We start from the raw sequence: 57671 nt of genomic DNA on the forward strand, positions 1-57671 counted from the left end.
GGACCGGGATCAACGTGCCATCCACGATCCAGAGCCGTTCCACGGCGTCGGCCGGGCGGGTCGCGGGCTCGATGGCCAGGAGCGGCCTCAATCTCCCCCCCCCCCACGGACCGGCCCGATTTTTTTCGGCCCCACGCCTCGGCCCCACGCCTCGGCCCATCCCCGGCGATCTCCCGGCCTGGCAGCCCTCCGGGCCCCACCCGGCCAGGTCCACCGCACCACCCGGCCTGCTCCACCGCACCACCCCCCCGGAGCCTCTGGCCCGGAGCCTCCGGCGCGGGCCCGGTACTCCCCGGAGTCGCCGCGCGACACGGTGGTACGAGAGGTGGGCGAGTGCTCACATTTCTCTGTTTTTCGCGGAGTTGTGACAGACCGGGTTGGGCCCGTGCCGCCTTCCCGCAGTAATGTGACGGCTTCGGGGATTGCCGGCGCGCGGCGCGGCACTCGTCCGCGCGGGGCCGTGCGGACCTGGCGGCGAACCCCACGGGGAGGTCCCCGTATCCCCGTGAAGGGGCAGGCGGGCCGATGACCCGTACGGAACCGAGAGGGTGAACTCAGTGAACTTGCGCGACCTGGTGTACGGGCTCTACGCACGCCGGGTGGAAGGCCGGCTGGACCACTCGCAGGTGCCGAAGCACATCGGGGTCATCCTCGACGGCAACCGCCGCTGGGCGAAGGCGTCCGGTGGTTCGGCGGTGCAGGGGCACCAGGCCGGCGCGGACAAGATCTCCGAGCTGCTCGGCTGGTGCAACGAGACCGATGTCGAGGTCGTCACGCTCTGGCTGCTGTCGACGGACAACTTCGACCGCCCCGAGGCCGAGCTGAAGCCCCTTCTCGGCATCATCGAGAACACCGTGAGCAACCTGGCGTCGGACGGCCGCTGGCGGGTCCACCACGTGGGCACCATGGACCTGCTCCCCGCGCAGACCCAGCTCGTCCTCAAGGAGGCGGAGCAGGCCACCGCGGACATCGACGGGATAATCGTGAACGTCGCCGTCGGCTACGGCGGCCGCCAGGAGATCGCCGACGCCGTGCGGTCGCTGCTCCTGGACCATGCCGACAAGGGCACCACCTTCGAGGAGCTGGCGGAGGTCGTCTCCACCGATCTCATCTCCGAGCACCTCTACACCCGCGGCCAGCCCGACCCCGACCTGGTGATCCGTACGAGCGGCGAGCAGCGCCTCTCCGGATTCATGCTGTGGCAGAGCGCTCACTCCGAGTACTACTTCTGCGAGGTCTTCTGGCCGGCCTTCCGCAAGGTCGACTTCCTCCGAGCGCTCCGCGACTACTCGGCCCGCCACCGCCGCTACGGCGCCTGAGAGCCCAGGCCCCCGGAGCCTCTCCCCGGTGCCTCTCCCCGGTGCCTCTCCCGGGAGGCGCCCCGCGGAACTCCGGAGCCTCCCAGGGGCCCCCGCGGGCCACGCGCACTCCTTATATACGTACGCATCACGCCATGAGGGCGTCCCCGCCGGCCGGGGGCGCCCTCGTGGCGTCGTGACGCCCGTCGCCCGGCGGTTGCCACGTGTCCACCTGGGCGACCCGGGACGGTGGCACAACCCGTGGCATGGCTTCGGGCGTTCGAGGGAATACCCCTGACAGGTCGACGTCCGGTCAGCAACCAGGCGGACGTCGCATCACGTGGGCGGCCCACCGGACCGTCCACCCGGGAGGCCCTTTGCACACGAAGGACCGTACGCACCGTACGTCCGACGCGGAGGGCCGGCGTTCGGCCCGCGCATTCGGGTCCGAACCCGGTCCGTCCTCTTCCTTTGGGAAGTTCCGCGACGTCCGTCGCACTCCCCGACCTCGTCCGAGGGGGTACGTCCTTCCGTGGTGACAAGCTCAAAGCGCCGCATGCCCGACAGGCGCACCTATGTTCTCGACACCAGCGTCCTGCTGGCCGACCCCAACGCCATGACGCGCTTCGACGAGCACGAAGTCGTGCTGCCGATCGTCGTCGTCACGGAGCTGGAGGCCAAAAGGCACCACCCGGAGCTCGGTTACTTCGCCCGGCAGGCCCTGCGCCTGCTCGACGATTTCCGCGTCCGGTACGGCAGGCTCGACGCCCCGATCCCCCTCGGGGACCTGGGCGGCACGCTCCGTGTCGAACTCAACCACTCCGACCCCGGCGTGCTGCCCGCCGGCTACCGGCTGGGGGACAACGACTCACGGATTCTCGCGGTGGCGCGCAACCTCCAGGCCGAGGGGTACGACGTCACCGTCGTCTCCAAGGACCTCCCGCTGCGCATCAAGGCGTCCTCGGTCGGGCTGCTCGCCGAGGAGTACCGCGCCGAGCTCGCCATCACCGACTCGGGCCACACCGGGATGGCCGAACTGCCGCTCTCCGGCGAGCAGGTGGACCTGCTGTTCGCCGAGGAGACGCTGTACGTCCCCGAGGCGGCCGAACTCCCGGTGCACACCGGGCTCGTCCTCCAGTCCGAGCGGGGCAAGGCGCTCGGCCGGGTCACGGCGCAGGGCAACGTCCGCCTGGTGCGCGGGGACCGGGAGGCGTTCGGCATCCACGGCCGCAGCGCCGAGCAGCGGATCGCGCTCGACCTGCTGCTCGACCCGGAGGTCGGCATCGTGTCGCTCGGCGGCCGGGCCGGTACGGGCAAGTCGGCGCTGGCGCTCTGTGCCGGCCTCGAAGCCGTACTGGAGCGCCGCCAGCACCAGAAGGTGATGGTCTTCCGGCCGCTGTACGCGGTCGGCGGGCAGGAGCTGGGCTATCTCCCGGGCAGCGAGGCCGAGAAGATGAGCCCCTGGGCGCAGGCCGTCTTCGACACGCTCTCGGCGGTGGCCGGGCGCGAGGTGATCGAGGAGGTGCTGGGGCGCGGGATGCTGGAGGTCCTGCCGCTCACCCACATCCGGGGCCGCTCGCTGCACGACGCGTTCGTGATCGTCGACGAGGCGCAGTCTCTCGAACGCAACGTCCTGCTGACCGTTCTGTCCCGTATCGGGGCGAATTCCCGGGTGGTGCTCACCCATGACGTGGCCCAGCGGGACAACCTCAGGGTCGGCCGGTACGACGGAGTGGTCGCCGTCGTGGAGAAGCTGAAGGGTCATCCGCTCTTCGCCCACGTGACACTCACCCGCTCCGAGCGTTCACAAATCGCCGCACTGGTGACCGAAATGCTCGAAGAGGGATAGAACAACGACAGATTCGACGATCTGTCCCGCATGTCCATGGGGGTCGCCCGGCGAGCGAAGGAGCTTAGCCGGGCGTCTTCATGTCGCGCCGTCATTTCCGTCAAACGGGTGGCGTAAACGGCGTGTGAGCTTTCCCACGCAACAGGGAATTGCTTCCCGGCGTCCTTGTCCGGCAGAGTCTTGCTTCCGTCAGGCCCCGCATACGGAAACCGGGCACCTTCCGAGGCGCTCAGCACCACACAACTCAACAACCGATCTCCGTATGCCGCCCGCGAGCACTACGCGGCACTTCCGCCAGGAAGTCGCCCACCGGGCCCGTGCCTCCCGTGACCCAAGCAGTAGGGAGGCCAGTGTCAGAGGGCACGATCGCGCCCGCGAGGTCACCTAAGCGGGCGATGCTGGAAGGACACCGTGTGAGCCGGATCTCGGTCCGGGGGTTCGCAGTGGCATCAGCCACCGCGGTCACCACCGTTGGCGCCGTCGTAGGCGTTGCTTCGGGCAGCACTCCCGCTGTCGACGACAACAACTTCGAGGCGACCGCAGCCGACACCACGCTGCTCGCAGACATCCCCGTGGGCCACCAGGCCCAGGTCCAGACCGCTTCGCTGACGCAGCAGGCCGATGCCCAGGCATCCGCCGCCGACGCCGCCGCGAAGAAGTCGGCCGAGGAGTCGGCCCGCCTGCAGGCCGCCAAGGACGCCAAGACCAAGAAGCAGGCGGCCGAGGACCAGGCGGAGCGCGAGAAGGAAGCCAAGGAGGCCCAGGACGCCAAGGACGCCGCGGAGCGCGCCAGCCGTTCGGCCGTCCGCGACGCCACGTCGTTCGCCGCCCAGGGCTCGTACACCGTCGCCGAGGTCCAGGCGATGGCCCGGCAGATGATCCCTGCCGACCAGTACCAGTGCTTCAGCAACATCGTGAACCACGAGTCGACGTGGAACTACCGTGCGGTCAACGCCTCTTCCGGCGCGTACGGTCTGGTCCAGGCCCTCCCGGGCTCCAAGATGTCCTCCGCGGGCGCCGACTGGCAGACCAACCCGGCCACCCAGATCAAGTGGGGCCTCAGCTACATGAACGGACAGTACGGCAGCCCCTGCGGCGCCTGGTCGTTCTGGCAGGCCAACAGCTGGTACTAGGCCGCACCGGCAGCCCACCGCTCAACCTCCCGATGCCCCGCACCGTCCTACGGTGCGGGGCATCGTGCGTGGTGCGACACGTTGCCCATGTACGGTCGCATTCCGGCTGTTCGGGGGTAGACGGTCGGTGCACACCCACGGGGGAGAGGGCCCACGTATGTCGAAACTGCCCGGTTGGCTCGGACGCGTCGGGGCCGAACTGACCGACCTGGCCGCCCGCCTGGACGAGCGGCGGCAACAAGCCGAGGCCGAGGAGGCGGAGTCCGGGCACGCCCACGCCCACGCGCATCACCGGCACCACCACGCCCCCGCCCCGGCCGCGCAGCGCGCCCCCGACGCGACCGCGCAGGTTCCCGCGCCGCCCGACTACGCCCCCGACGTCGCCCCCCGTCCCGATCCGGTGGCGGCCATCCCCTGGGGCATGCGGGTCGCCGCCGAGGCCGGCTGGCGGCTGCTCGTGCTCGCGGGCACCCTCTGGGTGCTGATGCGCGTCATCAGCGCCGTCCAGCTCGTCGTGCTGGCCTTCGTCGCCGCCCTGCTCGTCACGGCGCTGCTCCAGCCGACCGTGGTGCGCCTGCGGCGGTACGGGCTGCCGCGCGGCCTGGCCACCGCCGTCACCGCCGTACTGGGCTTCGTCATCATGGGGCTGGTCGGCTGGTTCGTCGTCTGGCAGGTGATGGACAACCTCGACACCCTCTCCGACAAGGTCCGCGACGGGATCGACGAGCTGAAGCGCTGGCTGCTCGACAGCCCCTTCCACGTCACCGAGTCGCAGATCAACGACATCGCCAAGAACCTCAGCGACACCATCGGCACCAACACCGAGGAGATCACCTCCGCCGGCCTCCAGGGCGTCACGGTGATGGTCGAGTTCCTCACCGGGATGCTGCTGGCGATGTTCTCGACGCTCTTCCTGCTCTACGACGGCAAGCGGATCTGGCAGTGGACCCTCAAGCTGGTCCCCGCCCAGGCCCGCCCGGGCGTCGCCGGAGCCGGACCGCGCGCCTGGCGCACCCTCACCGCCTACGTGCGGGGCACCGTGATCGTCGCGCTGATCGACGCCATCTTCATCGGGCTCGGGATCTACTTCCTCGACGTGCCGATGGCGGTGCCGCTCGCGGTGTTCATCTTCCTCTTCGCCTTCATCCCGCTGGTCGGCGCCGTGGTCTCCGGGGCGCTGGCGGTGGTCGTCGCGCTCGTCACCGAGGGGGTGTTCACCGCCCTCATGGTGCTGATCGTGGTGCTGGCGGTGCAGCAGATCGAGGGGCACATCCTCCAGCCGTTCATCCTCGGCCGGGCGGTGCGGGTCCACCCGCTCGCCGTGGTGCTCTCCGTCGCCGCCGGCGGGATGGTCGCGGGCATCGGCGGCGCGGTCGTCGCCGTACCGCTGGTCGCCGTCACCAACACGGTGGTCGGCTACCTGCGGTCGTACAGCCGCCAGGAGGCCCAGCGGCACGCCCCGCACCCGCACGGCGCCTCAGCACTCCACGTGGCCCCCACCCCCGCCCCCGGCACCCCGCCCGAGGACCGGTACGACGAGTCGTACCCGGGCGGTACGGGGACGGGCGCTACGGAGGCGGGCGGTACGGGGACGGGCACTACGGAGTCGGGGCCCGCGGGTCCCGCCGACGGCGGCACCGCCCCTCCGGCCGAGGCCGGGCCCGGGCCCACCGGGGCGGACGGCGCACCCGGAGACGGCGAGGACCGCCCCCGCGCGTGACGGGCAGACCGTGACGGGCGGACCGTGACGGGCAGGACGAGCCCCGGGACCCCTGGAAACCGCCCCACGGGACCCGGGGCTCCCGCGTGCGAGGGCGCTGGGCGGTGTCCGGCCGCCCCGGGCCGTCAGCGGGCGGCCTTCGCCACGGCTGCCGGGGTGACCGGGGTGAAGAAGTTGACGAGGGTGCCGTCGGGGTCGCGGAACAGCAGCGACCGGTTGCCCCAGGGCATCGTGGTGGGCTCGTTGACGAAGTCGGAGACGAAGCCGGTGAGGTTCCCGTACACGCGGTCCACGTCCTCGACGAGGAACTCGATGATCACACTGTGGTTCTCGGCGGGGCGGGCGGAGCCCGGCGCGAACAGCGGCACGGTGCGGGTACTGCCGATGGCGAGCGTGGCGCCGGAGGTCCTGATCTCGGCGAAGTCCTCGGTGGACCAGGTCGCCGGTACACCGGTGGCCTTCTCGTAGAACTCGACGAGACGCGAGATGTCGCCGGTGATGATCCGGATCGATGCGAGGTCCATGGCGGTCTCCTTGAGGCGGTGGAATCGCTGCACTTCGCACGTTAGAAGCAATACCGGACAGAAACGGTCCGGTAGGGGCGGCGGGATTCCACGGGCTCACGAAGGCTCGCGCCGCGCCGAAGCGTGTTGCGAAAGTCCCGCCTGTCCTGCGGGCGGACGGCGCCACTTTCACCACACGCTTTAGACTCCGGCCATGTCCCGCCCCGCCGGCCGTGTGCTCGCCCTCCTGGAGCTGCTGCAGTCGGGCGGCGTCCGGACGGCCGCGGAGCTGGCCGGCCGGCTCGGCGTCGACGTCCGTACCGTGCGGCGGTACGTCGGCCATCTGATCGACCTCGACGTGCCCGTCGAGACGGTGCGCGGCCGCTACGGCGGCTACCGGCTCGGCCCCGGCCACCGCATGCCCCCGCTCATGTTCAGCGACGACGAGGCGCTCGCCGTGCTGCTCGGCCTGATCGCCGGGCGCCGTGCCGGGCCGACGACGACGGCGGACACGGCGGGCGAAACGGCCGCCGCCAAGATCCGCCGCGTGCTGCCCGAGCGCGTCGCCCGCAGGCTCGCCGCGGTTCTGGAGACCCTGGCCTTCACCGCTCCGCCCGGCGAGCCGGCCGCTCCGGACGCCGGGGTCCTGCTCACCGTCGCCGACGCGGTACGTCGCCGCCGCCCGCTCTCGATCGGATACACCGGCCGCGACGGCCGGCACAGCGAGCGCGGGCTGCACCCGGACGGGATCGTCTCCCACGCGGGCCGCTGGTACCTCACCGGCACGGACCCCGGGATCGGCGAGGACCGGACCTTCCGGCTCGATCGCATCGCGGACGTGAGGACCCTGCCCGGTTCCTTCGAGGGGCCCGAGGGGCCTGAGGGGCCCGGGCCGGCCGAGCGACTCCTGTCCGGGTTCGCGACGGCCGCCTACCGGCACCGGGTGACCCTGCGGATCCACGGCACGGCCGAGCAGATCCGTGCCCGGCTCCCCGCGGCCGTCGCGAGCCTGGACGAACCTCCCACGGACACCGCCCCGGACGCCGCTACGGATACCACCACGGACACCGACACGGACACAGTCACGGACACCGTCACGGACGTCGCCCCCGGGGCCGGGCGCTGGCACCGTGTCGAGCTGCGGGCGGAGCGGCTCGACTGGCTGCCCCCGGTGCTCGCCTCGCTGGACCGGCCGTTCGTCGTCGAGCGCCCGGACGAACTGCGGGACCTCGTCGTCGCGTTCGCCGACCGCCTCGCCGCCCGCGCCCGCCGGACCTGACACCGGCAGGCGGCACGCGGGAAAAGGCAGGCGGGCACGGCGGAACAGGCGGGTGCGTCCAGGGGGACGGGAGAAGCGCGCGCACAGCGCAGAAGAAGGACCCGCGGACGGTCGGTCGTCCGCGGGTCCTTCCCGTACAAGGTACCGCTGTCCTATTCGGCGAGCACGGCCTCGGCTTCGAGGGTGACGCCGACGGCCTGGAGCACCGAAGCGATCTTCACGGCCTCCTGGATCGTCTCGCGGTCCACGCCGGCCTGGCGGAGCACCTGCTCGTGGGAGTCCAGGCACTGGCCGCAGCCGTTGATCGCGGAGACGGCGAGCGACCACAGCTCGAAGTCGACCTTCTCCACGCCCGGCTTGCCGATGACGTTCATCCGCAGACCCGCGCGGAGGTTGCCGTACTCCGGGTCCGACAGCAGGTGCCGGGTCCGGTAGAAGACGTTGTTCATCGCCATGATGGCGGCGGCCGACTTCGCGGCGGTGTACGCCTCCGCGGAGAGGTTGGCCTTGGCCTCAGGCTCCAGCTCGCGCAGGACCTTCGGCGAACGCGAGGCGATCGCGCAGGCGAGCACGGTGCCCCAGAGCTGCTGCTGCGGCAGCTCGCTGTTGCCGATGACCGAACCGAGGTTCAGCTTCAGGTCCTTCGCGAAGTCCGGTATGGCGGACTTGAGTTCGTCGAGTGCCATGGTGGTATCAGCTCACTCGCCGGAGAGGAGGGCGACCGGGTCCAGGGTGTTCTCGCCCTTGGTCCAGTTGCACGGGCACAGCTCGTCGGTCTGCAGGGCGTCGAGGACCCGCAGGACCTCCTTGGGGTTACGGCCCACGGAACCGGCGGTCACCATCGTGAACTGGATCTCGTTGTTCTGGTCGACGATGAAGACGGCGCGCTGCGCGAAGCCGTCCTCGCCCTCGATGCCGAGGTCACGCATGAGCTCGTGCTTCGAGTCGGCCATCATCGGGAAGGGCAGGTCGGTCAGGTCCGGGTGGTCCTTGCGCCAGGCGTGGTGCACGAACTCGGAGTCTCCGGAGAAGCCGAGGATCTGGGCGTCACGGTCGGCGAACTCGTCGTTCAGCTTGCCGAACGCGGCGATCTCGGTCGGGCACACGAAGGTGAAGTCCTTGGGCCACGCGAAGACGATCTTCCACTGACCCTCGTAGGTCTTGTGGTTGATCTGAGCGAACTCCTTGCCGCTCTCCAGCGACACGCAGGCGGTCAGGTCGAACTCGGGGAACTTGTCACCAACAGTGAGCACACGATCTCCTAGCAGGTCAGGAATTCCCCTTTTGGGGGCCTTCCTGGAGGGTTGGACTGACCCCACCTTGGCACAGAGTGCATTGATCACGGAAATAGCTACACTCGGTTCCGATGATCGGAGGTACCTATCAGTGGCTCAGGCAATCCAGGGCAATAGGACCAAACAACCCAGCCTCTCGCAGCTGCGCGCCTTCGTGGCCGTCGCGGAGCACCTGCACTTCCGGGACGCGGCGGCGGCGATCGGGATGAGCCAGCCCGCCCTCTCCGGGGCCGTCTCCTCGCTGGAGGAGGCACTCGGTGTCCAGCTCATCGAGCGGACGACGCGCAAGGTGCTGCTCTCGACGGCGGGCGAACGCCTCGCGCTCCGCGCGGGTGCCGTCATGGACGCGGTCGGCGCGCTCATTGAGGAGGCCGAAGCGGTACGGGCGCCGTTCACCGGAACCCTGCGGCTCGGCGTGATCCCGACCGTCGCCCCGTACCTGCTGCCGACCGTGCTGCGCCTCGTCCACGACCGGTACCCCGAACTCGACCTCCAGGTCCACGAGGAGCAGACCACCTCGCTGCTTGAGGGGCTCTCCTCCGGACGGCTCGACCTGCTGCTGCTCGCCGTACCGCTCGGCCACCCCGGGGTGACCGAGCTGCCGCTCTTCGACGAGGACTTCGTGCTGGTCACCGAGCGGAACCACCGGCTCGGCGGGCGCGCGGACCTCCCCCGCGAGGAGCTGCGCGGCCTGCCGCTGCTGCTGCTCGACGAGGGCCACTGCCTCCGCGACCAGGCGCTGGACATCTGCCGGGAGGCCGGGCGCACGGACGGGGCGCCGGTGACGACGACCGCCGCCGGGCTCTCCACCCTCGTGCAGCTCGTCGCCGGGGGCCTCGGGGTGACCCTGCTGCCGCGTACCGCCGTGACCGTGGAGACCGGCCGCAACCCGGCGCTGGCCACCGCCCGCTTCGCCGAACCCGCCCCCTCGCGACGGGTCGCGCTGGCCATGCGGACCGGGACCGCCCGGCACGAGGAGTTCGGCCAGTTCGCCGCCGCGCTGCGCGAGGCGATGGCGGCGCTGCCGGTACGGATGACGGCCGCCGGGGAGGACTGAACTCCGGCGGCCGCCGGTACGGATGACGGCCGCCGGGGAGCACTGACCCCCGGCGGCCGTCCGCCCGCCCCTCGCGGGGGAGCCGCCGCTACTCCGTACGCAGCCCGTCCGGCCGCATCAGGCGCCAGAGCACCGGCAGCGAGAGCAGCGTCACCAGCAGGACCACGCCCGCGCCCGCGCCGGCCATGGGCAGGAACAGCCACCAGTCCGAGACCGGCTTGGCGGTCATCCAGGACAGCCCCCAGCCCAGCGCCAGCCCGCCCGCGACCGCGACCACCAGGCCCACGCACACCGGGATCGCCGTCTGCCAGAGCACCGACCAGCCCAGCGTCGAGCGCCGGGTGCCGAAGGCCACCAGGACCGACAGCAGCCTGCGCCGCTCCCGGAGCTGCTCCAGCTGCTGCACCAGCATCGAGGCGGCCATCAGCAGCAGGACCGCGGTTCCGCCGACCTTCAGGGCGGTCTGGATGCTCGCGTACCGGCCGTCCCGCTCGGTCGAGTTCAGGGCGACGACCCGCATCGAGGGATCGATCACGGCCGCCGTGTTCCGTACGAACTCCGAGACGTCCGGCACGCTCTCGTCGATTTTCACCTGGAGGACCATCGTCGCGCTCGGCAGGGTGGTGGGGTCGATCGCGCCGAGGGTGGCGAGGATGCCCGTGGTCTCCTCGCCGTGCGGGTCGAAGCGCCCGGTGACGGTCCGCGCCGATGCCGGAAGAGTCCAGCGGACCGGTCCGTCGGCGGTCCCGTAGTCGTCGATCTCGACCTGCTCGCCCTTGCGGGCGGCCTCGTCGACCCAGTCGGACATCTCCTGGTCGTGGGCGGGGTGGGCGACGAAGGTGTCGCCGTCCGCGCAGTCGCCGATCCTGGCCAGTTCCTTCAGCGTCGCGCAGTCGCCGACGGTGATCGAGGTGGTGGGCTGGACCTCGTCCTCGGTGTATGTGCCCGGCTTGGTCGCGAACACGTCCACCGTGCCGATGACCTTCTCCACGCCCCGGGTGGACCGGAGCGACTCGATCGCGCCGGTGGCGCCCTCGCCGGAGACGTTCTGGGAGGCCATGTAGAACTGGGCCCGGGTGGGGTCCTGGCCGGTCATCCGGTTGAAGTCGGCGTTCATCGAGGCGAACAGCATCTGGAGCGCCACCGCGCCCGCCACCGCCACCGTGATCCCGCTGACCGTCCGCGCCGCCGCCCCCGAGCTCAGCTGGAGCCGGCGCCCGGCCAGCTGCCAGGGCACCGGGCCGCCGCGCAGCCTGCTCACGCACGCCTCCAGCGCCCAGGGCAGCAGCAGCGCCAGTCCGCCGAGGACGAGCACCGCGCCGATCACGACGGGGGCCGCCTCGGCCGTGCCGTCGTCGGGCGCCCTGCCCTGTGCGGCGAAGACACCGAGCCCGGCCAGCGGCAGCACCAGCCGCCACCAGAGCCGCCGCTTCCGGCCGCGCGCGTCCCGTACGACACCCAGCGGCTCCACCACCACGGACCGCATGGCGACCAGGGTCACCAGCACCGCGCAGACCGGGACGGCGCACAGGACCAGCGCGACCAGGGGAGCGGAAGGGGCGAGGTCGGCGGGGAAGACGCTCTGGTCCCAGACCGAGAGGGAGCCGGCGAACGGCCGCCCGGCCACGAAGAGGGCCGCCCCGCAGACCAGTCCGAGCAGCGCGCCGAACAGTGCCTCTCCCGCCGCGATCCAGCGGACCGAGCGGATGTCCGCGCCCACCAGACGCAGCGCGGCGAGGCGGCGGTCCCGGCGGTCCCCGCCGAACCGCACGGCGGTGGCGATGAAGATGGCCACCGGCATCAGCAGCACCACGCCGACCATCACGCCGAGCACGAGGAGCAGCGGGCTGAGCGGAGGGACGGGCAGTCCGCCGCCGTAACTGTTCAGCCGGTGACCTCCGTTCGCCCGGTCGAGGGTGGAACTGCCCAGGTAGAAAAGGCGTTCGCCGGGGGAGACCAGTCCGGCGTCGGAGATCGTGCCGTCGACGGGGTACGGCAGACGCTCGCGCAGCAGGCGTCCGTCCGGGGCGTCCAGCATCTCGGCGAGTGCGGGCGAGACGTACATCCGCCCGGCGGCGGGGACGCGCGGCAGGCCCGGCGGCAGCACCGGGTGCGAGCCCTCGGCGCGCATCAGCACGCCCTGGACCGCGCGGTTGCGGAACTCGGTGTCGATCCGGGTGATGAGGACCGTGCGGTCCGTCTTCTTGTTGGTCTCGGACGCGAGGGAGGACAGGCTCTCCGACCGGGCCTCGCTGCGATCGTCGCGCGTCTCCAGCAGGTGCGGGACGGCGGAGGCGACGAGCAGCAGCGTCACCCCGATGCCCACCCCGACCGTCGTGAGCAGGGTGCGCGCCCAGCCCTCGCGCCCGCCCGCCGCGGCGAACCGGACGCCGAGTCCGAGGTCGCGGAGCCATGCGGGTGTGCGCGTGCGGGGGTCCGGTCCGGTCACAGGGCGAACTCCAGGTCGGTGGCCCGGCCGTCCCGGACGGTGACGTCCCGGTCGGAGTAGGCGGCGACCCGCGCCTCGTGGGTCACCAGCACCACCGCGGTCCCGGAGGAGCGGGCGGCTTCGGTGAGCAGCTCCATGACCCGCTCGCCGTTGAGGGAGTCCAGCGCGCCGGTCGGCTCGTCCGCGAAGAGCACCTTCGGGGAGGAGGCGAGGGCGCGGGCGACCGCGACGCGCTGGCCCTGTCCGCCGGAGACCTCACCGGGGCGCTTTCCGGCCACGTTCTCGACCTCCAGCCGCTCCATCCAGCGCAGTGCGGTCCGCTCGGCCGGCTTGCGGCGTACACCGCTCAGCCGCAGCGGGAGCGCCACGTTCTCCACGCAGGTCAGCTCGGGGACGAGCTGGCCGAACTGGAAGACGAACCCGAACTCGGTGCGGCGCAGGGCGCTGCGTTCCGCGTCGGACATCGTGGAGAGCTCGCGGCCCGCGTACTCGACCGAGCCGGAGTCGGGCGTGATGATCCCGGCGAGGCAGTGCAGCAGCGTGGACTTGCCGGAGCCGGAGGGGCCCATCACCGCGACGACCTCGCCGGGGCGGACGGAGAAGGACGCGCCGTCGAGCGCGGGCGTCGCGCCGTACGTCTTGCGCAGGTCGCGCGCGCCGAGCAGGGGGGCGGGGAGCGGGGAGCCGGGGAGCGGGGCGCCGGAGAGCGGGGCGCCGGAGAGCGGGGCGCCGGAGAACGGCGGGCCGGAGAGCGGGGAGCCGGGGAGCGTCACGGGGCGACCACCTCGGCGAGCTTGTCGAGCCGGGCGGCGGTCAGTTCCAGCCACCGCAGATCGGCCTCCAGGTGGAAGAGCGCGTGGTCGCAGATCAGCTGGTCGGCGAGGTCCCCGCCGCGCTTGCGCTCGGTCAGCGTCCGCATCATCCGCAGGTGTTCGGCCCGCTGCGCGTCCAGCACCTCGGCGGCGCCGCGACCGGTCAGGATCGCCAGCACCACCTTGGTGTACAGCGTCGACTGGAGGTACGGCTCCGGCTTCTCCGGCTGGGCGAGCCAGGTGGAGACGTCCGTGATCCCGGCGTCCGTGATGGCGTACCGCTTGCGCTCGGGACCTCCGTCGCTCTCCACGCCGTCGACCTCGACGAGCCCGTTCTTCAGCAGCCGGGACATGGTCGAGTAGACCTGCCCGTAGTGCAGCGGGCGGTCGTGGCCGAACTTCTCGTCGAAGGTGCGCTTCAGGTCGTAACCGTGGCGGGGACCGGACTCCAGGAGTCCGAGCAGGGTGTGGCCGATAGACATGCGGAGCACTGTACACGGTGTGTATACCTACCGTGTATAGCTGGCCGGAAAGGGCGGGCGGGAGCGCCCGTGACGGGCGCGTCCCCCTCACTCCGGCGGGTGCGCCCCTGCCCCCGGCTCCGGGTCGGGCCCCTTCGGCGGGCGCCCCCGGCGGGCGATGGGCGACGTCGAGCCGGGCAGCCGGCCCGCTTCCGCCAGCGCCCGGCGCAGCAGGAACTCGATCTGCGCGTTGGCGCTGCGCAGCTCGTCGGAGGCCCAGCGGGCCAGCGCGTCGTGCACGGCGGGGTCGAGCCGCAGCAGCATCTGCTTGCGCTGCCGCGGCCCGCGCCCGGAGCTTTCCTCGGTCACTGGTAGAGCGTGCCCGTGTTCAGGACCGGCTGCGCGGCGCGGTCCCCGCAGAGCACCACCATCAGATTGCTGACCATGGCCGCCTTGCGCTCCGAGTCCAGCTCCACGATGTCCTGCTCGGCGATCCGGGTGAGCGCCATCTCGACCATGCCCACCGCGCCCTCGACGATCTGCTTGCGGGCCGCGACGACCGCCCCGGCCTGCTGCCGCTGGAGCATCGCCGAGGCGATCTCGGGGGCGTACGCGAGGTGGCTGAAGCGCGACTCGATGATCTGGACCCCCGCCGCCCGCACCCGGGCGGTGAGCTCGACGGCCAGCTTCTCGGTGATCTCCTCGGCGTTGCCGCGCAGCGAGAGGCCGCCCTCCTCGTGGGCGTCGTACGGGTACTCGATGGCGATGTGCCGGACGGCCGCCTCGGTCTGGGTGGCGACGAACTCCAGGAAGTCGTCCACCTCGAAGAGGGCCTGCGCGGTGTCCTCGACCTTCCAGACGACGATCGCGGCGAGCTCGATCGGGTTGCCGTAGGCGTCGTTGACCTTGAGCACCGCGGTCTCGTGGTTGCGGACCCGGGTGGAGATCTTCCGGCTGCTGGTGAGCGGGTTGATCCAGCGCAGGCCGTCGGTCCGGATGGTGCCGACGTACCGGCCGAAGAGCTGGATGACCCGGGCTTCGCCGGGCGCGACCATCTTCACCCCGCTCATGCAGAAGAAGGACGCGATGACGATCAGGATGCCGACGATCACCAGGGCCGCGCCGGCGCCGTCGTTGCCGCCCGAACCGAGGATGCCGCCGACGACGATCACTGCGATTCCGACGAGGACGCCGACGACGGTGAGCAGCAGGCCGACGCCGCCCGGGATCGAGTGCGCGGTCACCTCCCTGACCTGCGCGGCCGGCAACTGCGGCGCGTTCACGGGCAGGTCGGTGGTGGGTGCGGGTGTGGACGGGACCGGCCTGCGGTCGTTGGGCTGTTCGGACACGGGGTCCCCCGATTCGTCTGGCTGCCCCGCCGACGCGAGGAGCTTCATGGATTCAAAGTGATATCACATTAGCGGTTTTCGCAACCATGGAGCCCCCGGGGGAGTCGGTTCCTTGAGGGGTGGGTGCTGATTCTCACGTCCGGAAAAGGCCGGATCGCTTGCTTTTTGTCCGTCCTGACAGTGTTAGCTGTCTTGGCTGGGCAGAGCTGACGGCAGAACTGACGGCAGGGCTCACGACGGTGCGGACGGCGACGCCGCCAGGACCGACGACGGAGCCGCGGGGGACCGACCGACCGAGAAACAGGAGCGACACAGCGATGGGGCGAGCGGATGAGCGACGTGCCCGCGGCCGGGAGGCGCGGGCCGGCAAGAGGGGCGGCATACGCGGGCTCTTCACCTGGAAGCGGGTCCTGGGCACGTTCTTCGGTCTCTGCCTGCTGGTGATGGGCGCCTTCGTGGTGCTGTACCTCTACGTACCGGTGCCCGAGGCGAACGCCCAGGCCCAGATGCAGAGCAACGTCTACAAGTACAGCGACGGCACCGTCCTCGCCCGCACTGGCGACGTCAACCGGGAGATCGTGGACCTCGCGCAGGTCCCGAAGGCGGTCCAGCACACCTTCGTCGCCGCTGAGAACAAGTCCTTCTACCAGGACAAGGGCGTTGACCTGAAGGGCACCACCCGTGCCCTGATCAGCACCGTGTCCGGCAAGGGCAAGCAGGGCGGCTCGACCATCACCCAGCAGTACGTGAAGAACTACTACCTCACGCAGGACGCGACGGTCTCCCGCAAGCTCAAGGAACTGGTGATCTCGCTCAAGGTCGACCAGAAGATGAGCAAGGACGACATCCTCGCCGGGTACATCAACACCGCCTACTACGGCCGCGGCGCCAGCGGCATCCAGGCAGCCGCCCAGGCGTACTACGGCGTGGACGTCTCCAAGCTCAACGTCTCCCAGGGCGCCTACCTCGCCTCGCTGCTCCAGGCCCCCAGCCAGTACGACTGGGCCACCGCCACCGACACCGGCAAGCGCCTGGTCAAGGAGCGCTGGGCCTACACCCTGAACAACATGGTCGAGAAGGGCTGGCTCAGCAGCGCCGACCGCCAGGGCCTGGAGTTCCCCGTCCCGAAGGCCCCCAAGGCCGCACCCGGCATGGAGGGCCAGACCGGTTACCTCGTCGAAGAGGCCAAGGCGGAGCTCAAGGAACAGGGCGTCACCGAGGAACAGCTCGAGGCCGGCGGCTGGACCATCACGCTCAACATCGACAAGAAGCGCCAGAAGCAGCTGGAGAAGTCGGTCGACGACCAGCTGGAGTCGAAGCTCGACCGGAAGAACAACAAGGTCGACGCCACCGTCCAGGCGGGCGCCACCTCGGTCGACCCGAAGACCGGCGCGATCGTCGCCATGTACGGCGGGGTCGGCTACACCCAGCACTACTTCAACAACGCCACCCGCGACGACTACCAGCCCGCCTCCACCTTCAAGCCGCTGGTGCTCGCCTCCGCCCTGGAGAACGAGTCCACCACCCAGGACGGCGACCTGATCGGCCTGAACACGGTCTACGACGGCACCAGCGAGCGGCCGGTCGTCGGCAGCGACACCCCGTACGCGCCGCAGAACGAGGACGACCAGAGCTACGGCGACATCAGCGTGCAGAAGGCGCTGAACGCCTCGGTCAACTCCGTCTTCGCACAGATGGTCGTCGACGTCGGTCCCGACAAGGTCAAGAAGACCGGGCTGAGCCTCGGTCTGCCGGACAAGAACTTCCCCGAGCGCCCCGCGATCACGCTGGGCACGATGAACGCCTCGACGCTGGACATGGCTGGTGCGTACGCCACCCTCGACAACCACGGCAAGAAGGTCACGCCGTCCATCGTGAAGTCGGCCGAGCACCGCGACCGCACGGTCGAGGCGGTGGACGGCGTCGGCAAGCAGGTGATCAGCCGGAAGTCGGCCGACACCGTGACCAAGGCGATGACCGGGGTCATCGACTCCGGCTCCGGCCAGGCCGCCAACACCACCGCGTACGAGGCGGCGGGCAAGACCGGCACCTCCGAGAACAACAAGGCGGCCTGGTTCGCGGCCTACACGCCCGAGCTGACCACGGTCGTCGCGCTCTACGGCGAGTCCCCGAAGGAGGGCGGCGGTCAGGTCAGCCTGACCGGCACCGCCAACTCCGGCCGAGCCAACGGTGGTGGCTTCCCCGCCCGGATCTGGGCCGACTACACGCTGGGGGCGCTGAACGGCGGCTCCGACGCCCAGTTCGACCTGGAGGACGTCGAGGCGGGCGAGGTGCCCTACACCCCGCCGCCGACCCCGACCGAGTCGACGTCGCCCACCCCGACGCCGAGCGCCACCACCGCGTCCCCGTCGGCGACGCCCTCCGAGGACCCGACCGAGGAGACCCCCTCGCCGGACCCGACCCAGTCGACCCCCGCAGAGCCCAGCGAGACGCCCTCCGACGACGGGTACGACCCGGGGGACGGCGGCGACAACAGTGGCGGCGCCACTCAGCCGACGGAGCGCCCGGGCGGCGGCGGCCTGCTCGGCTGACCCGCGACGGCGGCCCGCCGGGCCGGGCGGTGGCCCGTGCACACGACCGAGGGGCGGTACCGGAGGATCACCTCCGGTACCGCCCCTCACCCGTCCGGGCGACCGGTCAGCCGCCGTTGACCTTCGCGGCGACCCGGTCGCCGAGGTCCTTGTCGACGTTGCGCCAGTACTGCAGCGCGCGCTCCAGCACCGGGGCGCTCACCCCGTCCAGCAGATGGCCGGAGATGTTCGAGACCAGCCGGTCCCGCGCCGCGTCGTCGAGGACCTGGCGGACCAGCGTCCCCGCCTGGCCCCAGTCGTCGTCCTCGCGGTGCAGCTTGTACGCCTCGTGGACCATCTCGCCCGCCGTCGCCCACCCGGCGGGGTCGCCGAACCGGACGGTGTCCGCGTCCGGACCGCCGTACGAGTTCGGCGCGTACACCGCTCCCGTCCGCGACGGCTCGTACCGCATCGGGCCGTCCTTCGCGTACGAGTTCACGCCGTGCCGGGGCCGGTTCGGCGGGAGCTGCGCGTAGTTCGGGCCGATCCGGTAGCGGTGCGTGTCCGGGTAGGAGAAGAGCCGGCCGAGCAGCATCTTGTCCGGGGACGGGCCGATGCCGGGCACCAGGTTCGACGGCTCGAAGGACGCCTGCTCGATGTGGACGAAGAAGTCCTCGGGGTTCTCGTTCAGCGTCATCCGGCCGACCTCGGTCAGCGGGTAGTCGCCGTGCGGCCACACCTTGGTCAGGTCGAACGGGTTGAACCGGTAGTCCGGCGCGTCCTCGAACGGCATGATCTGGACCCGCAGCGTCCAGCTCGGGTGGTCGCCGCGCCTGATCGCCTCGAACAGGTCCCGGCGGTGCACGTCACCGTCGGTCCCGGCCATCGCGTCGGCGTCGGCCTGCGTGTAGAAGTCGATGCCCTGGTCGGTCTGGAAGTGGTACTTCACCCAGAAGCGCTCCCCGCCCGCGTTCACCCACATGTAGGTGTGCGAGCTGAAGCCGTCCATGTTCCGGTACGTCTTCGGGATGCCCCGGTCGCCCATCAGCCAGGTGACCTGGTGGGCGGACTCCGGGGAGAGCGTCCAGAAGTCCCACTGCATGTCGTGGTCGCGTACCCCGCTGTCCGGGCGGCGCTTCTGCGAGCGGATGAAGTCCTGGAACTTCATCGGGTCCCGTACGAAGAAGACCGGCGTGTTGTTGCCGACCATGTCGTAGTTGCCCTGCTCGGTGTAGAACTTCAGCGCGAAACCGCGCGGGTCGCGCCAGGTGTCGGGCGAGCCCTGCTCACCGGCGACCGTCGAGAAGCGCGCCAGCATGTCGGTGCGTTTGCCCGGCTGGAACAGGTCCGCCTTGGTGAACTGGCTCACGTCGTTGGTCACGACGAAGGTGCCGTACGCCCCCGATCCCTTGGCGTGCACCACCCGCTCGGGGACCCGTTCACGGTTGAACTGGGCCATCTTCTCGATGAGGTAGTGGTCCTGGAGCAGGATCGGGCCGTCCGCACCGACGGTGAGCGAGTGTTCGTCGCTCTCCACCGGAATCCCGGCGTTGTTCGTGGTGTACGGAAGCTTGCGGGTCTCCTCGGTCACGAGCGTCCTCCCGTCGGGTGGGGGGTGGGGTCAGGAGGTGCCCGGCGACGATCCGCCGGACACCCTCAGGCCGCTGTGACGTTCGGGACCGAGTCAACTCCCCGGCCCCGGGGTCGGCAACATGTGCGCCGGCCCCCGACAGGGCCTCCCACCCTCGTACGCCCCTTCTACTGTCCCCCGGTCGCCATCTCGAACCAGACCACCTTGCCCGTGGAGAGCCGCGTCGCCCCCCACCGCCGGGCCAGCCGGTTCACCAGGAACAGGCCGCGCCCGCTCTCGTCCGTCTCCCGGGCCCGGCGCTGCCTGGGCAGCTGCGGCGAGTCGTCGCCGACCTCGCAGCGCAGGATGTCGGTCCGCAGCAGCCGGAGCGTCACCGGCCGCTCGGCGTACCGGACGGCGTTGGTGACCACCTCGCTGACCAGCAGCTCCACCTCGTCCGAGAGGTGCTCCATGCCCCAGCGCTCCAGCGCGCCCCGGGCCAGCCGGCGGGCCCGGCCGGGCGCCGAGTCCTGCGGGTCCAGGGACCAGTACGCCACGTCGTTCGGCGCGATCCCGTCGAAGCGGGCCGCCAGCAGCGCGATGTCGTCGTCCCGGTCGCCCGGCCCCAGCATGTCGAGCACGTCGTCGCAGAGCGCCTCCAGGGGCGGCGAGTGGTCCGGGCCGGTCAGCCGCGCGGTCGCCGCCAGCCGCTCCCGCAGCTGCTCGATGCCGGTCCACACGTCCCGCACCCGCGACTCCACCAGGCCGTCCGTGTACAGCAGCAGCGTGCCACCGGCCGGCGCGTCCAGCTCCACCGCCTCGAAATCGACCCCGCCCACCCCGATCGGGGCGTTCGGCGGCACGTCGAGCACCTCCGCACGCCCGCCCAGGTGCAGCAGCACCGGCGGCGGATGACCCGCGTTGGCGACCGTGATGCGGTGCGCTACCGGGTCGTACACCGCGTACAGGCAGGTCGCCATACGGTTCTCGCCGAGCCGCTGCGCCTGCTCGTCCAGGTGGTGCAGGACCTCCTGGGGCGGCAGGTCGAGACCGGCGAGCGTCTGCGCGGTGGTGCGCAGCTGCCCCATGATCGCGGCCGAGGTCATCGAGTGGCCCATGACGTCGCCCACGACCAGCGCGACCCGGCTGCCGGGCAGCGGGATCGCGTCGTACCAGTCGCCGCCGACCCGGGCGGTCTCGGCGGCCGGGAGGTAGCGCGACGCGAGCCGCACCCCGGTCGGCTGCGGCAGCGAGTCCGGCAGCATGGTGCGCTGGAGCTCGTCCGCGATGTACGCCTCGCGGCCGTAGAGGACGGCCTTGTCGATGCCGAGCGCGGTGTGCGTCGCGAGCTGCGCCGCGACCAGCAGGTCGTTCGCCTCGAAGGGGGCGCGCTCGGTGGTCCGCAGGAAGACGGCCGAGCCGATGACCCGCCGCCGGCCCCGCAGCGGGGCCAGGATCGCGCGGTGACCGGTGGGCGCGGGCCGCCCGGAGCCGAGCAGCTCCGGCAGCGCCGACCGGGCCGCCGCGTTGTCGCCGAAGACGGGGCGGACCCCGCGCAGCACCTCGCTGAGCGCGCCACCGGTGTGGACCTCGCAGAGATCCGCGACGGGCAGCAGATCGGTCCCCGGATCGATCACCGGCGGTCTGAGCCGTTCGGGGTCGTGGAGCGCGTCCACGTCCTCCTCTGCCGTCCGCAGCCGGTCGCTGCGCCGCAGCCGGAGCACGAACGGCTCCACCGGCCGCTCGTCGCCCACCGGCAGCGGATCGCGCAGGTAGATGAGGATCTCGTCGCAGAAGGTCGGCACGCTGGCCCGGCAGAGGCCGAGCACGATCTCGTCGAGATCGATGCCCCGGGCGATCCGGCGGGTGGCCGCGCCGACGAACCGCAGCCGGTCGCCCTCGCGCCGCGCCGCCGCCTGCGGGTCGGGCGCCGCGAGGACGCCCGGGGCGGCGGGCGCGGCGCCGGGGGCTCTGGGCGCCCCGGCGGGTCCCGGGATGGCCGCGGGCGTCGCGGTGGCCGGCGCGGCGTCCTGCTGCCGGGGCCGGGTGCGTTCCTGCGGCCGGGCGGCGAGAGGCCGGTGGCCTTCGTGGGAGGTGGGGTGCTCCGTCACGCGTGGGGTTCCGTCCGTCCGGGCCGGTTGTATGAGGCAGTCACCTCGTGGGGCGACACTCTGCCCCGGTGAGAGCGGTGGGAACAACGGCGCTCACCCGCGACCGCCGCGCGCGGGGCCGAAACCTTGCGCACACGTGACCGGGCGCTGACAACGTTTTCGGTGCCCGGGGTGTCCGCCGCGTCCGAGGCGTTCACCGGAGTGCCCGCCGCGTCGGAGGCGTCCACCGGGGTGCCCGCCGCGCCCGAGGTGTCCGGGACGCGCGGTGCGGTCCCGGCGGCGCGGACCGCACCGGCCGCGGGGGCGGCCGTGCCGGGGTGTCCACCCGCTCGTGCGAGCACCACGCCTCCACCCCCTCGTAGTGGCTTCCGCGGCCGTGCGCCCCGTCCGGGCTGCGGCCCGGGCGGGTGGTACGGCCTGTGCGGTGTCGCCTGTGACATGCGGTCAGGTCCGGTGGCCGGTACGCGGGTTGTCGCGCACGGGCCCTCGGGAGGCTGATCCTACGGGCGCCCCCCACGGGTGATTCAAGAGTCTCACGACGGCGTACGCGCGCGGGTGCGGTCCCAGTCATCCGGCAGCGCCGGGACGGGCCAGGCCGGATCGGGCCGCCAGTGCTCCCAGCCGTCCCGGAACGGGGACCCCCACGCCTCGATCACCGAGACCGCCGCACGCCCCGCCCTGCGCACCCGCCCGGCCGTTCCGGCGTCCATCAGGCCGACCCGCTGGGCCTGCGCGAACTCGTCCTCGTCGAGCCACTTCCAGCTCCGGTCGGGGTTCACCGAGATGTCGAGGAAGTGATCCTCGGAATCGACCCCAGAACTCCAACGAGTGAGTGGTTCCTCGAAGTTGACGTACCAGTTCCGGAAGACCCAGCCCCGGTCCCAGAAGAGCCAGACCGACCAGGGCTCACCCGGCCGCGCGAGCTTCAGCACGCCCATGCCCCACCAGGTGTACCGGGCCGTGGTGCGCGGCACGGTGTAGCGGGTGGCCAGCGGTTCCGTGTGCACCTCGGTGCCGTTCGCGAGCACCGGCCGTACGCACTCGGTGCCCGGTGCCATCCACACCGCGAGCAGGTCCTCGGTGTCCTGCACGACCGTGACCGGACGGCAGATGCGCAGCGGCGGAGCGTGTGTGGCCCCGACCTCGCTGCCCTTGTCCCGGTAGCGCCAGAGGATGTGGTCCCCGGGCGCCCAGCGTGTGTGCTCTCCCGTACCTTCCATGAACAGATCTTACGGACGCCGCCGCGCGGGCGCTGCGATACGTATCACCTCGCGGTCCGGACCCCGACGGATCGTCAGGGGAACCTGACGATCCGTCCGGGGCGGAGCTTCACGGCCTGGTCATCCGCAGCACGTCCAGCGCCGCGTCCAGCTGTTCCACCGTCAGGTCGCCCCGCTCCACGTACCCGGAGGCCAGCACGGTCTCGCGGATCGTGGTGCCGTCCGCCAGCGACTTCTTGGCGACCTTGGCCGCCTCCTCGTACCCGAGGTACTTGTTCAACGGGGTCACCACCGAGGGCGAGGACTCCGCGTAGGCGCGGGTCCGGGCGGTGTCGGCGGTGATGCCGTCCACCGTGCGGTCCGCCAGCAGCCGGGCGGCGTTCGCGAGCAGCCGTACGGACTCCAGCAGGTTCTTCGCGATGACCGGCATCATCACGTTCAGCTCGAAGTTGCCCGCCGCGCCCGCCACCGCGACCGTGGCGTCGTTGCCCATGACCTGCGCCGCGACCATCAGCACCGCCTCGGGGATCACCGGGTTCACCTTGCCCGGCATGATCGAGGACCCCGGCTGGAGGTCGGGCAGCGCGATCTCGGCCAGCCCGGTGCGCGGCCCGGAGGCCATCCACCGCAGGTCGTTGGAGATCTTGGTCAGTGAGACCGCGACCGTACGCAACTGGCCCGAGACCTCCACGAGGCCGTCCCGCGCCCCCTGTGCCTCGAAGTGGTTGCGGGCCTCCGTCAGCGGCAGCCCCGTCGTACCGGCGATCTCCGCGATCACCGCGGCGGAGAAGCCGGGCGGAGTGTTGATCCCGGTGCCCACCGCCGTACCGCCCAGCGGGAGTTCGGCGAGCCGGGGCAGGGAGGCGCGAAGGCGCTCGACGCCGTAGGAGATCTGCGCCGCGTACCCACCGAACTCCTGTCCAAGGGTGACGGGCGTCGCGTCCATGAGATGGGTACGCCCCGACTTGACGACCTCCGCGAACTCCCGCGCCTTGCGCTCCAGCGACGCGGCCAGGTGCTCCAGGGCCGGGACGAGGTCGCCGGTGACGGCGGCGGTGGCGGCGATGTGGATCGAGGACGGGAAGACGTCGTTCGAGGACTGCGAGGCGTTGACATGGTCGTTGGGGTGCACGTCACGGCCGAGCCGCTCGGAGGCGAGGGTGGCGATCACCTCGTTGGTGTTCATGTTGGACGAGGTCCCCGAGCCGGTCTGGAACACGTCGACCGGGAAGTGGTCGTCCCACCGGCCCTCGGCCACCTCGGCGGCGGCCTCCCGGATCGCCTCGGCGACCTCCGGGTCGAGCACCCCCAGACCGGCGTTGACCTTGGCGGCCGCCGCCTTGATCCGGGCCAGTGCCTCGATGTGGGCGCGCTCCAGGCGCTGGCCGGAGACGGGGAAGTTCTCCACCGCCCGCTGGGTCTGCGCGCGCCACTTGGCGTCCGCCGGGACCCTCACCTCGCCCATCGAGTCGTGTTCGACACGGAATTCCGCCGGGTCCTGTGCATCGGTCATGTTGTTCGAACCTCCTGTGCCGTTGAGCGCGCGCCGTCGCGGGGCTATTCCCCCCGGGCGGCGGCCGGCGGATCGTGGCCGGGGTGGCGTCCTCGATCCGCCGGACACGTGCCCGGCCCGCCCCGGAGCCACCCTCTCCCGCACCCGTACCCCGCGCGCACACGGCACGCGGGGTACGGGGACGACGGGCGGGGCCGGCGCCCCCGCCCGCTCAGGCGGCCGTCAGTACGGCGCGCAGCGCCGCCGCCAGATACCCCGGGTCCTCGGCCCCGCACAGCTCGCGCGCCGAGTGCATGGAGAGACCGGGGACCCCGACGTCGAGCGTGGTCACCCCGAGCCGGGCGGCGGTCAGCGGGCCGATCGACGTACCGCAGGGCATCGCGTTGTTGGCGGCGAAGGACTGCCACGGCACCCCGGCCCGGTCGCACGCCTCGCGGAAGAGCGCGACCCCCGTGCTGTCGGTGGCGTACCGCTGGTTGGTGTTGACCTTCACCGTCGGGCCGCCGTTCGGCAGCGGGTGGTGGCCGGGGTCGTGGCGCTCCTGGTAGTTGGGGTGCACGGCGTGGGTCATGTCGGCCGAGACGCAGAAGGAGCCGGCCAGCGCCCGCGCCCAGTCCTCCGCGCTGCCGCCGCGCGCCGTCACCGCGCGCGACAGCACCCGCTCCAGCAGCGGGCTCTGCGCCCCGGTCTGCGAGGCGCTGCCGACCTCCTCGTGGTCGAAGGCCGCCAGCACCGGGATGTACCGGGGCTGCTCGACGGCGGTGGCGGCGTCCGCCAGCGCGGTGACGCCCGCGTGCACGGAGACCAGGTTGTCGAGGCGGGGGGAGACCACGAACTCCCGCTCCACGCCCAGGTATCCGGGTGGCTGGACGTCGTGCAGCATCAGGTCCCAGCCCAGCACGTCCGCCGGGTCCGTGCCCGCCGCCGCCGCGACCCGGCGCAACAGCGCGCCCTCCTCGGGGGCGCCGAGCGACCACACCGGGGCGAGGTGGCGCTGCGGGTCGAGCAGCGCGCCCTCGTTGACCTTCCGGTCGAGGTGGATGGCGAGTTGCGGGACGCGCAGCAGCGGCTCGTCGATCCGCACCAGCAGCTCGCGCGGGGCGCCGGGGGTGCTGCCGCGCAGGGTGAGCCGGCCGCTGATGCCCAGGTCGCGGTCGAGCCAGGTGTTCAGCGGCACCCCGCCGTAGATCTCGACGCCGATCTGGCGCCAGCCGGCCGTCCCGGTGTCGGGGTTCGGCTTCACCCGCAGGTTCGGCGAGTCCGTGTGACAGCCGATGATCCGCAGGGGGGTGTGCACGGGCGCGTCCTCGGGGACGTACCAGGCGATCAGCGCGCCCGCGCGGGCGACGTAACAGCCGCCGGTCGTACCGCTCCAGTCGTCCGTGCCGCGCAACTCGCGGAATCCCGCCTTCTCCAGGCGCGTCGCGGCGCTCGCCACCGCGTGGTAGGGGGAGGGGCTGGCGGCGATGAAGGCCAGCAGGTCGTCGGTGTGGCTTCGGTGGGGGGCCGGCGTCATGCGTCGTCCGCCTTTCCGGTGGTGTGCGACCGCGAGGGTGGGGCACGGGGGTTGTCGGCGATCTCCCCGCCGCTCGCGGCACACGGGCGAGTTCAGCGCGCACGGCTCGTGCGGGCGGTGGGTGTGCCCGGCGGATCAGGGCCGGACGCGCTCAACCCACCGCAGACGCCGGGCGCCGCGCAAGCCCGCCACCGGGCGCGCTGCGGGAAAGGGGCGGTGGTCCGGGCACCGGCCGGGCCTCCGGCCACGGGGGCCGCGGCGGCACCGGGGAGCGGGGGACACCTGCCCACCGGCACCGGGCGCCGGGCCGAATTCGCTGTCCGCGCGCGCCGGATGCGCTCTCACGGGGGCCGCACCACGGGGCGGGGGACGACGCCCGCGCACCACCGGTCCGCCGCCCCGGGAAGAGCGGCCGTCACCTGGCGCCATTTCGCGAAATTGGCTTGATTTCGACGGTGCGCTCGGGAGTGGCCCGCGGGCGCCCCGGAGCGCTCGGAGGGTGCGCGCGCGGGGGCGCGGGCGGGGGCGCGCGGGCGGCTCCGCACAACGCGCAGGGGCGCCCCGGCCGGATGTCACCGACCGGAACGCCCCTGGGGGCCTCCGCGTACGTCGCGACGCGTACGGAGGTCGCGACGCGTACGGAGGTCGCGATGCGTACGGAGGTCGCGATGCGTACGGAGGTCGCGATGCGTACGGATCAGGCTCCGTGCGTCCGGCGGACGGTACGGATCAGGCTCCGCGTTCCGCGAACGGCAGGGTTCAGGCGAGGCCGGGGCCGCGCACCGGGATGCTGGTGAAGGTGGGCGCCGGGGCGGGCTCGGTGAAGAAGTCGTTGCCCTTGTCGTCCACCACGACGAACGCGGGGAAGTCCTCGACCTCGATCCGCCAGACCGCCTCCATGCCGAGCTCCTCGTACTCGACGACCTCGACCTTCTTGATGCAGTCCTGCGCCAGCCGGGCCGCCGGGCCGCCGATCGAGCCCAGGTAGAAGCCGCCGTGCGTGCCGCAGGCGTCGGTGACCTGCTTGCTCCGGTTGCCCTTCGCCAGCATCACCTTGGAGCCGCCCGCCGCCTGGAACTGCTCGACGTAGCTGTCCATCCGGCCGGCCGTCGTCGGGCCGAACGAACCGGAGGCGTACCCCTCGGGCGTCTTCGCCGGGCCCGCGTAGTAGACCGGGTGGTCCTTGAGGTACTGCGGCATCTCCTCGCCCGCGTCCAGCCGCTCCTTGATCTTGGCGTGCGCGATGTCGCGCGCCACGACCAGCGGACCGGTCAGCGAGAGACGGGTCTTGACCGGGTACTTGGTCAGCTCGGCGAGGATCTCGTCCATCGGCCGGTTGAGGTCGATCCGCACCACGTCACCGGACTCGTCGAGGTGCTCGTCGGTGGTGTCCGGCAGGAAGCGCGCCGGGTCCGTCTCCAGCTGCTCCAGGAAGACGCCCTCGGCGGTGATCTTCGCGGTCGCCTGGCGGTCGGCGGAGCAGGAGACGGCGATGGCCACCGGCAGCGAGGCGCCGTGCCGGGGGAGGCGGACCACGCGCACGTCGTGGCAGAAGTACTTGCCGCCGAACTGCGCGCCGATCCCGATCTTCTGCGTCAGCTCGAAGACCTTCTCCTCCAGCTCCTTGTCCCGGAAGCCGTGCCCGGTGGGGGAGCCCTCGCCGGGCAGCTCGTCGAGGTAGTGCGCGGAGGCGTACTTGGCGGTCTTCAGCGCGAACTCCGCCGACGTACCGCCGACCACGATCGCCAGGTGGTACGGCGGGCAGGCCGCGGTTCCCAGCGAACGGATCTTCTCCTCCAGGAACTTCATCATGGAGGCCTCGTTCAGGACGGCCTTCGTCTCCTGGTAGAGGAACGACTTGTTCGCGGAGCCGCCGCCCTTCGCCATGAAGAGGAACTTGTACGCGCCGCCGTCGGTGGCGTACAGCTCGATCTGGGCCGGGAGGTTGGAGCCGGTGTTCTTCTCCTCCCACATGGTGAGCGGAGCCATCTGCGAGTACCGCAGGTTGAGCTTGGTGTACGCGTCGAAGATGCCGTGCGACAGCGCCTCCTCGTCACCGCCCTCGGTCAGCACGTTCTGCCCGCGCTTGCCCATGACGATGGCCGTCCCGGTGTCCTGGCACATGGGCAGCACGCCGGCGGCGGCGATGTTCGCGTTCTTCAGCAGGTCCAGCGCCACGAACTTGTCGTTCGAGGACGCCTCCGGGTCGTCGATGATCCGACGCAGCTGGGCGAGGTGGGTGGGGCGCAGGTAGTGGGAGATGTCGTGCATCGCCTCGGCGGCCAGCGTGCGCAGCGCCTCGGGCGCCACCTTGAGGAACGTACGGCCGTCGGCCTCGAAGGTCGAAACGCCTTCGGAGGTCACCAGCCGGTACGGCGTGGTGTCCTCTCCCACGGGGAGCAGATCGGAGTACGCAAACTCTGCCATTTCGGCCATTCCTTACTCGGTGACAGCGGCTGACCTCCCTTGGACAGCGCACCCACCAGGGTAGAGCTCGGGAGGGGAGCCGGGTCTGTGAGGTAAGGCTCACCCCGGGGGCGGGGCGGGGGAGCCCCGTCCCGCCCGGGCCGGCCGCAGGCCGGACCGCCACGGATCACGGGACAGCCCCTAGTCGCGATCTATCGCGTTTGGGTACGCTGGGCCGGTGGACCTCGAAAAGCAGCCTCAGCAGTCCCCGCGGCCGACGGCCACGGCCGCCGCCCCGTCCTCCGGGCCCTCCGGTCTCCGCGCGTCCGACGCCGACCGCGACCGGATCGCGGACATCCTGCGGGAGGCGGTGGCCGAAGGCCGGCTGACCGCCGAGGAGCACGCGGAGCGGGTCGAACTCGTCTACCGCGCCAAGACCGTCGGCGAGCTGGAACCCCTGGTGAGCGATCTTCCCGCCGCCGGGAGTCCCGCGCCGGGGCGGGCGGCGACGAGCCCCTTCGCGTACGAGGCGGGCATCGCCTCCGCCGACGCGGAGAAGCTCGTCGCGGTCTTCAGCAGTGCGACGCGCAGGGGTCGTTGGCGGGTCGGCGGGCGCACCCACGCGTTCGCGCTCTTCGGCACGGTGGAGATCGACCTGACCGAGGCGCTGTTCGGGCAGCGGCTCACGGTCATCAACGCGACGTCGATTTTCGGCAATGTCGAAGTCAAGGTTCCGGAGAACATCACCCTGCGCGGCAGCGGCACCGGGATCTTCGCCAACTTCGAGGTGGAGAACACCGAGTCCGCCGATCCGGAGGCGCCGGTCGTCGTCGTCAACGGCTACTCCGTCTTCGGGAACGTCGAGGCCAAGCCCAAGCGGGGCAAGCTGATCGAGAATCTCCAGCGTCAGCTGCGCAAGCACCTCGGCCACTGAGCGACGGCCGCCGCACACCCGCCGCACACCCGCCGACCGGCGCGCGGCGGGGCCCGGACGGCGGCGGAGCGGCGGAGCGGCGGCGTGTGGCGGGGGTGGAGCGGCGGCGCGTGACGGGGGCGAGAGGCGCTATTCGGCCAGAGTGCGGTCCGAGCCCTCTTGCACGCCCCGTTCGGCGGTGCCACTCAGCGCATAGCTGTGCGTACAGCGGGTAAAGAATCCTGCATCGTCTCTCGCTCGCGAAGCCGTCGTCAGGAGTAGACCGTGCTGCAACTGCCTCATCAGCCCCTGCAGGTCGCCGCTGTGCCCGCTCAGCGAGCTCCCGCACGGGAAGACCAGGCGGGCCCCTGGCATTCCGAGGCGGTGTGCCGCCGGGACGAAGCCGGGCTTTTCTTCGCGCCGTCGAAGGAGCCGACAGCCGCCCGGCTGTCCCGTGAGGACGCCGCCAAGCGGGTCTGCGCCCGCTGCCCCGTCATGGTGGAGTGTCAGGAGCATGCCCTGATGCAGCCGGAGCCGTACGGGGTCTGGGGAGGTCTCACCGCCGCCGAGCGGCGGGTGGTGCTGGCCCGCCGGCGCCGGCGTGACATCGAGCTCAAGGCGGCCGCGGCCGCCAAGGGGCACATCGCCGCCGCCGGCTGATCAGCGGACGACGCGAAGGGGGCCACCCGCCCGGTGGCCCCCTTCGCGTTCCGTCGGCGCGGTGCGCTCGTCCGGATCGCGGGTCTACTGCGCCCGGTCGAAGTCGATCGCGCTGTACGCCCGCAGCTTCGACAGCCGGTGCGTGGACGAGATGGTGCGGATCGTGCCCGACTTGGACCGCATCACGATCGACTCCGTGGTGGCGGTCTCCGCCCGGTAGCGGACCCCGCGCATCAGTTCACCGTCGGTGATCCCGGTCGCCACGAAGAACACGTTGTCGCCGCGGACCAGGTCGTCCGTCGACAGCACCCGGTCCAGGTCGTGTCCGGCGTCCAGGGCCTTCTGCCGTTCGGCCTCGTCCTTCGGCCACAGCTTCCCCTGGATGACACCGCCCAGGCACTTTATGGCGCAGGCCGAGATGATGCCCTCGGGCGTGCCGCCGATGCCCATGAGCAGGTCGATGCCGGTGCCCTCGCGGGCGGCCATGATCGAACCGGCCACGTCGCCGTCCGAGATGAACTTGATCCGGGCCCCGGTGTCCCGGATCTCCTTCACGATGCCCTCGTGGCGCGGGCGGTCGAGCACGACGACGGTGACGTCCTCGGGCGAGGAGTGCTTCGCCTTCGCGACCCGCCGGATGTTGACGGCGACGGGTGCGTCGATGTCGACGAAGTCGGCGGCCTCGGGCCCGGTCACCAGCTTGTCCATGTAGAAGACGGCGGACGGGTCGAACATCGCCCCCCGGTCGGCGGCGGCCAGCACCGCGATGGCGTTGGGCATGCCCTTGGCGTTGAGCGTGGTGCCGTCGATCGGGTCCACGGCGATGTCGACCTCGGCGCCGGTGCCGTCGCCGACCCGTTCGCCGTTGAAGAGCATCGGGGCCTCGTCCTTCTCCCCTTCGCCGATGACGACCACGCCGTTCATCGAGACCGTGGAGACGAGGGTCCGCATGGCCCTCACCGCGGCTCCGTCGGCACCGATCTTGTCGCCGCGCCCGACCCAGCGGCCGGCGGCCATGGCGGCGGCCTCGGTGACCCGGACCAGTTCGAGGGCGAGGTTGCGGTCGGGGGCCTCCGGAGAGACCTCCAGCTGGGACGGCAGATGGTGCTCGGGCATCGGAGCACGCCTTTCTGTACGAAGACGACCGGAAATGAGCGCGCTTCGACTCTATCGGTAGGCCGATAGAATGAGCAGAGCGCCCCACGGATGAGCGCACGGGTGTGGGCCGGGGTCACGGGCGGCCGGTCTGGGGCCGCATGCCACCATGTATCCGTGGCAAGCAAGCGAGGCAAGCAGACAATCCGGGACATGTTCCTGTCGTTGGTGTTGATCGTCGCCGCGGCCGGCGTCATCTACGTCTTCGTTCCGCACGACGACAAGGCCGACCCGATCCAGGCCGTCGACTACCGCGTCGAACTCGCGACCGCGCGCCGCGCGGCCCCGTATCCGGTGGCCGCCCCGTCCGGGCTTCCCGACGGCTGGAAGGCGACCTCCGTCTCGTACGACGGCGCCGACGGCAGCAGCTGGCACCTGGGCTTCATCGACCCCGACGGCAGGTACGTCGCGGTGGAGCAGTCCACGACGCCCGCGAAGAAGTACGTCCCCGACGTCAGCCAGGACGCCGAGGACACCGGCCGCACCGAGACCGTGGCGGGCCAGGAGTGGCAGTACTGGAAGGGCGCGAAGTACGACGCCCTCGTGCTGAACGCCGACGGCGCCACCACGGTGGTCACCGGCTCCGCCCCCGCGAAGCAGCTGGTCGCGATGGCCACCGCGCTCACCACGTCCTGAGCCCGGCCCTCCCCGCTCCGTCCAGTCCCCTCCCCTCCCTGCTTTCCCCCGGCGCCTCCCTGCTTTCCTTCCGCGCCTACCGCTTTCCTTCGGCACCTGTCCGGAGACGCCGAGAAGCCCGGAACACCTCAGGTGTTCCGGGCTTCTCGGCGTCCGTGACCGGACCGGTCAGACGGTGGTGACGACCTCGTCGTACGACAGGCGCGGCAGGCGCGGGAACCAGGCGTCCTCGCCCGGCTTGCCGATGTTGACGACCATGAGCAGCTTGTGGTCGGCGTCCAGGAACTCCTTCTCGATGCCCGCGGCGTCGAAGCCCGTCATCGGGCCGGCGGCCAGGCCGGCGGCGCGGACGCCGACGATGAAGTAGGCGGCCTGGAGCGCGGCGTTCAGGGCGGCCGACTGCTCGCGGACCGGGCGCTCGGAGAAGAACGCGTCCTTGGCCTGCGGGAAGTGCGGCATGAGCGCCGGGAGCTCCTCGTGGAACTCGTTGTCCGCGGCGAGGATCGCGACCAGCGGCGCGGAGGAGGTCTTCGGGCGGTTGCCCTCGGCCATGTGCTCGACGAGGCGGGCGCGGCCCTCCTCGGAGCGGACCAGGACGACGCGCAGCGGCGACTGGTTGAAGGCGGTGGGGCCGTACTTGACCAGTTCGTAGATCGCCTGGATCTGCTCGTCGGTCACCGGCTCGTCGGAGAAGGTGTTGGCGGTGCGGGCCTCGGTGAAGAGGAGGGCCTGCGCGGCGGGGTCAAGGGCGAGAGACATGCGCGATCTACCTTCTGGGCGTACGGAATCGGGCGACGGGGTCACCGTAGCCGAGAGGTAGATTAACTTTCAACTAAACCGGGTGAGCAGTGATCCACGCCATAGGCCCGGTGGGGCGGTCACCCGATCCGCACGCCGGTCACGGCGGCGGTCCGGAAGCCGGCCCGCGCGCCGGTCACTCCGCCGGCGTGCCGTCCTCCGGCCCGGCCAGAGCCGCGTCGAGGCGGGCGCGGGCGCCCTCCAGCCAGTGGCGGCACACCTTCGCCAGCTCCTCGCCGCGCTCCCAGAGCGCCAGCGACTCCTCCAGCGTGGTGCCGCCCGCCTCCAGCCGGCGCACGACCTCGATCAGCTCGTCGCGCGCCTGCTCGTAACCGGGCGTGCCGGTCGCACCGGCGGTGGTCGTCCCGTCGTCCGTCATGCCGCCCACTCTATGTGCGCCCACCGACAGCGGTCCCGGACGCGGACCCGGCAGCGGACCTGGGCCGCGGGGCCCCGGGGGCCCGGCCCGGGGTGCCCGGGCGGCTCACCCCTCCACCCGTACCGCGAACTCGCCCTCCGACACCCGCGCCCGCAGCACCTCACCGGCGGCGCCGGCCTCCTCGGGGGAGCGCACCACATGGCCGTCCGCCCGCTGGAGCACCGCGTAACCGCGCTCCAGGGTCGCCGCCGGGGAGAGCGAGACCACCCGGGCCAGGGTGTGCGCGATCTCCGAGTCGGCCCGGTCCAGCAGATGCCCCAGCACCCGGCGGCCGCGCCCGGCCAGCGCCTCCACCTCGGCGGCCCGCTCGTCCACCAGCCGCTGCGGACGCTCCATCGCCGGCCGGCCGAGCGCGTGCGCCAGCCCCCGCTCCTCGCGCTCCAGCAGCCCGCGTACGCTCCGCAGCGCCCGGTCCCGCAGCTGCTGGACCCGGTCCAGCTCCTCGCCCACGTCCGGTACGACCTTCTTCGCCGCGTCCGTGGGCGTGGACGCGCGCAGGTCCGCGACCAGGTCCAGCAGCGGGGAGTCCGGCTCGTGCCCGATCGCGGACACCACCGGCGTACGGCAGGCGGCCACGGCACGGATCAGCGCCTCGTCCGAGAACGGCAGCAGGTCCTCCACGCTGCCGCCGCCGCGCGCGACGACGATCACGTCGACCTCGGGCATCGCGTCCAGCTCCTCGACCGCCTGGACCACCTGGTTGACCGCGTGGACGCCCTGCACGGCGGTGTTGCGCACCTCGAACCGCACCGCCGGCCAGCGGCGCCGCGCGTTCTCCAGCACGTCGCGCTCGGCGGCCGACGCCCGCCCGCAGACCAGCCCGATCAGCTGCGGCAGGAACGGCAGCGGCTTCTTCCGGTCCAGCGCGAAGAGTCCCTCCGAGGCGAGGGACTTCTTCAGCTGCTCCAGTCGTACCAGCAGCTCACCGATGCCGACCGGGCGTATCTCCGTCGCCCGCAGCGAGAGCTGCCCGCGCGGTGCGTACCACTCCGGCTTCGCCAGGACCACGACCCGCGCGCCCTCCGTCACCACGTCCGCGATCCGGTCGAAGACCTGCCGGAAGCAGGTCACGCTCACCGAGATGTCGTGCGCCGGGTCGCGCAGGGTCAGGAAGACGACGCCCGCGCCCGGCCGCCGCGAGAGCTGCGTGATCTGCCCCTCGACCCAGATCGCGCCGAGCCGGTCGATCCAGCCGCCGATGAGCCGGGACACCTCACCGACGGGCAGCGGGGCTTCCGCGGACGTGTTGAGAGCCATACGGGCGAGCGTAACCGCCACCGCGGACACCGGCCCCGTTCACGCACCGCGCCCGTGCAGGTACGAGGGCCGCTCCCGTGCGAGCACGAGGGCTGTTCAGGTCCCGGGCCGGGTGCCCCCGCTCCGGCCCATGGTCTCCTCGTCGGCGCCGGGGCGCCGCCCGCCCTGCACCGCGACCACCACGAGCCCCACAGCGAACCAGCAGGCGCCCACCACCTGCGCGCTCGTCGTCGCCTCCACGATCACCGCGACCAGCGCCGCCGCGCCCAGTACCGGTACCACCAGATGGCGCCACCAGCTCGGCTCGCCCTCCATCCGGCGGACCACGAACCAGCCGACCACCGACGCGTGCAGCAGCACGAACGCGGTCAGCGCGCCGATGTTCACCACCGACACCAGATGGTCGAGCCCGTCGTCGCGCCGGGCCGCCCAGACCGCCGCCACCAGCGTCACGACCGCCGCACAGAGCACCGCGGTCCTCGGCACCCCGGACTTCGCGTCGATCCGCGCAAGGAACGACGGCAGCCGCCGCTCCCGCGCCATCGCGAAGACCAGCCGCCCGGCCGCCGCCTGCCCGGCCAGCGCCGCGAACGCCGCCCCGACCGCCTTGCTCGCCGCGACCAGGTCGTGCAGCCAGGTGCCGACCGAGGCGTCCACCGCGTCGTAGAACGCCGACCCCTGCGCCGCCGGATCGGCCGCCAGCTCCGCCGAGGAGACCGGCTCCAGCAGCGCCGCCAGATAGGACTGCACCACGAACAGCAGCCCCGCCATCACCAGGCAGAACAGCACCGCCCGCGCGACCTTCGCGGACCCGCCCGTCACCTCCTCGGCGAACGAGGCGATGGCGTCGAACCCCAGATAGGAGAGGACCGCCACCGACACCGCCCCGATCACCGCCGTCGTCGAGAACCCGGAGTCACCGGTCAGCGGCGTCAGCCAGCCGCGCTGCGCACCGTCCCGTACCAGCACCACCACCGCCGACACCACGAACACCAGCAGCACCGCGATCTCCAGCGCGAGTACCGCGAAGCCGACCCGCGCCGCGGCCCGTACCCCCCACAGGTTGAGCGCCGTCGTCACCACCACCGCGATCGCCGTCCACACCCACCGCGACACCTCCGGGACCAGCGCGTTCATCGCGATCCCGGAGAAGAGGTAGGCGACCGCGGGGATCAGCAGGTAGTCGAGCATCGCCATCCACCCCGCGACGAACCCGGGCACCTCGCCGAGCCCCTTGCGGGCGTACGTGAACACCGACCCGGCCTTCGGGGCCACCCGCACCATCTGCGCGTAACTGAACGCCGTGAACGCCATCACGACCGTCGCCACGACGTAGACCAGCGCCACCGCGCCGTCCGACTTCGCGTCCAGCGTGCCGAACACGCCCACCGGGGCCATCGGGGCGATGAACAGCAGTCCGTAGACCACCAGGTCCCTGAACCCGAGCGAGCGGCGCAGTCCGCTCCGCGCGCTGCTGCCCGTATCCGTTCCCGGCATCGGCCCTCCATGGTGTCCGGCCCGGCGGCGGGCCCGCCGGCGCGGGCGGGCTCGTACCCCGGTGATCACGGCCCAGTCTCCCGACCCGGCCGATCCCGCGCCTGTTCGGTACGGCCTTACGATGGGACGCATGACTGCAACCCCTGCCCGCCGTGTCCTGCTCGCCGCTCCCCGTGGCTACTGCGCGGGCGTGGACCGTGCCGTGATCGCCGTCGAGAAGGCCCTGGAGCAGTACGGGGCCCCGGTCTACGTGCGCCACGAGATCGTGCACAACAAGTACGTCGTGCAGACCCTGGAGAAGAAGGGGGCGATCTTCGTGGAGACCACCGCGGAGGTCCCCGAGGGCTCCATCGTGATGTTCTCCGCCCACGGCGTGGCCCCGACCGTCCACGCCGAGGCCGCCGAGCGCCGGCTCGCCACGATCGACGCCACCTGCCCGCTCGTCACCAAGGTCCACAAGGAAGCCGTCCGCTTCGCCAAGGAGGACTACGACATCCTCCTGATCGGCCACGAGGGCCACGAAGAGGTCATCGGCACCAGCGGAGAGGCCCCCGACCACATCACGCTGGTCGACGGCCCCGAGGACGTCGCCAACGTCCAGGTCCGCGACGAGTCGAAGGTCGTCTGGCTCTCCCAGACCACGCTCTCGGTGGACGAGACGATGGAGACGGTCGACGCCCTCAAGAACAAGTTCCCGAACCTGCTCTCCCCGCCGAGCGACGACATCTGCTACGCCACGCAGAACCGCCAGGTCGCCGTGAAGAAGCTGGCCGAGGACGCCGAGCTGGTCATCGTCGTCGGCTCCAAGAACTCCTCCAACTCGATCCGCATGGTCGAGGTCGCCCTGGACGCCGGAGCCCCCGCCGCCCACCTGGTGGACTTCGCCTCCGAGATCGACGAGGCATGGCTGGAAGGCGTCACCACGGTCGGCCTGACCTCCGGCGCCTCCGTCCCCGACGTCCTCGTCGACGGCGTGCTGGAGTTCCTCGCCGAGCGGGGCTACGCGGACGTGGAGACGGTCAAGACGGCCGAGGAGTCGATCACCTTCTCGCTGCCCAAGGAGCTCCGCCGCGACCTGCGCGCCGAGGCCGCCGCCCTCGCCCAGCAGTAACGCTCCACCCGCGTCCGGCAGGAGCGCTCCACACGCGTCCGGCCGGAGCGGGCACACGCGTCGGCCGGAGCGGGCACACGCGTCCGGCCGGAGCGGGCACACGCGTCGGCCGGAGCGTTCTCGCACGTCCCGTCCGCTCGGGACGTGCGAGACGCCCGCTGCCCTTACCGTGGTGCCCATGGAGATCTTCGGCGTGGACATCGGCGGTTCAGGGATCAAGGGCGCTCCCGTGGACCTGGATCGTGGGGACTTGGCGCAGGAGCGCCACAAGGTGCTGACCCCGCATCCCGCGGTACCCGACGGCGTGGCCGACTGCGTGGCCGAGGTCGTCGGCCATTTCAACTGGTCCGGACCGGTCGGCATCACCTTTCCCGGTGTGGTCACCGACGGCGTCACCCGTACCGCCGCCAATGTCGACAAGGGCTGGGTCGATCTGGACGCCCGCGCGCTCCTCTCCGAGCGGCTCGGCTGTCCCGTGACGATCCTCAACGACGCGGACGCCGCGGGCGTCGCCGAGATGACCTTCGGTGCGGGCAAGGGCCGCAAGGGCACGGTCATCACGCTCACCTTCGGCACCGGCATCGGCTCCGCCGTCTTCACCGACGGCCGGCTCGTGCCCAACACCGAGCTGGGCCACCTGGAGCTGAACGGCCACGACGCGGAGAAGCACGCGTCGACCAAGGCCAAGGAAGACAACGACCTGAACTGGGAACACTGGGCGCACCGGGTACAGAAGTACCTCGCCCACGTGGAGATGCTGTTCTCGCCCGAGCTCTTCATCATCGGCGGCGGAGTGAGCCGCAAGGCGGAGAAGTTCCTGCCGCTCATCAAGCACGTACGGGCGGAGATGGTCCCGGCCCAGCTGCAGAACAACGCCGGCATCGTCGGCGCGGCCATGGCGGCCCGCGCGGCGGGGAAGTAGCGAACGTTCCGGATCCGGCCCGCCGCGCTCCCCGGACCTGGTGATTCCTGCTTCCGGATCCCTCAAGGCTGTCCCGCAGCTCCTGGCCGGTGTGCGAGGGAGTTGCGGGACAGCCTTCAGGCCTGGGGAGTACGTCGGGCCGAGCCCTGCCCGACGGGGCCACCGCGCACCCCCGGGGCGGGACGCGCCTTTTCCGGTGCCTTTTCCAGCGCCCTTTCCGGTGCCTTCTCCGGCCGGGGACGCCGGCCGGGGCGGGGCCGCTCGTCCGGGCGGGGCTCGCCCTCCGGCCGCCCGTCGGCGCCCGCGTTCCGCTCCCCGGCCTGATGTCCGGCCTGATGTCCGGCCTGATGTCCGGATCCGGCAGGCCGGAGCGCCCTGGCGGCGAGCAGCAGCTGCCGTTGCCGCATCTGCCGGACCTTGCGTACGGTCGCGATCACCCCGGCCACCAGCGTGCCCCCGTACAGCCAGCCGGCGTGCACCGCGAGCGCGGTCACGACCGCCATCAGCCGGCCACCCAGCCCGCCGTCGCCCCCGGCGACCGGCAGTACACCGACGGCGAACGCGATCGGCACGCTGATCGGCGCGGTCACCAGGTCGGCGGGCCGCACCCAGAGCGCGGTCAGCGCGCTGACCGGTACGAACAGCACCCCGTAGACGAGCGTGGACGCGTCGAACAGCAGCCACACCAGGCAGGCCAGCACGAACATCGTGGCGGCGGCGAAGAGTCCCGCGCCGATCCCGGTCAGCCGGGGGTTCGGGAATCTGCGCAGCGCCAGCACCACGGGAGGTACGTTCCGCCGGGCGCGGGGCGTGCCGACCACCCGGTAGACGGCCGAACTCTCGGCGAGAGGGGCGCCGCCGCCCTGAAGGGCCGGGGCCGCCGAGGGCTCCTGGGGCTTCCTGCGCTGCGGGGGACGAGTCCTGTGCTGCTCCACCTGGACAACGTAGGTCGCGGAACAGGGTGAATCAGGCGTTGGACACGCGCTTTGGCCGAGCTTGGGGCTGCGTTCGACGTCACACGGCCGAATGAGGACCCTGTTCGGTGCGGGGCCCCTCTCCCGGCGTACGCCCGGGCCGTGCCCCTGGCGTCGGCGCCCTCCGCCGGACCCGTGACGGCACGGTCGGCCCCGCCCGTAAACTGGAGAATCGGTCCACTGCCGGGCCCGCCCGGTACGCCCCGCCCTCCGCCCCGTCCTCACTCCAGGAAGTCGCCAACGTGTCGCTCACGATCGGAATCGTCGGTCTGCCGAATGTCGGCAAGTCGACCCTGTTCAACGCCCTGACCAAGAACGACGTACTGGCGGCCAACTACCCGTTCGCCACCATCGAGCCGAACGTCGGCGTCGTCGGCGTGCCCGACCCCCGGCTGAACACGCTCGCGGGGATCTTCAACTCGCAGAAGATCCTCCCCGCCACGGTCGACTTCGTGGACATCGCCGGAATCGTGCGCGGCGCGAGCGAGGGCGAGGGCCTGGGCAACAAGTTCCTCGCGAACATCCGTGAGTCCGACGCGATCTGCCAGGTCATCCGCGCCTTCAAGGACGAGAACGTCGTCCACGTCGACGGCAAGGTCTCGCCCAAGGACGACATCGAGACGATCAACACCGAGCTGATCCTCGCCGACCTCCAGTCCGTCGAGAAGGCCGTCCCGCGCCTCACCAAGGAGTCCCGCCTCCAGAAGGAGAAGGTCGCCGTCCTGGCCGCGGTCGAGGAGGCCCAGAAGATCCTGGAGTCCGGCCAGACCCTCTTCGCCGCCGGCATCACGGCTTCCACCGAGAAGGGCCGCCTCCTCCACGAGCTGCACCTCCTCACCACCAAGCCGTTCCTCTACGTCTTCAACGTCGACGAGGACGAGCTGGTCGACGAGGACTTCAAGAACGAGCAGCGCGCCCTGGTCGCCCCCGCCGAGGCCATCTTCCTCAACGCCAAGATCGAGTCCGAGCTCATCGAGCTGGACGACGAGGAAGCCCTGGAGCTCCTCCAGTCCATGGGCCAGGAAGAGCCCGGCCTCGCCACCCTCGGCCGCGTCGGCTTCGACACCCTGGGCCTCCAGACCTACCTCACGGCAGGCCCCAAGGAGACCCGCGCCTGGACGATCAAGAAGGGCGCCACGGCCCCCGAGGCGGCCGGTGTGATCCACACCGACTTCCAGAAGGGCTTCATCAAGGCGGAGATCATCTCCTTCGCCGACCTCGTCGAGACCGGCTCCGTCGCCGAAGCCCGCGCGAAGGGCAAGGCCCGCATGGAGGGCAAGGAGTACGTCATGCAGGACGGGGACGTGGTGGAGTTCCGCTTCAATGTGTGACGGGTGACATAACACCACGTCGCTGATCTGGCAAACATGCAGGTCAGATGGGGTCCGACTCTTCGGAGTCGGGCCCTTTGTTCTTTCCCGTGCTGGGATGGTGCTGGGATAGCTGATCCCTCGTCACCTGTCGTCATCCCTGGTCATCCGTACCGTGCTGGGAGCGTGCTGGGATGGGATGGGGGTGCCCGTGCTGGGATTTGTGTGAGCGGGGCGCTGACCGAGCTGTGAAGATAGTGCAGGCGTGGCGCTTTTCCTACTCGTTTGACACAATCGGGGGTATGGCTGAGGCGACGTACAGCATCGGGGAAGGGCCAGCGACGCGGGTGAGCTTGTCGCTGCCGGAGGGGACCGCGGAGGCGATCCGGGCTCGGGTGGGGAAGCGCGAGTTCTCCGCGTTCATCGCCGAGGCGGTCGAGCGTGAGCTGCGCGGGCAGGTCCTGGACGAGTACCTGGCGGACTACGAGAGCCGCAAGGGGCCGGTCTCCGAGCCGGCTCGTCAGCGGGCGCGGCAGGTCTTCGACGAGGTGTTCGCCGAGGAGGCCGAGTGGCCCGCCGCAGGCTGAGTCACGAGGGGACGCTCGTCCTCGACAGCGAGGGACTCTCGAAGCTGCTCGCCGACGAAGAACAGGTGGTGGCTCTGATCGCTGAGGCGCGCTCGCGTGGCATGGAGGTCGTGATCAGTGCGCTCACCATCATCGAGGCCGTCCACGCCCGTACGAACAAGTCACGCCTGAACTGGGTGCTTTCCGGGCTGCGGGTCGTCCCGGTCGGTGACGAGGAGGCGAGGGCTGCCTCGAAGTTGCTGATGAATGCCGGGTTGCACGGACACAAGTACGCGATCGATGCGGCCGTCGCCGAGGCCGCGCTGCGACAGCACCGCCCCGTGGTCATGCTGACTTCCGATATTGACGACATGGCCAAGCTGTGCGGCGAGCGGGTCCGGCTCGTGGCGGTGTGATTTCCCTTGGTCCGGCTCAGTAGGAGCGGGGTCCGTAGGGGCTCCAGTCACCGAGGAAGGGCTTGAGGTCGTCGCCGCTGGGTTTCGGCGGCGTGGGCAGTTTCGGCGCTGAGGCCGATTCGGTGAGGTTTTGGAGGTGCGCGTCCGCGAACGCGAGCCACGCCTCGACCTCGGCCCGCTCCTGCCCGGGCGGAAGTGTTGTGGCATGGACGCCTACTGCTGCGACGTATTCAGTCAGGCGCCTGGCCTGGTACCAGGTGTCTGCCTGTTTTCCGAGTTGTTTGACACAGTAGGCGTGGGCGTAGGCGGCGTGGGCTTCCTGCATGGCGGCTTCCCAGCGCTTTTGCTGTACCTCTCTGGCTTGCTGGTCTGCAAGGAGTTTGCGTTCTGCGGCTTCGCCGCGGAGTCCGACCTCCTGCACGATCTCGGCGAGTTGTTCTTCCAGAGGCCGGTCGGGGAGATCTGCCCATTCGCTTGCACGGTGCGGGCTGCCGCCGCGGAGTATGAAGCGTAGGCGGCTGGAGGGGGTGTAGTCGAAGCGGGGGATGCGCATCCATGAGTGCTTCTTGGCGTCGGCGAGTTCCTTGTCTGTGGGGACGTGTTCGCTGCGGTCCTGTTCTTGGAGGACGAGGAATCCGACACTTTCGCCGTGGGCGGTGATGGAGAAGTGCGGTGGTGCCTTGCGGCGCCGATGGGGCGGGGGCGCGCCCTCTGTGGTTCCGAGCGATGCCTTGTGGCCTTGGGCTGTGGTGGCGGCGATGAGGGTTTGGATGATGCGCAGGGCTCGGCCCTGGAGGGGTTTAGTCAGGCCCATGGGCTGCGGCTGCTTTTGGAGGACGGCCACGACGGCATGGGGTTTGGTGAGTCTGGCCGGCACAGGGAGCGGGGTGAGTTCCGCGAGGCGCCAGGCAGGGATGTCGACCAGCTTGATCTCGTAGCCGTGGTGGGTGCGGTATCCGTGGATTTCCTGCGTGTGGGGGATCTTGCCGGACTTGCGGGCGGCGTTGACCCGTGACGCCCAATTCACCGCGTGCGGGCCGGATTCGATGGGCTTGATGAGACAGCCGTCGTTCGCAACGGCCAGTTCATCGAGTAGCTGGTCCGCGTAGTTCGCAAGGGCCTTCGGCACGACTCGGGGGCGCGGCGGTGCCGATTTTCGGGCGGGGCGCTCCGGCGGTCGGGTGCTCTGCTCCACGGGGCGGATGCCGCGTTCGATGAGATGCTGCCGCCCCTTCTCGGTGAGGTGGGCGCTCCAATGCCCGCGGCGTTTGGTGACCTTGATGAGCCCTCGGTTCTGCAGGGCCTGTCCGCTGGTCTTGTACGTGCTGTCCGGCCAGACTCCGTCGGGACACCCCTGGCCCACCCAGTCGAGCACAGCCTGCTGCCGCTTGTTGAGGGCCTGTTCCATGTAGCCTCCCGCCGTTCCCTGGGTGCCCTGCCCCCGGAGACGATGCCCCCTGCCCTTGCGGGAATTCTGGGTTGTTGAAAGAACTCCTCGTTCGGATGAGAGATATAGAGGGCGTGTTTACGGCGAGAGTCCCGGGCGGCTAAGCAGCCTCGTCGCGCATGGCGGACTGGGCCGACTCGCTTTCGACGCCGATGACTTCGACGGTCACGCCGCGAGCGGCGAGGGCCTTCGCGGTCTGGGCCAGGGTGATGGCGGAGAACGGGAAGAGGGAGTCCGGCGTGAGCTTGGCTCCGTCCTTCAGAAGGATCGCGAAGACGACGCGGCGCGGGGTGAAGTCCTCGGGGATGCTGCGGGCCGGATCGCTGTTGACGTGTACGGACCGGGCGAACTCCGCGCGTACGGCCGCGTTCTCGAAGAGGAGCTCAACGGAGACGCGCGCCTGGCTGAACAGGTGACTCAGCGGGCTTGAGGAGTGCGCGGGCTTCACGAGGACAAGAGTGTCGTCCTCGGTGAACAGGTCGCAGATCTCGACGGAGTTGCTTGCCCGAAAGGGGTTGTGGACATTCTTCTTGTCCAGGCAGACCCAGCCGCGACGGGCCTGGGCGGCCAGCTTGTTGTAGTCGCCTTCGTCTACGGGACGCATCACGCTCATACCCTTCTTGTTGAGCTTCTCGACGAGCGGCCAGCGGGGGAGATCGACGGAGGGCGCGTCGGGGAACAAGGGAGCCACGGTCTCGTTGACGTTGCGCAGGTAGCCCGCCCCGAGCTCGTACCACTCACCGTCGAGCAGACAGAACGTGCGGGAGCCGAGGGAGAAAGTGGCCTCGATCCACTTCATGGCGGTTTCCTTGGACAGGGCTTCCAGGGAGGCGGTGCGCGGGGCGAGCGCGGTCCGTGCGGAGAGCGTGTCACGAAACAGTTCGACGGTGCCCTGCCGGAGCGCCGTGACGCGGGCGCCTGCCTTGATCACACGGGCCCGCTCCAGGACGTAGTCGAGACTGAACTCGTCCCGGAGGTGGGGCGGGCAGGACCCGATCTTGATGGTGCAGGCGGTGGACCGGGGCAGGTCGGTGCTCTGGGAGAAGGGGACGGCGGTGATGATCCGGCCGTCTGCGGGACGGCCGAGCGTGGCGTCCAGTTCCGCGTCGAGCGCGTCGATGAGGGAAGGGTCCTTGACCGCGGTGATGTGCTCGACGAAGGCCAGGTCGGGGTGGGGAACGACATGCTCGCAGATCGCGGCGATGGCGCGGATGTCCTTGATCAGTGTGGCGGGGGTGGTGCCGAGTTTGATACGGAGACCGATGCCGCCCTCCGCGGTCATGGCCCCGTTCCTGGTGCCGCTCCCTGCGGTGAGGTCGACCTCGTCTAGATAGCCGCCGAGGTGGCGGATGATCCGCCCGTGGTCCCGGAGTCCGAGTGCCGGTACGGAGGCGCCGGCATGGATCAGGGAACTGTCGATGCGCGCTTGGCCGAGGACGCTGGCGGTGAAGTCCCGCACCTGACGCGGGTTGATGGCGCGGATACCGAAGGACAGACCGAAGTGCGCGTCCTTGAGCTGGGCGGGGAGAAGCCGGTAGCCCTGGTCGAAGCCGATCGCGTACACCACGTCGTCGACGGCGAGCACGAGCAGTGCGCCGGTGCGCTGCTCGCTCTGCAGCAGGTCCGATTCGGCGGCGAGCCGGAGGACATCCTTGCCCCAGGCGGCTTCCTCCTTCGCTACGGCGAAGGACACCGCGAGGGCGGGAACTCCCATGTGATCGCTGACGTCGAGCACGACCGCGTCCAGGGTGTCGAGGGCGCCGACGTCGAGGGCTTCGAGCATCGACTCAGGGGTCGCCTTGACGTGGGTCAGGCGGTACAGGGTGCGCTTCGACGCGGTGCTGGACACAGAGGTCTCCTGGGGCGAGGTTGCGGTGCGGTTCGGTAACACGAGCGGCCTTACGGGACGGGTGGTGTCGATGCGGACAGGGGTGAGTGCCCGGCAAGGGAGCAGAGGTGCGGCGATGAGGGCGCCGGTGCGGTCGGACTCGTATGGGGCTGGCGTCCCGGCGGGTGGTGCCGGGGCGATGGTGACGAAGGTGCCAGAAAATTGTCGGTGAAATTGTTTGAGAACCTGATAACCCTGGTTATCAACCGCTGGCGAAGCTGAGAGCTCGACCGGCTGTAGCGTGTGAGGTGCCCTGGGAGAAACGTTCTCGACCGAGAGCACGAGGCAGTCGTCACGAAGGGAGCGGAACCGCATGGCTGGCACACGTGAAGCAACCGCTCCCATCCTGCCCGAGGAGATCTCCTGGCGGATTAGTTACGCCGAAATCGGGACGTTGGCCCAGGTCCAACGTCCCGTCGTCACCACCTGGGCCCGCCGGCACACGGATTTCCCCGAACCCGTCGCGTACGAGGGAGTCAGCCCACTCTTCGACGGCCGTGAAGTCGCCGAATGGCTTCTGTCCACCGGCCGCGGTAATGCCGACGCCGGCCAGATCCGGGCGGAGCTTGTGCTGCACACCCTGTCTGCCTGGCGGCGCGCGATCCCCGCTCGCACGCTGGTCGACACGGTGACCGCACTGCTCTGCCTGCGCCAGCTCCTCGACGAACCGCTCGCCAACCTGCCCTGGCAGACGATCCTGGAGCGTGCCGCCGAGACCGACTTCGACGACACCTTCCTCCGAAGAGAGCTGCGCGAACTGCCGGACGCCGAACGGCAGGGCCCCCTGCTCGCCGTGCTCGCCGACCAGCTCACCGAGGCCGCCTATACCCCGGCCGAAGCGCTCGAACGGGTCATGGACGCACGCCGCCGCCTGGGCTGCGACGACCTCGCCGCCGAGGAACCGATTCCGCCGGTGAGCCGGACGATGGCTCGCCTGACCGGCCTCGCGCGACTGAACGAACGTGAAGAAGGGGCAACGGCCGCCGTCCTCCATCCCCGGAGCGGCGATCTGCTAGTCGCCCTGCGCGAATCCGTGTCCGATGCCGAGGATTCGCCTTTCTTCCTCTCCGCGGACCCGATGCCGGACCTGGCCCGGCTCGCCCGCCGCCGCCTCATGGCACAGGGCGTCCAGGAATTCGAGATGGACCTTGCCGACGGCGAGGAACTGGCCACGGAAGACTGGGGAAATCCGCACGTCATCGCCTGCTGCCTCCCTTACGAGGCGGCCGAGACCCGCAGTCCGCTCGCCGTCCTGCAGAGCCTGCAGGACCTCACCGACCTCCTCGCCGAGGACCGCACGGCCGTCGTCCTGGGACCCGCCGACGCGCTCGTCCGGCCCCTGCCCGTACGCGGGGAAGCGGACCGTCTGCGCCGGGACTTCCTGGAACAGCACCTCCTCAAGGCCGCGATCAGCCTCCCCGAAGGCGTACTCCCCTTCCGCCCGGCCCACCGCACCGCGATCTGGATCCTGCACCGCACCCCCGAAGACAAGCGCACCGGCCAAGTCCTCCTCGCCGACCTCTCCTCACGCAACCTCACCCCGCAGACCCTGGACGCGCTGGCCGAGGACATCGACATCTTCCGCGACGCCGGCTGGAGGGCGGACAGCCGCCACGAACCGCGCAACGCCGCCGTCGTCCGGGCCACCGCGCTGACCGGCGCACCCGGTGCCGCGTTCACCCCACAGCACCGCCCGCACGCCGACCGCTACACCCGCACCGTCGTCGAACGCCCGGCCCGCATCTCCGAGACCGAACTCCGCCTCCAGCAGCTGATCGACGCTACTCGTAGCGCACTCGACCACGCGCCCACGATCCGCGCCAACGCCGTCCTGCGCCCCGACGCCCAGCCGGCCCGCCGCACCACCGTGGCCCGCCTGCTCAAGGACCGCCGCCTGCGCCGGCTGCCCGGCCACCGCATCGCCGCCGAACACCTCCTCACCGGCGGCGCGGGCCACTACACGGTCCTCACCCCGGCCGAGATCACCGGCAGCGCGCCGGTCGGCAGCCACCGCATCGACCGCGCCGTACTCCACACCACCTACGAGCACGCCTACTTCACCGAACCCGGCGACATCGTCGTCACCGCCACCCCGAGCTTCGGCGCGTACGTCGACGACGAGGGCCTGTCCGTGGTCGCCTTCCCCGCCCGCGTTCTGCGCGCACGTTCCGACGCCGAACATCCCGTACGGCCTCGCGTCCTGGCGGCGCTCCTGCGCTCGGCGGCCACCGAACACCGGCGGGTGAGCGGCGCGGTCCGCTCCGCCCGCCGTATAGAAGACCTCCTCATCCCAGACCTCCCCGACGACGAGGCCGAGCGTTATGACGCCCTTCTGTCCGACATCGCCCGCCGCACGGCCCTGCTGCGACAGCACGCGGCGGCCCTCGACGACCTGACTTCCCTGACCGCCGCCGGCCTCGTCGACGGCACGCTGACCCTCACCGAACCACCTCTCGTCCGACCCTCGTCCGACTCTTGAAGGAGACCCGAGCGCCCATGCCTCCCCGGAAGAAGAAGCCTGCCGACCAGGCGGAGCTGTTCACCGCCTCCACGCCCAAGGAGATCCAGGCCATCCTCTGGAAGGCCGCCGACAAGCTGCGCGGCTCCATGGACGCCAACCAGTACAAGGAGTTCGTCCTTGGCCTGATCTTCCTCAAGTACGTCTCCGACGCCTTCGAGGAGCGCCGCGAACAGCTCGCCAAGGAGCTCGCGGAGGAAGGCATCGCCGAGGACCGCCTGGAGGAGTTCCTGGAGGACCAGGACGAGTACACCGGGCACCACGTCTTCTGGGTCCCTGAGAGCGCCCGCTGGTCTTCGATCTCCGCCAACGCCAAGAGCGGCAACGTCGGCGAGGTCCTCGACCAGGCGATGGACGCCATCATGAAGGCCAACCCGTCGCTGACCGGTGTCCTCCCCAAGATTTTCAACAAGGACAACGTCGACAAGAAGCGCCTGGCCGAACTCGTCGACCTCATCACCGACGCCCGCTTCGGCGGCAGAGACGACAAGCCCGCCCAGGACGTCCTCGGCGAGGTCTACGAGTACTTCCTCGGCAACTTCGCCCGCGCGGAAGGTAAGCGGGGCGGCGAGTTCTACACCCCGAGCAGCGTCGTCCGCCTCCTCGTGGAGGTCCTGGAACCGTACGAGGGCCGCGTGTACGACCCGGCCTGCGGCTCGGGCGGCATGTTCGTCCAGGCCGCCAAGTTCATCGAGGCCCACCGTGGCCGCGGCCACAAGGCCGACATCTCCGTCTACGGCCAGGAGCTCAACGAACGCACCTGGCGCCTGGCCAAGATGAACCTCGCCATCCACGGCATCGACGGCAACCTCGCCGCCCGCTGGGGCGACACCTTCGCCGACGACAAGCACCCGGACCTCAAGGCCGACTACGTCATGGCCAACCCGCCCTTCAACATCAAGGACTGGGCGCGCAACGAGTCGGATGCGCGGTGGAAGTACGGTGTCCCGCCTAGGGGCAACGCCAACTACGCCTGGCTCCAGCACATGATCAGCAAGCTGGGGGAGCGGGGGACGGCTGGCGTCGTCCTCGCCAACGGCTCGATGAGCAGTCAGCAGAGCGGCGAGGGTGAGATCCGGCAGGCGCTGGTGGACGGGGACATGGTGGCGTGCATGGTCGCCCTGCCGGCCCAGTTGTTCCGGACGACAGCGATTCCGGCGTGTCTGTGGTTCCTGGCGAAGGACAAGTCGCCGGGGGGTGTGAAGGGGCAGAAGGCTGCTGCTTCGGATCGGCGGGGCGAGATTCTCTTCATCGACGCCCGCGAGATGGGCGAAATGGTCGACCGCACCGAGCGAGTCCTGACGGAAGCTGACCTCGCGAAGATCGCAGGGACCTTCCACGCGTGGCGCGGGACAACGAGCGCGAAGGACGCGGGGGAGGTGTACGAGGACGTGCCGGGGTTCTGCGCAAGCGCGAACCTGAAGACGGTCCAGGAGCACGGTTACGCGCTGACGCCCGGGAGGTACGTCGGGGCGACCGAGGCGGAGGAAGAGGATGCCGAGGCGGTTGCAGAGAAGATCGCGCGGCTGACCGAAGAGCTGTACGAACTCTTCGACAAGTCTGATGAACTGGCTAGCAAAGTACGCGAGCAGCTGGGAGCTCTCAGCGGTGAATGACGAGATTTCCGTGAATGGTGTACGTGTGCCGCTTGACTTTCCCCGCGTTCCAGCTGGTTGGGACTGGAAGTCGCTAAATGTTCTTTGCGAGGGAATCTATGATTGTCCGCATTCAACTCCGGATCTGACCGATGACGGTCCATACCTCGCGCGCACCCAGGACTTTCCTGATGGGGCTCTATCGCTTAACGGAATGGCTCAAGTCTCGCGTGCTACCTATCTGGATAGAGTGCGTCGGGCGATCCCCGCGTATGGTGATTTGCTGTACAGTCGCGAGGGGAGTTACCACGGCATCGCGGCGGAGATCCCTGAGGATGTCGAGATTTGCATGGGGCAGAGGATGGTACTAATCCGGCCGGACCAGGACCTCCTGAACTTTCGGTTCTTGAAGTATTGGCTCAATTCGAGATTCGTCCGGGACTTCATTTCTGGAATGCGCGAAGGGTCTGGAGCCCCACGAATCAACTTGCCTACTGTGCGTGGTATGGCAGTTCCGGTTCCTGCGGTTAGGGAGCAGGAGGCCATTTCTTCGATTCTGGGGGCGCTGGACGACAAGATCGCCGTCAATGAGCGTATCGCGGCCACGGCTGATGCTCTTGCTTCCGCTCTATTTGAAGCGAGCGAGGCCAAAAAACACTACAGGTTGTCGGATGTTGCCAGCATCGTCATGGGGCAGTCGCCACCTGGTGAAACCTACAACGAGACTGGGGACGGAATCCCCTTCTATCAAGGGGTTCGGGACTTCGGGATGCGGCATCCAGGGCATCGCGTGTGGTGCACGGAGGCTAGTCGGCATGCTGGAGCTGGTGATGTGCTGGTTAGCGTGAGGGCGCCAGTCGGAACCATCAACGTAGCCGAGGAGACATGCGGAATTGGTCGAGGTGTCGCAGCGGTTCGAGCAATCCAGTACCCGCATGTCCTCCTTCAGGCCCTCTCTTCGGACGGTTCGGTATGGCGCCCTTACGAGGCTGAAGGAACCGTTTTTGGTTCAATCAACAAGAAGCAGCTTTCCCTTCTTGAAGTGAGCTGGCCGAACGAAAGTCAGATTGAGGCAGTTGAAGGTCAGCTCTCGGTGCTCGACCGGCAGGTGAGTCAAGTGCTCCATGAATCCCGTTCCTTGTCGATTCTCCGCGACACCCTCCTCCCCCAACTCATGTCCGGCCGCCTTCGCATCAAGGATGCCGAGAAGATTGTCGAGGACCACGTATGACCACGCACGGGAACGACAACGGCAGCAGCGACACCCCCGACACCCCCACCCCCGACAACTTCCGCCCCCTCGAACTCGACTGGGAGCTCCTCGCCCTCGAAGAGCTCCTGGAGCTCGACTGGCCCAAGGCCGAGGGCAATGAGCTCGCCCCCGGCTCCGGTCATCGCCGTTCCTGGGACGACCTGATCCTCTACTCCGACCTCCGCGAGGCCATCGAGCGGCTCAACCCCGCCCTCCCTCCGGACGCTGTCCGCGAGGCCCTCGCGACCGCCGCGACCCCCACCTCGCAGGACACGTACGAGGAGAACCGGACCGCGCACGGCTACCTGACCGATGGCGTCCACTCCGTCACGTACACCGACGCACTCGGCGCCGAGCACACACCGACCGTCCGGATCGTCGACCTGGAGAACGCGGACGCGAACACGTACCGCGCCGTCCGCCAGGTGACCGTGATCAACGGCGAGCGCAACCGCCGCTTCGATCTCGTTCTGTACGTCAACGGTCTCCCGCTTGCCGTCATCGAGCTCAAGCGGGCGGGCGACCCGAACGCCACTCTTGCCGCCGCGCACACCCAGATCCGGCACTACGTCGAGGAGTTCCCGACCGCCTTCCGCTACAACGCGGTCGTGCTGCTCTCCGACGGGATAACTGCGAAGTACGGCACTCCCTTCACCCCGTACGAGCACTTCGCCCCGTGGAACACCGACGAGTTCGGCGCCCGTGTGGACGCCCTGGGCGGCTTCAGTGCCATCGTGGGCGCGGACGGCGACGACATCCCGACCGGCCAGGACCTCGCCCTGCACGGCCTGTTCACCCAGCCGCGCTTCCTCTCTCTCGTCCGGTCCTTCATCAACTTCGTGCCGGCCAAGCGCATGAAGCGGATCGCGAAGCCGCACCAGTACTTCGCGGTCACTCGGGCCGCCGACGCCGTACGCCGTGCCGCCGCGACCGACGGCAAGGCGGGCGTGGTCTGGCACACCCAGGGCTCGGGCAAGTCCGAGGAGATGGTGCTGACCACCAACCTCGTCATGCGCGATCCCGCCCTGCACAACCCCACCGTGGTGGTCGTCACCGACCGCACCGACCTCGACGACCAGCTCTTCGACACGTTCAAGGAGAGCGAGGTCCTCCCGGAACAGCCCCACCAGTTCCTCAACCGCGCCGAACTCCGCGAGGAACTCGCCGCCAAGCGCACCGGCGGCATCCTCTTCACCACCCTGCAGAAGTTCGGCAAGACCAAGCAGGAGAAGGAATCCGGGACCGACCACCCCCTCCTCTCCGAGCGACGCAACATCGTCGTCGTGGTCGACGAGGCCCACCGCAGCCACTACGACCACCTCGACGGCTACGCCCGCCACCTGCGCGACGCGCTCCCGCACGCCACGCTCCTCGCCTTCACCGGCACCCCGATCTCCGAGGCCGACCGCAACACCCGCGAGGTCTTCGGCGACTACATCGACACCTATGACCTCAAGCGGGCCGCCGACGACGGCGCGACCGTGAAGGTCTACCACGAGAGCCGAGTCGTCCAGCTCGTCCTCGACCACGACGTCGACCCCACCACTATCGACACCGAGGCCGACCGCATCACCGACGGCCTGGACGACACCGAGCGCACCCGCGTTGAGCAGGCCGTCGCCACCATGAACGCCATGTATGGCGCCCCCGCCCGGATACGCGACCTGACCCAGGACCTGGTCGAACACTGGGAAGCGCGCCGCGCGGCGATGCTGCCGTTCGTCGCGGACGCCGACGACGCACCCGGCGGAGCCCCCGGCAAGGCGATGCTCGTCTGCGCCACCCGCGAGATCTGCGTCCGCGTCTACGACGCCCTGAAGATCCTGCGCCCCGACTGGCACACGGACGACCCGACCACCGGCGCCATGAAGATCGTCTACTCCTCGGACTCCCGCAAGGACTCCAAGGAACTGCGCGCCCACGCCCTGCGCGACTCCCAGCGCAAGGCCGTCATCAACCGTGCCAAGGACCCCGAGGACGAACTCCAGCTCCTCATCGTCAACAACATGCTCCTGACCGGCTTCGACGCCCCGTCCATCCACACCATGTACCTGGACCGGCCGCTGCGCGGCGCCGGCCTGATGCAGGCCCTCGCCCGCGTCAACCGCCGCTTCCGCAAGAAGGAGGACGGCCTTCTCGTCGGCTATGCCCCCCTCACCGAGAACCTCCAGAAGGCCATCGCCGAGTACTCCGCCGACGACCAGGCCGACCGGACCCTCGGCCAGGACATCGACCGCGCCCTGGACGAACTCCGCAACGAGTACGACATCCTCGATCAGATGCTCCTCGGCTGGAACTGGCGCGAACGCCTCTCCCGCCCCGACCCGAAGGCATTCATCAAGGCGGCCTACACCACGGCCGAGTACCTCCGCAGCCCTGCTACCCCGGGCAACAACCCCGACCAGCTCGACGACCCGAACCAAACCCTCAGCCGCCGCTTCCGCGAACACGGCTACCGCCTGGAACGCTTCTTCGCCCTGGCCGGCTCCTCCGCCGACATCTCCTCCCGGTTCACCGACCAGCCGTACTGGAAGCGCGACATCCAGTTCCTCGTCGAGGTCCGTACGTACATGGCGAAACTCGACGCCATGGACCGTGAGGCCCAGGGCCTGCCCGTCGCCCGCGACGTCGCCCTCTACCTCTCCCAGCTCACCTCCGCCGTCGTCGAGACCGGCGGCGTCACCGACCTCTTCTCCGAGGCCGGACTGGACAAGGCCGACCTCACCCACCTCAACGACGCCCTCGTCGGCCGCCTGCAGAACAGCGAAACCCCGCACCTGGCCGCCGAAGCCCTGCGCCGCCTCGTCGAGCAGAAGATGCGCGAGCAGACCCGGCACAACATCGTCCGCCAGACCGCGTTCTCGGTCCGCCTCCAGGACCTGATGACCCGCTACATGCGCCAGCAGCTCACCAGCGCCGAGATCATCGCCCAGCTGGTGGAACTGGCCAAGACGGTCGCGGAAGACGCCCGGCGAGGTGAGAAATTCACCCCGCCGCTGGGGAACGACGAACTCGCCTTCTACGACGCGGTCGCCGACCTCGGCAGCGCCCGCGACCTCATGGGCGACGAGGTCCTCTCCGGTATTGCCCGGGACCTTGTGGTCCAGGTCCGCAAGAACCTCAAGAAGGACTGGATCGCCCGCGAACCGGTCCGGGCCAGGCTCCGCGCCACCATCAGGCGCCTCCTGGCCCGCCACGGCTACCCGCCGGAGCAGTCCAAGGAAGCGATCGACCTGGTGATCCGCCAGATGGAACACTTCGCCGACAAGTGGTCCCAGGACGGCTCGGCCGCCGACGCATAGCCCTCGCCTATATCGCTCCTGGCCCCGGCAAGCGCCTGCTTGCCGGGGCCGTTCTCTGCCCGACCGGATGTCCTTCGCGGGGGCCGGCAGGGGGCTGCGCCCAACCGCCTTACGGAAAAAGCAAATTCCCGTGCTGCGAGACGTGAGGTGCGTCAGGCCACTACTTTCAAGTCCGCGGAACGAACCGCAGAACTGCTAACTGCTGGTGGAACCGAGGGAGTTGTGGCATGTCGCAGCGAGCGCTGCTGTTGGTGGTGGTCGTCCTGGCGTCCGTGGTGGTGGGGCTCGTGGCCGGCATCCTCGAGTTCGTGGGCGCGGGAGAGGTCGTCACGGCCATCCAGAACGGTGGGGCCGCCTGCGGAGCCACTGTTCTCATCGGGCTGGCGGTCGTCTCCTGGCTGAGGTCGTCGTGACCCAGGAGGAATGGGCGAACGAAGAGGGGCGGCTGAAGTACCGGCGAGTGCTGCGGGCCGTCGAGAAGCTACGCAGCGTCGCCGATGCTGCGACGACGTACCGGCTTGCCTTTCAAGTGGTCTACCTTCACTGCTGGTCCCGCCATGGATCACTGGCGGAGGTGGACCGGTTGTGGGGGCCGGGTTCGGAGTCAGCGGGGGCCAGGCTCGGCGCAGTGTGGCCGCGTACGCCCGTTGCTCGCGCCCACAGTCTTCCTGCGTATCGCGACGAAGGCGTGAGCCGTCCCTTCGAGCTCATCGACCCGGCCCTCCGTGAGCTGATCGCGGAGGTGCGGCAGCTGGATCCGGACCCGAGGCTCCTTGACGTGCTCCTCGACACGTATTCGACACGCTATGCGCGTGGCGATGACTACTTCACGTCAAACGACCTGGCGTACCTCTTCGCGGGGCTGGCCGCTCCCCGAGGAGGCGAGATTGTTCGGGACCCGGTGTGCGGCAGCGGGCGACTGCTGCGCGCCGCCGCACACCGGGCTCGGGCACAGGGGGGTGAAGTGCGCTTGTCCGGTGCGGATATCAACCGGACGGCGCGTTATGCCGCAGCCGTCAACCTCGCCCTGCACGGATTCCTTACCGACCTCGGCAAGGAAGGAGCTGACACCCTCAGGGCCGGCACTTCACCGATACCGGCCGACGTGATCGTCGCCAATCCTCCTGTGAACCAGCGGGACTGGGGGCACGGTGAACTGAAGGACGACTGGCGGTGGACCCTGGGGGTGCCACGTCCGGGTAACGCGAACTTCGCCTGGGTCCAGCACATCCTTGCCGATCTCACGCCACAAGGACGGGCCGTCGTTCTGCTGTCTTCCGGCGCGGCGCACAGCAGCAACAGCACCGACGGACTGATCCGCCGTGGACTGCTGGAGAACGGTCTGGTCGTGGGCGTCGTGGCCTTGCCGACGTGGCTCTTTCCGCACGCCAGCGCGAGCACGGCGCTGTGGCTGCTGGCCAAAGGGGAGCGGCCGCACTCCGATCAGGTCTTGTTCGCGGATGCAGGGAAACTGCCAGCAGCGAAGGAGGGGCAGCGGCGCCACTTCGCAAAGGACTCGGCCGAACGCCTGCTGCAGATCTTCGGTGAATGGCAGGGACTTCGACGCCGTGAGGGCGAGGGGGACCCTGAATCCGTCCCATGGTGCCGTGCGGCGAGGTACGAGGAAATCGCGGAGGCGGGCTTCGATCTGACTCCCGCACGCTACGTACGGAACGGGGGCACTGCGCAGTTGCATTCAAGTGACGGAGACCGGAACCGGAAGGCCGAGCTGTATGAGTGCATGGATCGTAGCGCCGCAGCCAGGAACCGAGTCCGTGATGCCCTGGAGAGCAGGCATGACTACAGAATCGGATGATGTCCCCACTCCGTGGCCCGTCGTTGAGTTGCGTGAGTTCCCTGGAGTCGAGTACGCCGCCTACGGAATTGCGCGACAGCAGAAGGCATCCGGCGGAGTCCCTATGATCCGCGCCACAGAGATTGTCGAGGGAGGTGTGCACGTCCAGGAGTTCACATTTGTGCCTCCCGATGTGGCCAGACGCCACCCACGCAGCACGCTGAGGTCCGGGGACCTCCTTGTCGTGCTCGTGGGGCGTGTGGGGGAGGCAGCAGTTGCAGGGGAGGAGCACGCAGGATGGAATGTCGCCAGGTCGCTCGCGGTCGTCCGCTGGACACCAGAGGGCCGCGCCCAACAATGGGATCTGTGGCTTCGATGGTGGCTGAAGACCTCGCAGAGCCAGAGCTATCTCACGCTGTCCTCGTCGAACGCCGAGCACATGACCTTGCCTCTGCAGGCACTCAACCGACTTCCCGTGCCAGTGCCTCCAGCGCCGGTGCGGGAGAGGCTGCTTTCGCTGATCTCGCTTGCTGAGCGCAAGAATGCGTTGAACACCCGGATTGTGTCTTGCGCGACGGAACTAGCGGATGCGCATTTCATGGAGGCGCTGCAGACGTGCGGGCAAGGTCCCGCTACCGAGCGTGCAGTGGGCGAAGTGTGTCAGGTTACGGCTGGTGCGGCACAGTCTCTGCCGGACAGCGAGCAGCCGTCTATGCCGTGGGTGTCTCCCCGCGAAGTGCTGAACTGCAGGACAGTACATCTGGGTGCAGTGACTTCACGCACCGTGGCGCAAGCGGAGGCTGTATGCCCGTCCGGCAGCCTCTTGATCGCGCCCCGTCCCGGGGAGGTGCGGACCGTGCTCACTACTACCCCGGTAGTGCCAGGTCGGCGGACGCTCGCGATGTACACGGAGTCCGAGGTCGATCGGATGTGGTTGTTGCACTCGCTGCGTTACCGGAGGCGGGAGTTGACGGCCGTTACGCAGGGTGAGCAGGCCCGCGCGATGAGGCGCAAGGACTTTTCCCGTTACAAGATCCCCTGGCCGACCGATGCGGTGAGGCGGGACTTCGCCAGGCGGGCTGCTGCCCTGCACGACCTCGCCTACGCCTCCGCCAGGGAGCGACACGTGATGGAGGAGCTGGTGGTGCACGAGCTGGAGAAGGGGGGCCTGGCGCGTCTCACTTCGGCCAGCTGAATGCCGAGCTGATCCACGTTGCCCCTCTCTGGAGCACGAAATCCAACGCTCGGAACGAACGGCGCAGTACCGCGCGCACCGTTTCTCCGCTGGCGGTCCGAGAGAGCCCTGACCAGCCATGTTTGGGCGCCACCAGCAGGACTCGAACCTGCCGCCAAGCGCTTAGAAGGCGCCTGCTCCACCCGCTGAGCTATGCAGGCTGACCTGCGACAGCGCGGAAGCTTCTGACTATGCCCCGCCAAACCGGAGGTATACGGGATCTGTGGACGCTCGCGCCGGCCTCGAGGTCTGGACGTGCATTCTTGGCGGCGGCCAGGCGTCGGAGCTGGCCGCTGGCGTCCGGGGAGACCGCGAGTGAACGCGAGCGCTGTGCTGCTCTGCGAGGTTCGGTGCGGTGGCACGAGCCTGATGTGGCGCTCGTAGAAGTTCCGCAGACTTCAGGCGTGTGCGGGCGCTTCCGGGTAGCGTTGGCGATCTTCGGTCTTCTTGTACTTTGTCGCGCATCCCGTGCTGGGATGGTGCTGGGATGCGCCCGCATTTCCGCAGGTCACGGCCTTGTGGTGGAGTTCCGCTTCAACGTGTGAGCGGATGACGTGCCACGCCGCTGAGCCGGCGAGCATGCATGCCAGAAGGGGCCGACTCCTCGGGGAGTCGGCCCTCCGCTGTTTCCCGTGCGGGGGAGCCCGGCCCTCCGGCATCCTGCTGAAGGATGCCGGGAGTGGCACGTTGTTACGTACCACTTGGTTGAGAGGGGCACGCCATGTCGATTACCGCGAGCGAAGCACGTAAGGGGCTCTTCCTTCTCATCAAAAAGGTCAACGACGATCACGAGGCCATCGAGATCGTCTCCAGGCGTGGCAATGCCGTGCTCGTCTCGGCCGAGGACTACGCGGCTTTGCGCGAAGGTTCGTATCTGCTCCGCTCGCCCGCGAACGCTCGGCGGCTCCTGAAGGCGTACGAGAACGCTCTGGGCAACATCGATGTCTCGGAGCGCGAGCTGATCGATCCGGACGCCGGCCCTGGGGCGGGTGCTGCGTGAGGCTGGTCTTCGAGGATCAGGGCCGGGAGGACTACACGTCCTGGTTCAGGAGTGACCGCAAAATACTCGCTCGGATCAACAGGCTCATCGAAGAGGGCAAGCGCGACCCCTTCGCGGGGATCGGTAAGCCTGAGCCGCTCAAGTACCACCTGCCAGGGGTGTGGTTGAGGCGGATCGATGACGAACATCGTCTCGTCTACCTGGTCACTGACAAGGAAATCGTGATCCTGGCGGCTCGTTACCACTACTGACCATGGGATATCCGGTCACGCGGGGGGACTGGTTTTGGCGGAGACGCGCTCTCTGCGGCCGCCGGGATCGTATCGAGGGCTTCGTCCGCCGTGTCTCACGGCCGCGCACCCTCGAGCGCCAAGGATGCGCGGCTTTGCCTCCGATCCGGAGGTGGGCCCGGTCAGAACTCCAGCACGATCCGCCCCCGGACGCCCCCCGCCGCCAGGGCGCGGTGGGCCTCGGCTGCCCGGTGGGCGGGGAGGGTGTACGCCACGCGCGGGGTCAGGGCCTTGTCGTCGGCGAGTTGCCGCAGGTGTTCGAGGGCCTCGTGGTTCAGCGCGTGCTGGAAGACGAGGACCGGGTGGAAGGTGATGCCGCGCTCCGGCTCGCCCTGGTACCGGCGGACCGTCACGATCCGGCCCCCGTCCCGTACGGCGGGGAGGGCGGCCCGGTCGAAGTGCGCGCCGTCCACGAGCCCGTCGGCCCCTTCGGGCAGGTGGCGGCGTACCTCCTCGGGGAAGCCCTCGCCCCGGGGGAGGACGAGGTCGGCGCCGAGGCTCCGGACGAGTTCCTCGTCCTTCGGTGCCGCGTCCGCGACGACCCGCAGGCCTGCGGCCTTGGCCAGTTCGATGGTGTAGCCGCCCAGCGCCCCGGCCGCGCCGGTGACGGCGACGGTTCCGCCG

General features: G+C 70.1%; 46 protein-coding genes and 2 pseudogenes (1 of these 48 running past the window's edge). 24 read left to right on the forward strand and 24 right to left on the reverse strand.

What is annotated here, in order from left to right:
- Positions 1–94: pseudogene (locus tag ACWCWD_RS29640) on the reverse strand (IS5/IS1182 family transposase); the annotation flags it as partial.
- A gap of 463 nt (positions 95–557) precedes the next feature.
- On the opposite strand from ACWCWD_RS29640, the gene ACWCWD_RS29645 reads away from it, so the two are divergent.
- The 4 genes from ACWCWD_RS29645 (at position 558) to ACWCWD_RS29660 (ending at position 6000) form a co-directional block, all read left to right on the forward strand.
- Entirely contained in the window at positions 558–1319 is a 762-nt protein-coding gene (locus tag ACWCWD_RS29645; protein ID WP_450777628.1) for an isoprenyl transferase, read from the forward strand.
- A 511-nt stretch (positions 1320–1830) separates the two neighbouring features.
- The gene (locus ACWCWD_RS29650) at positions 1831–3147 is read left to right on the forward strand and encodes a PhoH family protein (RefSeq protein ID WP_327177722.1); all 1317 of its coding nucleotides are present in this window, start codon (positions 1831–1833) and stop codon (positions 3145–3147) included.
- Positions 3148–3560: 413 nt separating this feature from the next.
- Positions 3561–4280, forward strand: coding sequence for an aggregation-promoting factor C-terminal-like domain-containing protein (locus ACWCWD_RS29655; protein ID WP_450777475.1), 720 nt, complete (start codon positions 3561–3563; stop codon positions 4278–4280).
- A 157-nt stretch (positions 4281–4437) separates the two neighbouring features.
- On the forward strand, positions 4438–6000 hold the full coding sequence (locus tag ACWCWD_RS29660; protein WP_450777477.1) for an AI-2E family transporter: 1563 nt from the start codon (positions 4438–4440) through the stop codon (positions 5998–6000).
- Between the two features lie 125 nt (positions 6001–6125).
- On the opposite strand, the gene ACWCWD_RS29665 is transcribed toward ACWCWD_RS29660, so the two are convergent.
- Positions 6126–6524, reverse strand: a complete 399-nt coding sequence (locus tag ACWCWD_RS29665; RefSeq protein ID WP_450777479.1) for a VOC family protein — start codon at positions 6522–6524, stop codon at positions 6126–6128.
- 193 nt (positions 6525–6717) lie between these two features.
- On the opposite strand from ACWCWD_RS29665, the gene ACWCWD_RS29670 reads away from it, so the two are divergent.
- Positions 6718–7782: a helix-turn-helix transcriptional regulator gene (locus ACWCWD_RS29670; RefSeq protein ID WP_450777481.1), complete on the forward strand. Its 1065-nt coding sequence runs from the start codon at positions 6718–6720 to the stop codon at positions 7780–7782.
- A gap of 152 nt (positions 7783–7934) precedes the next feature.
- On the opposite strand, the gene ACWCWD_RS29675 is transcribed toward ACWCWD_RS29670, so the two are convergent.
- Entirely contained in the window at positions 7935–8468 is a 534-nt protein-coding gene (locus ACWCWD_RS29675) for an alkyl hydroperoxide reductase (protein ID WP_327177727.1), read from the reverse strand.
- Positions 8469–8480: 12 nt separating this feature from the next.
- Complete coding sequence (locus ACWCWD_RS29680) at positions 8481–9035, reverse strand: peroxiredoxin (protein ID WP_327177728.1); 555 nt, start codon at positions 9033–9035, stop codon at positions 8481–8483.
- Positions 9036–9168: 133 nt separating this feature from the next.
- Here ACWCWD_RS29680 and ACWCWD_RS29685 point away from each other — a divergent pair, with 133 nt between their 5' ends.
- The gene (locus ACWCWD_RS29685; RefSeq protein WP_450777484.1) at positions 9169–10134 is read left to right on the forward strand and encodes a LysR substrate-binding domain-containing protein; all 966 of its coding nucleotides are present in this window, start codon (positions 9169–9171) and stop codon (positions 10132–10134) included.
- A gap of 88 nt (positions 10135–10222) precedes the next feature.
- On the opposite strand, the gene ACWCWD_RS29690 is transcribed toward ACWCWD_RS29685, so the two are convergent.
- The 5 genes from ACWCWD_RS29690 to ACWCWD_RS29710 form a co-directional block, all read right to left on the reverse strand.
- Positions 10223–12583 carry an ABC transporter permease gene (locus ACWCWD_RS29690; protein WP_450777486.1) on the reverse strand — a complete coding sequence of 787 codons (2361 nt, stop codon included), beginning with the start codon at positions 12581–12583 and terminating at the stop codon, positions 10223–10225.
- Complete coding sequence (locus ACWCWD_RS29695) at positions 12580–13248, reverse strand: ABC transporter ATP-binding protein (protein ID WP_450777630.1); 669 nt, start codon at positions 13246–13248, stop codon at positions 12580–12582. Before ACWCWD_RS29695 ends, ACWCWD_RS29690 begins: the two co-directional genes overlap by 4 nt.
- A 104-nt stretch (positions 13249–13352) precedes the next feature.
- Positions 13353–13877 (reverse strand): PadR family transcriptional regulator, encoded by a 525-nt coding sequence (locus tag ACWCWD_RS29700; RefSeq protein WP_450777488.1) that lies wholly within the window; start codon positions 13875–13877, stop codon positions 13353–13355.
- An 87-nt stretch (positions 13878–13964) separates the two neighbouring features.
- On the reverse strand, positions 13965–14180 hold the full coding sequence (locus tag ACWCWD_RS29705) for a hypothetical protein (RefSeq protein WP_450777632.1): 216 nt from the start codon (positions 14178–14180) through the stop codon (positions 13965–13967).
- Between the two features lie 41 nt (positions 14181–14221).
- Positions 14222–15253 carry an SPFH domain-containing protein gene (locus ACWCWD_RS29710; RefSeq protein ID WP_450777490.1) on the reverse strand — a complete coding sequence of 344 codons (1032 nt, stop codon included), beginning with the start codon at positions 15251–15253 and terminating at the stop codon, positions 14222–14224.
- A gap of 269 nt (positions 15254–15522) precedes the next feature.
- Between ACWCWD_RS29710 and ACWCWD_RS29715 the strand changes: the two genes are divergently transcribed.
- The gene (locus ACWCWD_RS29715) at positions 15523–17757 is read left to right on the forward strand and encodes a transglycosylase domain-containing protein (RefSeq protein ID WP_450777492.1); all 2235 of its coding nucleotides are present in this window, start codon (positions 15523–15525) and stop codon (positions 17755–17757) included.
- A 106-nt stretch (positions 17758–17863) separates the two neighbouring features.
- Here the strand turns inward: ACWCWD_RS29715 and ACWCWD_RS29720 are convergent, their stop codons facing one another.
- The 6 genes from ACWCWD_RS29720 to ACWCWD_RS29745 all read right to left on the reverse strand — a co-directional run bounded on the left by ACWCWD_RS29720 (position 17864) and on the right by ACWCWD_RS29745 (position 28093).
- Positions 17864–19327: a catalase gene (locus ACWCWD_RS29720; protein WP_450777494.1), complete on the reverse strand. Its 1464-nt coding sequence runs from the start codon at positions 19325–19327 to the stop codon at positions 17864–17866.
- Between the two features lie 167 nt (positions 19328–19494).
- Positions 19495–21417, reverse strand: a complete 1923-nt coding sequence (locus tag ACWCWD_RS29725) for an ATP-binding SpoIIE family protein phosphatase (RefSeq protein ID WP_450777496.1) — start codon at positions 21415–21417, stop codon at positions 19495–19497.
- Positions 21418–21950: 533 nt separating this feature from the next.
- On the reverse strand, positions 21951–22637 hold the full coding sequence (gene fomD / locus ACWCWD_RS29730; protein WP_450777498.1) for a cytidylyl-2-hydroxypropylphosphonate hydrolase: 687 nt from the start codon (positions 22635–22637) through the stop codon (positions 21951–21953).
- Positions 22638–22746: 109 nt separating this feature from the next.
- Positions 22747–24150 (reverse strand): class II fumarate hydratase, encoded by a 1404-nt coding sequence (locus ACWCWD_RS29735; protein WP_450777500.1) that lies wholly within the window; start codon positions 24148–24150, stop codon positions 22747–22749.
- A gap of 211 nt (positions 24151–24361) precedes the next feature.
- Complete coding sequence (locus ACWCWD_RS29740) at positions 24362–25666, reverse strand: M18 family aminopeptidase (RefSeq protein WP_450777502.1); 1305 nt, start codon at positions 25664–25666, stop codon at positions 24362–24364.
- A 759-nt stretch (positions 25667–26425) separates the two neighbouring features.
- The gene (locus tag ACWCWD_RS29745) at positions 26426–28093 is read right to left on the reverse strand and encodes a fumarate hydratase (RefSeq protein ID WP_450777504.1); all 1668 of its coding nucleotides are present in this window, start codon (positions 28091–28093) and stop codon (positions 26426–26428) included.
- Between the two features lie 217 nt (positions 28094–28310).
- Here ACWCWD_RS29745 and ACWCWD_RS29750 point away from each other — a divergent pair, with 217 nt between their 5' ends.
- Together ACWCWD_RS29750 and ACWCWD_RS29755 are read left to right on the forward strand one after the other, a co-directional pair.
- A complete protein-coding gene (locus ACWCWD_RS29750; protein ID WP_450777506.1) occupies positions 28311–29006 on the forward strand; it encodes a DUF1707 SHOCT-like domain-containing protein in 696 nt (231 codons plus the stop codon).
- Positions 29007–29270: 264 nt separating this feature from the next.
- A complete protein-coding gene (locus tag ACWCWD_RS29755) occupies positions 29271–29645 on the forward strand; it encodes a WhiB family transcriptional regulator (protein ID WP_450777508.1) in 375 nt (124 codons plus the stop codon).
- Between the two features lie 84 nt (positions 29646–29729).
- On the opposite strand, the gene glpX is transcribed toward ACWCWD_RS29755, so the two are convergent.
- Entirely contained in the window at positions 29730–30761 is a 1032-nt protein-coding gene (gene glpX / locus ACWCWD_RS29760) for a class II fructose-bisphosphatase (protein WP_450777510.1), read from the reverse strand.
- 156 nt (positions 30762–30917) lie between these two features.
- On the opposite strand from glpX, the gene ACWCWD_RS29765 reads away from it, so the two are divergent.
- Complete coding sequence (locus tag ACWCWD_RS29765) at positions 30918–31436, forward strand: DUF4245 domain-containing protein (protein ID WP_450777512.1); 519 nt, start codon at positions 30918–30920, stop codon at positions 31434–31436.
- Between the two features lie 168 nt (positions 31437–31604).
- Here the strand turns inward: ACWCWD_RS29765 and ACWCWD_RS29770 are convergent, their stop codons facing one another.
- The 4 genes from ACWCWD_RS29770 to ACWCWD_RS29785 form a co-directional block, all read right to left on the reverse strand.
- The gene (locus ACWCWD_RS29770) at positions 31605–32195 is read right to left on the reverse strand and encodes a malonic semialdehyde reductase (RefSeq protein ID WP_327177745.1); all 591 of its coding nucleotides are present in this window, start codon (positions 32193–32195) and stop codon (positions 31605–31607) included.
- Between the two features lie 175 nt (positions 32196–32370).
- Positions 32371–32613, reverse strand: a complete 243-nt coding sequence (locus ACWCWD_RS29775) for an exodeoxyribonuclease VII small subunit (RefSeq protein ID WP_450777514.1) — start codon at positions 32611–32613, stop codon at positions 32371–32373.
- A gap of 105 nt (positions 32614–32718) precedes the next feature.
- The gene (xseA, locus tag ACWCWD_RS29780; RefSeq protein WP_450777516.1) at positions 32719–33930 is read right to left on the reverse strand and encodes an exodeoxyribonuclease VII large subunit; all 1212 of its coding nucleotides are present in this window, start codon (positions 33928–33930) and stop codon (positions 32719–32721) included.
- 96 nt (positions 33931–34026) lie between these two features.
- Complete coding sequence (locus ACWCWD_RS29785; protein ID WP_450777518.1) at positions 34027–35427, reverse strand: APC family permease; 1401 nt, start codon at positions 35425–35427, stop codon at positions 34027–34029.
- Between the two features lie 121 nt (positions 35428–35548).
- Here ACWCWD_RS29785 and ACWCWD_RS29790 point away from each other — a divergent pair, with 121 nt between their 5' ends.
- Together ACWCWD_RS29790 and ppgK are read left to right on the forward strand one after the other, a co-directional pair.
- Positions 35549–36538, forward strand: a complete 990-nt coding sequence (locus tag ACWCWD_RS29790) for a 4-hydroxy-3-methylbut-2-enyl diphosphate reductase (protein WP_450777520.1) — start codon at positions 35549–35551, stop codon at positions 36536–36538.
- Between the two features lie 178 nt (positions 36539–36716).
- Entirely contained in the window at positions 36717–37460 is a 744-nt protein-coding gene (ppgK, locus tag ACWCWD_RS29795) for a polyphosphate--glucose phosphotransferase (protein ID WP_450777522.1), read from the forward strand.
- A gap of 394 nt (positions 37461–37854) precedes the next feature.
- On the opposite strand, the pseudogene ACWCWD_RS29800 reads toward ppgK, so the two are convergent.
- Positions 37855–38395 (reverse strand): annotated as a pseudogene (locus tag ACWCWD_RS29800) (DUF6542 domain-containing protein); the annotation flags it as partial.
- Positions 38396–38676: 281 nt separating this feature from the next.
- Between ACWCWD_RS29800 and ychF the strand changes: the two are divergent.
- The 3 genes from ychF (at position 38677) to ACWCWD_RS29815 (ending at position 40726) form a co-directional block, all read left to right on the forward strand.
- Positions 38677–39765 carry a redox-regulated ATPase YchF gene (gene ychF / locus ACWCWD_RS29805; RefSeq protein ID WP_450777524.1) on the forward strand — a complete coding sequence of 363 codons (1089 nt, stop codon included), beginning with the start codon at positions 38677–38679 and terminating at the stop codon, positions 39763–39765.
- Positions 39766–40046: 281 nt separating this feature from the next.
- Positions 40047–40331 (forward strand): hypothetical protein, encoded by a 285-nt coding sequence (locus tag ACWCWD_RS29810; RefSeq protein WP_028438980.1) that lies wholly within the window; start codon positions 40047–40049, stop codon positions 40329–40331.
- Positions 40313–40726 (forward strand): PIN domain-containing protein, encoded by a 414-nt coding sequence (locus ACWCWD_RS29815; protein WP_037661709.1) that lies wholly within the window; start codon positions 40313–40315, stop codon positions 40724–40726. The genes ACWCWD_RS29810 and ACWCWD_RS29815 overlap by 19 nt, the downstream gene beginning before the upstream one ends.
- Positions 40727–40742: 16 nt before the next feature.
- On the opposite strand, the gene ACWCWD_RS29820 is transcribed toward ACWCWD_RS29815, so the two are convergent.
- Together ACWCWD_RS29820 and ACWCWD_RS29825 are read right to left on the reverse strand one after the other, a co-directional pair.
- Positions 40743–42134, reverse strand: a complete 1392-nt coding sequence (locus ACWCWD_RS29820; RefSeq protein WP_450777526.1) for a hypothetical protein — start codon at positions 42132–42134, stop codon at positions 40743–40745.
- A 139-nt stretch (positions 42135–42273) separates the two neighbouring features.
- Positions 42274–44022, reverse strand: coding sequence for a DUF6119 family protein (locus ACWCWD_RS29825; protein ID WP_450777528.1), 1749 nt, complete (start codon positions 44020–44022; stop codon positions 42274–42276).
- Positions 44023–44374: 352 nt separating this feature from the next.
- Between ACWCWD_RS29825 and ACWCWD_RS29830 the strand changes: the two genes are divergently transcribed.
- From ACWCWD_RS29830 to ACWCWD_RS29870, 9 genes are all read left to right on the forward strand, one after another.
- Positions 44375–46540 (forward strand): hypothetical protein, encoded by a 2166-nt coding sequence (locus ACWCWD_RS29830; protein WP_450777530.1) that lies wholly within the window; start codon positions 44375–44377, stop codon positions 46538–46540.
- A 17-nt stretch (positions 46541–46557) separates the two neighbouring features.
- Positions 46558–48195 carry a class I SAM-dependent DNA methyltransferase gene (locus tag ACWCWD_RS29835; protein WP_450777532.1) on the forward strand — a complete coding sequence of 546 codons (1638 nt, stop codon included), beginning with the start codon at positions 46558–46560 and terminating at the stop codon, positions 48193–48195.
- Positions 48188–49405 (forward strand): restriction endonuclease subunit S, encoded by a 1218-nt coding sequence (locus tag ACWCWD_RS29840; protein ID WP_450777534.1) that lies wholly within the window; start codon positions 48188–48190, stop codon positions 49403–49405. Before ACWCWD_RS29835 ends, ACWCWD_RS29840 begins: the two co-directional genes overlap by 8 nt.
- Positions 49402–52728, forward strand: a complete 3327-nt coding sequence (locus ACWCWD_RS29845; RefSeq protein WP_450777536.1) for a type I restriction endonuclease subunit R — start codon at positions 49402–49404, stop codon at positions 52726–52728. The genes ACWCWD_RS29840 and ACWCWD_RS29845 overlap by 4 nt, the downstream gene beginning before the upstream one ends.
- Before the next feature lie 227 nt (positions 52729–52955).
- Positions 52956–53141 carry a hypothetical protein gene (locus ACWCWD_RS29850; RefSeq protein WP_207824155.1) on the forward strand — a complete coding sequence of 62 codons (186 nt, stop codon included), beginning with the start codon at positions 52956–52958 and terminating at the stop codon, positions 53139–53141.
- Positions 53138–54544, forward strand: a complete 1407-nt coding sequence (locus ACWCWD_RS29855) for an N-6 DNA methylase (RefSeq protein ID WP_450777539.1) — start codon at positions 53138–53140, stop codon at positions 54542–54544. Before ACWCWD_RS29850 ends, ACWCWD_RS29855 begins: the two co-directional genes overlap by 4 nt.
- A 946-nt stretch (positions 54545–55490) precedes the next feature.
- Positions 55491–55718 (forward strand): hypothetical protein, encoded by a 228-nt coding sequence (locus ACWCWD_RS29860; protein WP_356737869.1) that lies wholly within the window; start codon positions 55491–55493, stop codon positions 55716–55718.
- Positions 55719–56478: 760 nt separating this feature from the next.
- Positions 56479–56757, forward strand: coding sequence for a type II toxin-antitoxin system Phd/YefM family antitoxin (locus tag ACWCWD_RS29865; RefSeq protein WP_450777540.1), 279 nt, complete (start codon positions 56479–56481; stop codon positions 56755–56757).
- A complete protein-coding gene (locus ACWCWD_RS29870; protein WP_450777542.1) occupies positions 56754–57008 on the forward strand; it encodes a Txe/YoeB family addiction module toxin in 255 nt (84 codons plus the stop codon). The genes ACWCWD_RS29865 and ACWCWD_RS29870 overlap by 4 nt, the downstream gene beginning before the upstream one ends.
- A 161-nt stretch (positions 57009–57169) precedes the next feature.
- Here the strand turns inward: ACWCWD_RS29870 and ACWCWD_RS29875 are convergent, their stop codons facing one another.
- On the reverse strand, positions 57170–57671 hold the 3' portion of the coding sequence (locus ACWCWD_RS29875; RefSeq protein ID WP_450777544.1) for a quinone oxidoreductase family protein. The gene runs 428 nt beyond the window's last position; only the last 502 of its 930 coding nucleotides appear in the window; the start codon falls outside the window, past its right edge; its stop codon occupies positions 57170–57172.

It is taken from the genome of Streptomyces sp. NPDC001493, from assembly GCF_053597235.1.

Coding starts and splice junctions, on each gene's coding strand:
- ACWCWD_RS29660 (WP_450777477.1), top strand. CDS start 4,438: ATGTCGAAACTGCCCGGTTGGCTCGGACGCGTCGGGGCCGAACTGACC.
- ACWCWD_RS29665 (WP_450777479.1), bottom strand. CDS start 6,524: ATGGACCTCGCATCGATCCGGATCATCACCGGCGACATCTCGCGTCTC.
- ACWCWD_RS29670 (WP_450777481.1), top strand. CDS start 6,718: ATGTCCCGCCCCGCCGGCCGTGTGCTCGCCCTCCTGGAGCTGCTGCAG.
- ACWCWD_RS29675 (WP_327177727.1), bottom strand. CDS start 8,468: ATGGCACTCGACGAACTCAAGTCCGCCATACCGGACTTCGCGAAGGAC.
- ACWCWD_RS29700 (WP_450777488.1), bottom strand. CDS start 13,877: ATGTCTATCGGCCACACCCTGCTCGGACTCCTGGAGTCCGGTCCCCGC.
- ACWCWD_RS29705 (WP_450777632.1), bottom strand. CDS start 14,180: ATGCTGCTGCGGCTCGACCCCGCCGTGCACGACGCGCTGGCCCGCTGG.
- ACWCWD_RS29710 (WP_450777490.1), bottom strand. CDS start 15,253: ATGAAGCTCCTCGCGTCGGCGGGGCAGCCAGACGAATCGGGGGACCCC.
- ACWCWD_RS29715 (WP_450777492.1), top strand. CDS start 15,523: ATGGGGCGAGCGGATGAGCGACGTGCCCGCGGCCGGGAGGCGCGGGCC.
- fomD (WP_450777498.1), bottom strand. CDS start 22,637: ATGGAAGGTACGGGAGAGCACACACGCTGGGCGCCCGGGGACCACATC.
- ACWCWD_RS29735 (WP_450777500.1), bottom strand. CDS start 24,150: ATGACCGATGCACAGGACCCGGCGGAATTCCGTGTCGAACACGACTCG.
- ACWCWD_RS29740 (WP_450777502.1), bottom strand. CDS start 25,666: ATGACGCCGGCCCCCCACCGAAGCCACACCGACGACCTGCTGGCCTTC.
- ACWCWD_RS29745 (WP_450777504.1), bottom strand. CDS start 28,093: ATGGCAGAGTTTGCGTACTCCGATCTGCTCCCCGTGGGAGAGGACACC.
- glpX (WP_450777510.1), bottom strand. CDS start 30,761: ATGCCCGAGCACCATCTGCCGTCCCAGCTGGAGGTCTCTCCGGAGGCC.
- ACWCWD_RS29770 (WP_327177745.1), bottom strand. CDS start 32,195: ATGTCTCTCGCCCTTGACCCCGCCGCGCAGGCCCTCCTCTTCACCGAG.
- ACWCWD_RS29775 (WP_450777514.1), bottom strand. CDS start 32,613: ATGACGGACGACGGGACGACCACCGCCGGTGCGACCGGCACGCCCGGT.
- xseA (WP_450777516.1), bottom strand. CDS start 33,930: ATGGCTCTCAACACGTCCGCGGAAGCCCCGCTGCCCGTCGGTGAGGTG.
- ACWCWD_RS29785 (WP_450777518.1), bottom strand. CDS start 35,427: ATGCCGGGAACGGATACGGGCAGCAGCGCGCGGAGCGGACTGCGCCGC.
- ACWCWD_RS29790 (WP_450777520.1), top strand. CDS start 35,549: ATGGGACGCATGACTGCAACCCCTGCCCGCCGTGTCCTGCTCGCCGCT.
- ppgK (WP_450777522.1), top strand. CDS start 36,717: ATGGAGATCTTCGGCGTGGACATCGGCGGTTCAGGGATCAAGGGCGCT.
- ACWCWD_RS29810 (WP_028438980.1), top strand. CDS start 40,047: ATGGCTGAGGCGACGTACAGCATCGGGGAAGGGCCAGCGACGCGGGTG.
- ACWCWD_RS29820 (WP_450777526.1), bottom strand. CDS start 42,134: ATGGAACAGGCCCTCAACAAGCGGCAGCAGGCTGTGCTCGACTGGGTG.
- ACWCWD_RS29830 (WP_450777530.1), top strand. CDS start 44,375: ATGGCTGGCACACGTGAAGCAACCGCTCCCATCCTGCCCGAGGAGATC.
- ACWCWD_RS29835 (WP_450777532.1), top strand. CDS start 46,558: ATGCCTCCCCGGAAGAAGAAGCCTGCCGACCAGGCGGAGCTGTTCACC.
- ACWCWD_RS29845 (WP_450777536.1), top strand. CDS start 49,402: ATGACCACGCACGGGAACGACAACGGCAGCAGCGACACCCCCGACACC.
- ACWCWD_RS29850 (WP_207824155.1), top strand. CDS start 52,956: ATGTCGCAGCGAGCGCTGCTGTTGGTGGTGGTCGTCCTGGCGTCCGTG.
- ACWCWD_RS29865 (WP_450777540.1), top strand. CDS start 56,479: ATGTCGATTACCGCGAGCGAAGCACGTAAGGGGCTCTTCCTTCTCATC.